The sequence below is a fragment of the Aerosakkonema sp. BLCC-F183 genome (assembly GCF_041929145.1).
In the GTDB taxonomy this organism is placed as follows: domain Bacteria; phylum Cyanobacteriota; class Cyanobacteriia; order Cyanobacteriales; family Aerosakkonemataceae; genus Aerosakkonema.
The window spans coordinates 1-57,671 of the sequence record NZ_JBHFNU010000011.1 but is presented as its reverse complement, the minus strand read 5'-3'; the positions used below and the strand labels follow the sequence as shown (position 1 = coordinate 57,671).

Below are 57,671 nucleotides of genomic sequence, written 5' to 3'. Positions count from 1 at the left end.
AATCGGGTGCAATGGGAGGAAATTTGCGTCTTTGTTCGGGAGTGAGTGCTTGCCAACGTTCGCGCTGAATCCAAGCGGCATCTGGGGAACGATCGCTACCATTGGGTAACTTAAATATAGTGGAGGAACTGAACGTATAACCGAGTTGCGTTTGGCGATTCCAGATACCTAAATCGATAATTAAGTCGGCTTCTCGATTGCCGCTTTCTCCCCCAACTGGGGACATGATAATTAATTTTCCTTTGGCAGTGCGTTCAAATTTCAATTCGCGGTTATTTTGACAAAGCTGGTAGAATTGTTCGTCACTCAGGTGAACGGTGTCTAGGTTTAATGTCAAAGCACTCATAATTTTACACCTAGCCTGAATAGGAATAAAAATTATATCATGTTAGTTCTTGCATAAGCTACTTTATGCAAGTTGCTAAATTATATTGATGGTTCTGCTTTGAGTAAGTTACTTTTTGAAGAATATCAGCCGCTAGCTGCGATCGCTACCACCCCCACCGCAGCTAAACTCCTTTTGCCCCTGACTCAGGCAATCGGTGCTACTCTCTGGGTGCCAGAATCTTTGGGAGGCGGGCAAGATGCCCACCCCACAAGCGGAGATGCCCTCCCCACAAGCGGAGATGCTCACTCCACAAGAAAAGTTTACAGTGGTTCCCTGAAAGAACATCTATCTAATATATGGCAGGGAAATGGGGGTTTGATTTTCTGTTTGGCGACTGGTGCGGTTGTGCGGTTAATTGCACCTCTGCTGGAGGATAAATCTCGCGACCCGGCTGTGGTAGTTGTTGATGAGGCGGGTAAATTTGTCATCAGTTTGTGTAGCGGACACCAAGGCGGTGCGGATAAACTGGCAAATGCGATCGCACTCCAACTTGCGGCTACACCAGTCATCGCAGGTGCATCAGCAGGATTGGGATTACCGGGTATCGATATTTTGGGAGTTCCTTTCGGTTGGCATAAAGGCGAAGGTGATTGGAACAAAGTAGCTGCTGTGATTGCTAGAGGCGAATCAGTACAAGTATTTCAAGAAGTCGGTTCTACTTTATGGCAATCCCATCTTCCCGAAGGACATCCCTTTGATTTTGAAGGAACGGAGGACAACCCCCTCATCTTTCCCCCTCCGTACACGGGGGGGGACGAAGGGGGGGGTTGCCAATTCCCAATTCCCAAAGCTCGAATTTGGATAAGTTTTACACAGCGGAGATTTTCGCCTGAGTCGGATTTACCGAAAGTGCAGTGGCATCCGAGAGTATTGTGGGTAGGGATAGGCTGTGAAAGAGGCACATCGAAAGAATTAATCGAAACCGCGATCGAACAGGTTTTTCGGGCCAATCATTTGGCGCTTGCTGCGATCGCAGGTATTGCCACAATCGACCTCAAAGCCGATGAGATTGGGTTAGTAGAATTGTATTCTAATCGGAATTGGCCTTTACGTATTTTCCCCGCCCAAGTCTTACGTAGTTTTACTGTCCCCAATCCATCAGCCGTTGTCGAAGCGGAAGTTGGCACTCCCAGTGTAGCTGAGGCTGCGGCTCTGTGCGCGGCGGGAAGTGAAACTCTGCTGGTTGCCAAACAAGTTTTCCGCTTGGAAGGACAACCTGGGGCTTGTACTGTAGCGGTTGCACAAGCAGAACAAGAATACACCGGACGTACCGGAAAATTGTTGCTTGTTGGCATTGGGCCAGGACAATTAAACCAAATGACGCCAGCAGCTCAAACAGCTGTTGCACAAGCTGATGCTGTAATCGGTTACTCGCTCTATATTGACTTGATTTCGCCACTGTTGCGTCCGGGTCAAATTGTGGAAGCTTTACCGATTACTCAGGAAGTGCAAAGAGCGCAAAGAGCGATCGAACTTGCTAATTGGGGATTAACTGTGGCAGTTGTCTCTTCTGGAGATTGCGGTATTTACGGTATGGCTGGATTGGTGATGGAGGAACTGCAAGCACAAGGCTGGGATGGCAAAACGCCAAGGGTGCAAGTCTTTCCGGGGATTACGGCGCTGCAAGCAGCTGCCTCTCGTGTGGGTGCGCCTTTGATGCACGACTTCTGTGCAATTAGTTTGAGTGATTTGCTCACACCTTGGGAAGCGATCGAAAAACGATTGCAAGCGGCGGCGATGGCAGATTTTGTCACGGCTTTGTACAATCCGCGATCGCGCACGCGCACCGACCAAATTGCGATCGCTCAGTCTATCTTTTTGCAATATCGCGATCGCAATACCCCAGTTGCCCTTGTCAAAGATGCCTATCGTTATTCCGAGCATATTACTATTACTACACTCGACAAAATGCTGGAAGGCAACATCGATATGCTGACAACTGTTATTATAGGCAACTCGAATACCCGCACTCACGCCGAATGGATAATCACCCCACGCGGTTACAAAATAGGCGAAGTTGACAGTCATTAGCGAGCAGTCATTAGTCAAAAGTTATTTTCATTTGTGATGATTTCTTCTTCACCAAAGGCTGATGACCGATGACTGATGACCACTTCTATACACCATCCTTTCTCCTCTCCTACTGGCGCGGTCTTAACCTAAGTACCTAAACGAAAAAGATCTAATTCCATCAGTAAGTAATTGTGACTACTTTAGCCCTAAAACTACTACTGGTAACAACTATTCGATTTCAGTATAAATACAGTTGTAATTTTTACCTGTTATTAACCTAATATAAAGCATAACTTTAAAAAAAATTTTATTATATTTTAATAAACTTTTATTAAGTAAAAAAAATAACACAAATTTTTAAGTAGGATAGAAATTTACGGTTAAAGTCACAGAGAACTGTGGCAAGTAATAATATCCAGGAGAATCGATGCCACCATTTTTGCAAAGCTTTTTCGGCTTAGAGCTATCTATTCTATGTGACAATCGCTACATTTGTCAGCCCGAGTTGGCATCGCTACATCTGGCATCGGATACCTTAATTGGCCTCATACATTATGCGATTGCGATCGCGCTGGCTCTATTTCGGCAAAGACGACGGGATTTGCCCTATGCAGGCGTATTTACTGTGTTTGCCGTGGCGATCGTGTTTTCTGGCACAACGCACTTGATGGAAGTGTGGACGCACTGGCACAGCGTTGCCCCTAAGATAAGTTTGAATTATATTTACTGGTTATCGGGGTTGCTGAAATTTTTTACAGTTTTACTATTATTTTATACGCTGTACCGACTGAAGCCGATCGTTACCAAGACGCTGGCCTTACCAAGCTTAACAGAAAACGGAGACCGCACGAAAGCCAGTGAAGATGAAACGCACAAATATTCCAATTATATAGAAGATACTGTAGAGCGAAAGGAGGCTGTTGAAAAACTGGAAACTGCCAATCAAACATTGCAAACGCTGATCGAAGCTTCCCCCTTGGCTATTACTACTATCAATATGCAAGGAAAAGTGACAGTATGGAACCCAGCAGCAGAGAAGCTTTTTGGTTGGAGCAAAACTGAGGTTTTAGACAAATTTATCCCGATTATTCCAGCAGGTCTACGTGAAGAATTCGCACTCATTCTTGAGGCTGAATTTAAAGGCAAGCCACAAACTGCTTTGGAATTACGCAGAAAAAGAAAAGACGGTTCGTTAGTTGATATCAGCCTTTGGACAGCACCCTTTTTCGATAGCAATGGCGTTGTGGCTGGCAGCATCGGTTTATTCATTGATATTAGCGACAAAGTTCGAGCCGAACAAGCGCTACGGGAAAGCCAAAAGCAGCTGATGGGAATTATAGATAATTCCCCAGCAGTTATCTTTGTTAAAGATACTGAAAGTCGGTATACTCTGATCAACCGTCGCTTTGAAACTCTTTTTCACGTTGACAGAGAAGGAATTAAAGGTAAAACTTGCTACGATATTTATCCTCGCGAAATAGCCGATAAATTGCGCGAGAACGATTTGAGGGTACTCGCGGCTGGAACTGCGATCGAAAATGAAGAAGTTGTGCCTCAAGATGACGGTCTGCATACTTATATTTCCGTTAAGTTTCCTCTCTATAACAGTAGCGATAAACCTTATGGAATTTGTGCGATCGCCACTGATATTACCGAACGCAAACGGATCGAGGCGGCGCTACGGGAGAGCGAAGAGCAATTCCGCGCTACATTCGAGCAGGCAGAGATCGGCATCGGGCATTGCGGATTAAACGGCCAATTTATTAAAGTCAACAAAAGCTTTTGCGATATTCTCGGTTACACTGAAGAGCAATTGCTGAAGCTCTCGTTCGAGGATATTACTCACCCAGATGACGTGATGGCGAATTTGACGCAGTTTCGATCGCTATTGGCGGGTGAAATTTCTACTTACTCGATGGAGAATCGTTACTTGACTCGGCTTGACAGGATTGTTTGGGTAAATCTTACCGTTTCGCTTGTGCGATCGTTCTCTGGAGAGCCAAAATACGTAATTGCAGCCATTCAAGATATCAACGATCGCAAAGAAGCCGAGTCCGAACTCAAAAAATCTCTCAAGGAATTGTCCGACCTCAAATTAGCTTTGGATCGAGCCGCTATTGTTGCTATCACTAACCGCCAAGGAAAAATCACCTACGTCAACGATAAATTCTGCGCTCTGTCTCAATATTCTCAAGAAGAACTGATTGGCCAAGACCACAAAATTATAAATTCTGGCTATCATTCTAAAGATTTTTTTCAGGGATTATGGTCAACCATTAAAAGCGGTAAAATTTGGGAAGGAGATATAAAAAATAAAGCGAAAGATGGTAGCTTTTATTGGGTAAAAACTACGATTGTTCCCTTACTGGGTGAAAGAGGAAAAGCTTCTCAATTCTTAGCGATTCGCTTCGACATTACCGATCGCAAGCGAACTGAGGAAGACCTGGTGCGAAGCGAAGCAAAATTTAGAGAATTAGCTACTAGAGAAGCGCTACTGAATCGACTTGCCAGTCAGATTCGCAGTTCTTTGGATATTAATATTATTCTGGAAACAGCAGTTACAGAGGTTCGCGATCTGTTGCAGATCGATCGCTGTCTGTTCCTCTGGTATCGACCTGGTGACCCCAGACACAATATGCCTGTGCCACAAGAAGAAAAAGAGGGAAGTTGGGAAGTTGTTCAGGAAGCCAGAAATTTAGCATTTCCTACTTTATTAGAGCGCAAGATTCATGTTATGGCACTGGGGCCATTGACAACCAAGACTTTTAATAAGGAAATAACTCGTATCGATAGCGTCAGGAATTTAACAGATCGAACAGAACGAAAGTTCTTTTTCAGCGTCGGCTACACGGCTTTATTGGCATTTCCGATACATACAACATCGGGAGAAATTGGTTTGCTCAGTTGCAGTCACTCTAGCGGTTCTCGACCTTGGCGCGATGCGGAAGTCGAATTGCTACAAGCGGTTGCAGATCAATTGGCGATCGCGATCGACCAAGCCGAACTCTACAAACAAACTCGCACAGCTGCTGTGAAAGCGCAAGAGCAAGCAACCAAACTAGAACAAACTCTGCACGAATTGCAACAAACTCAAGCTCAATTGGTGCAAAGCGAAAAAATGTCCAGTTTGGGACAAATGGTTGCTGGTGTCGCGCACGAAATTAACAATCCCGTTAACTTCATCTACGGGAATATTACCCCTGCTAAAGAATACGTCGCCGATTTGCTCGACTTGCTGGAACTGTACCGAAAATTCTATCCCAATCCTGTGAAAGAAATTCAAGAACAAGGAGAAGAAATTGACTTGGATTTTATCAAGGAAGACTTACCTAAAATCTTTTATTCCATGAAAATGGGAGCCGATCGCATCCGGCAGATTGTCTTATCCTTGCGGAACTTCTCCCGATTGGACGAAGCGGAAATGAAGGCTGTTGATATTCACGAAGGTCTGGATAGCACATTGTTGATTTTGCAAAGCCGCTTGAAAGCCAAACCAAATATTCCGGAGATTCAAGTTATCAAAAATTACGGTAAATTACCCAAAATTCAGTGCTATGCCGGACAATTAAATCAGGTATTTATGAATATATTAAATAATGCGATCGATGCTTTAGAACAGCCATCAATTAATGAAGATAGATCGATTAACATTACTACAGAACTTAAAGACAGCGAGCGAGCCATTATTCGGATTGCTGACAATGGGCCAGGGATGACAGAAGAGGTACGGCAAAGAGTTTTCGATCCATTTTTTACAACCAAACCAGTAGGTTCCGGCACAGGTTTGGGAATGTCGATTAGCTACCAGATTATAGACAAACATAGCGGTAAATTAACTTGCATTTCCGTACTGGGAGAAGGTGCGGAGTTTGCGATCGAAATTCCGGTTAGCCAGCAAAGATAGTCATCTTTCATTGTTAAGAAATTTCACTAACAATGATAAATCTTTGGTTTGGGATTACCATGAATGTAGTACAAAATATTTAATGCTCTGGAGAATGCCGATCGTTATCTTATGTCTTACAGCGACTTTAGTTTAGCTAAAGCCAAACAAGAGTTCGGCTTGACTACTTTAGAAAAACGGGATATTTTTGCAGATATTCCCGAATTAGCAGCCAGCAACTTACTCACAGAAATTCTCAATTATAACTTGTCGATCGCACTAGGAAGTAATAGTGAAAAAGCGCGTTCAGAACTCATAATTGCACCTATTTTAGTTGACTTACGCAGACAACTAAAGGAGCAAATTAATTTATTCTCTGGTGTGGATTTTACAGTTGACGATACCAGAGGATTGAACGGCACTTGCGACTTTATTATTACTAAATCCCCAGAGATTCTCATTGTGACAGCGCCAGTAATTACAGTTGTAGAAGCGAAAAAAGAGAATATCAATGCAGGTTTGGGTCAATGTGCAGCGGAAATGGTAGCCGCCCAAATTTTTAACGAGCGATCGGCAACTGAAATTAAAACAATTTACGGTGCGGTGACAACCGGTAGCATTTGGCAATTTCTCAAACTAGAAGGACAAACATTAAGTATTGATTTGACCGAATATTATCTCAAAGATGTGAATAAAATAATCGGTATTTTAGCTAGCAGCATCTGGGAGCGATGATGGCTGAAAGGAGAGGAAGCGATCGCGCATTTCAATAGACACGAGATCGCTCAATATTTTCCAGATTCATCTATAACAAACCAATCCTCATCGAGAGCTTGTTCTAGGGAAATATGAGCATCATTCGGCAGTGAAAACAACTTAGAAACAGACTTAATCGCTACAGGATAGGCTTTTGCATACATCGCTTCCAGTTCCGCTCTTAAACTGGGACTATCTTCTAAACGAGATTGAATCTGAGCGCGAAAGTTGACAATTTCAGCAGCCCAATAATTCCCCGATCGATCTTTTTCGCCTTCCCAATAAGATAATTTAAGAAGATGTTCTAATAAACGAGTTAAAAGACTTAATAAAGCTCGTTTATCACTTTTACCCATACTCTCTAACTCTTCTATCAAATTATCCCAATCAATTACATTAAAATTCCGTTCTTTTAGTTGATGGACGGTTTCTTTAATCCATTGATGATAGTCTGTTTCGTATCGTGTCGATGACATGGTATACTACTCCTGTCACTTTTTTGTTTCAAGTTGGTTTCTTCGACTATAGCCAAAATTGGCGATCGCCATCTAGCGCACCAGGAGAAATACCTTGTAAGCGCCGATAAGCTATGATGTCAGAACCGTAGAGCGGAACTGGTAAGCGTGGCTCCTTTAGCGCACCGTGATGCAGCAAAGTAAGTTTAAGCGTTGCTTCTACTAAACTTCCAATTGATACTTGTTGCCCTTCTTGAGGAATTACTTTCAAACGCAAAGGTAATGGTAAACCCATTCCTTCTTTAGCTACTCTGGTTGTCACTAAAATGACTTCGTGAGAAGATAAGCGAAGTGCTAATCCTCTTGTAGGAGCTTTCAAAGTTGAGTCTTCAAAATTGTAAAGTCGAGGTATTTGAGATTTCGTACACTCCACTAAAATAAATTCAGATCCAATAGCTTTTGCTCGTTCTATTAAATGCTGGACTTCCTTTCCACAAAATCGTCCGTCGCGATAAATGAGGACTTTTTTCCCACTCAATTCAGTCGCTGGTAGAAACCTCTCCAAGGTTCGTTTGTCGATCTCTTCTCCTTCTGGCAAAGAATCTTCTAAACGATAGCGAATGAACTCACCTTGCTCATTATACAGACGCACGCTCGCACAAACATTCCGACTTCCGACTCCCTTTTTTTTAGGAGACCTAGAAATATCTAAACCGATGAAATAATTAGCTATTTCTAAAGGTTCAGCTAGAATAAAAGGCAAGTTGCCTAGCTTGGCCAGAATCCCAGGAATCACTTGATTTAGAATATTCCCATAATTCTTAGGATCTTGCACCGTCTGTTCGTAAATAACTTGGCTAGCAATTCCACGTCGTACTAATCTTGACGAAATTAAAGAATAATAGCTGCCATCTTCACTATTATCTGCGTGACGATCGCTCTGCGGTAAAAAAGTCAGAACAATATCAGTAGGAATCCCCATTAATTCATCAACGGTTTTCTCCACTCTAGCTCTAGCTTCAGCCCCGCTTAAACCATCTAGGGATACAGTCCTTATATTATCATTTGGGAGAATACTTTCAAATCCATACAGTTTCAGTCGTTTCTGAACTTCGTCTAGAAGAGATACCTTGACCTTAAAATTGCCAATTTTTAGAACAGCAATCCGAATTTGCCTTGATCGCTCGAGATATTCTTGGTGGCGACGATAAACACCACCCTTAGTAAGTCCCTTGAGTACTTCATTTCCTCTTTTGCAAATTACTCCTTTACCAAAGAGTATATTAGTTTCGTCCATTTTGAAAGTGGGTTCCAGAAATAAGTCTGGGTACTGACGGCTGTTGATACATCTATCTGCTAATTGAAATCCATATATTGCTAAAGCCTCTCCAGCTTTTTTTCTGTATAAGGCTAAACGTTCTTGTCGCTCTTGGTAAGGAATTTTTGTTTCTGATAGCAATTCCCCATAGTTTACCTCAAATCGCTCGGCAGTCTCCTCTGTGACACAAGGATAGAAAGCAGCCATTGCATAGTGATACTCTTGTGGATCTTTTTTAAACTTAACAATCACCACTGGCTGATCGTCCGGTGAGTTTTCAGGTTCAAGCGCTTGTTTACTGATTGCACGAGTAGCCTGTTCTTTTAGTTTTTCACGCTTTTCCCCAACAGTTCCTGCAAGTCCGATAATTGTAGCAGAACTATTATTTTCAATGTATCGTACTTTTAAGCCAATCAAAAGATTTTTAGCATTCTGCCGATAGGGATGATTTTCGTAGAAATCACCTAAAGTTCCTTGGTAGGTGAAGTAACTGTGAGGTGTTAAAGCCAAAGCCGGACGTGAACCATCTGGCATTTCAAAAGTTTCTGCCCAAAATTCAACGTCACGCTTGACTTCAACCTGATTCTTAGACTCAGAATTAGGCCAAACAGTGGCGGGAGGTGGAAATGGTCGCCTGATTTTTAATATCCTCACTGCTAATTGTGAAAGAATAGAAGCTGTTACCTGTGGGTCGCGCACCCATTGTATTGAGTAATAGCGCTCCCCAATTTTCTTTTTTAATTCATCTTGAATTTCTGCCAGGGCATTTCGCCATTCTTTTTCACTTGGCATTGCTTGTGATGGTTTAGCTAAAACCCAAAAATATTTATTTTCATAGATAACAATAACATCAGGAAACTTTTGGCTGAAACGCCAACTAAATTGGTTGCCAACCTCCCGGTCAATTTCAGGAGTCAACCGAAAGCAAATTAAATTTCGTGATTGAGGGACACTTATAGGAAAAATCTCACCCAAAAATGTTAGCGCTGGGGGAGCTTGAACAGGAGTGGTAGTCATGCGGCAACCTCTGAAACGAAAAATTTACAAATTGAAGTGAAAGGGCAGTAGCTACACCGAAATCCAGGATTAGCTGGAAAAATAAGGCTGAATTCATCAGGATTATTTCGGTAACGCTTCAAATCTGTTTGATGTCTTTTAGCTATCAGCACAAGTTCTATTTGGAAGGATTTTAGTGTCTCTGCTGTTGCAAAGATTCTGTCAGACGATTTTCCAGTTTCCAAGTTATAGAAAGAGGCAACAGCTTTTTGTTTGGGGTAGAGATAACTTGCTGCTAGCAGGTAAACAAATCCCTGTCGCCGATCGAAGTCAGATTGACCCGTTTTAAAGTCCAAAATGTGCAGCGTTCCATCTGGCTCAATAAAAATGCAGTCTATTGCTGCATACAAGTTGAAGATATAGTTACCCTGCTCAATAACAATTGGTTCGGGAATTCCTTCATCTCCTCGGCTCAACTTAACGATCTTTTCGTCAACCAGGATAGGCTGCTGGTGATAATTTTCCAGGATAAGAATCACTCGCTCCTGAACTTCACTTGGCTCTTGGCTCAATTGCAGAATATCTGCCACTTTCTCGACAGCATCTTTTCGATTCAACATCAGGGGATCTTGATGAAATTCGTAAACCCCCTTTTGTGCAAGTAGTCCAATTCGCTGAGGTGTGTTGTCTCGATCTAACAACGCTGCAACTTGTGGCTCTCGTTTTCGCGCTCTGGCAAAACCTCGCTTCATATCGCAGTGCCAGTGTTCTTGCCCAACTGGAGGCGAAAACTCTGACCATATTTTATAACTTACAGATGGTCGCCAAATTTTGTTCATCGGTTTAGCTCTCTCCCATCAAGAGCGGTAGGAAGGTTCATTTGGTGAGGATTTCGTGAATAGCGACTTTTGCTCGAACTGACTTGGAAAGACCTGTCTCGTTCGCCAGTTCAAAGACACGCAAAGCTTCAATCATCTGTTCGGCAGCCTTTCTCAGTTGTCGATTGCGGCTTGACTTTTGAACTTCCTCAAGTAGAACTGGCAGGGGTCTGCCGATTGAAAAGGACAGTTGATCTGGATTTGAGGGCTGTTTCTTCATTGTTTCGCTCCTATGTAACGATTTGTAACGCAATTAGTGGCGGGATTTGAGATGTACCCCGTATGGATGTCTGATAGGCTATACTGAGATTATTGCACAATTTGAACAAGTTGACCAACTAAGTCAACGCTATTATATAGCTCCATAGCTATCGGGAATGGAAACGTGAGTCAGACTTTTGGCAAGATTATTCGTCAAGCCCGTAAGGACAAGGAACTCAGTCAGCGCGAGCTGGCGAAGTTTATAGGGGTGGATTATACCTACCTCTCTAAACTTGAGAACGATCATGCTGGGTATCCCCCTAGTGAGGATGTTATTCACAAGTTAGCTATTCACCTAGATTTGAACGAGCAGGAGCTAAGACACCTCGCAGGTAGAATTACCCCTGATGACGCCAAAGTTTTTGAGGAGCTTGTCAAGAAGTACAAGCAAATGCCGGCTTTGCTCCGCCGGATGCGCGATGAGCCTGACTTTGCCAAAAAATTACTGCGGGAAACTAGCGAATCAGAAAGTGGGGAGAAAAAGAGTTGAAAGAGCCGAATTTGAAGGTAATCAAGCCGCCTCGGTACATTCCCAAACACGAAATTGAGCATCTGGCGGTGGACGTTCTCATGCGTGTGCAGGCAAAGCGTAAGCGTCCTCTCAAATGGCCTCTTGACGCTGGTCATGTTGCGGAAGCTTTAGGTTTGGATATGGATTGTGGCCACATACCTCCCGATCCTGATGGAGCGATCGCAGCCATGATTGTCCCTGTGGAACACAAGATTATAATGAACGAAAATATTCTAGAACTGCCTAAAGGGTTTGAAGAATCTTCAATAGCTCACGAAATTGGACACTGGGAAATTCACATCGACCAAAATGCTGTTTCTAAGGCTGTAGATTTGCGAAACCGTGGCATTGAAACAACTGTAGAGCCTTTTTTATGCCGCAGTGTTAGCACTCAGCAAGGGATTGAATGGCAAGCTCAGTATTTTGCTGGTTGCTTGCTGATGCCTATTTTTAAATTAGAAGAAGTACTAAGAGGGCGCAATCTAACTAACTGGCGTCACCTTTATGCAATGGCAGAGGACTTGGGTGTAACAATATCTAATCTGAAACATCGTCTAAAAAGCCTTGGCTGGATTAACACTACTGGAGATTCTCGTCAAATTTATTTGGGTAGTGCTGCACCCAGCCGAAACAAGTCTAAAGTCTAAAGAAATAGGCGTTTCGCTAGAGAGCGATATTTCCCAACTAAAACCGCTTCCGCCAAGACTTCATAATACTAATAATCAACCACAACCCCAAGAAACTCGCCGTAGCAAATAACCCCGTACTTAAAAATGATAGCTGACTCGTCTGCGCGTTGGTAGAAATAATCGCCGCACCCATAATCAGGGAACCTACCAAAATGCTAAACGATAGCCGATTTGCGGAATCATCTAAACTGCGGCGCATCAAATCCAAGTCTTTTATCGTGATATTCCACTTTAATGTTTCGGTGGTAATCCTGTCTAACAGCAACTCGACTTGGCGGGGAGATTCCAGCGACAAACTTTTCAGATCCAAAGCTGTTCTCAACAATGTTTGCAGCGGGTTATCTCCTAACAACTGCCTGCGGAACAAATCTGTCAGCAAAGGTTTAACTTCATCTAACAGATTTACTTCCGGGTCGAATATCCGTCCCGCACCTTCTAAGTTGGCGATCGCTTTCGCATATAAACCCATATTGCTGGGCAATCTTATCTTATTATCGCGGGCAACTTGCAGCACTTCATAAAATACTTTACTGAAGTTGATTTCCGACAAATTTCTGTTATAATACTTCCGCAGCATTCGGTCATAATCATTTTCCAACTTAGCCAAATTAGTGGATTTCGCTGCTTCCGCTAATTGCAAAGTTAACTGACTGCAACGCTGGGCGTCCATATCCACGATCGCTAACAGCATCTCGGTCAAAATTTGCTGGCTGCGCGGGTCTAACCTCCCCATCAAACCGCAATCCAGCAAAGCAACTCTGCCATCTTTCAGATAAAATATATTGCCGGGATGGGGGTCGGCGTGAAAGAATCCATCTATATATAGTTGTTGGATGAAAGCGCGGAATAAAAGTCTGGTAACCTGCCGTCTTTTTTCAGATGCAGAAACCTGCTTACCGTTATTACCATTATCTTCATTTGTGAAAGTTGCCGATAAAAGCGGCACTCCATCCATCCATTCTAAGACGAGTAACTTTTGCGTAGTTACATCCCAGTGAACTTGCGGAACTACCAATTGTTTGGGATCGAACCAGCGACTGACAGACATATTGCGCCGCAATTGATCTGTGTAGCTCGCTTCTTTGGTAAAATCTAATTCATCCTGCAACGCATTGGTGAATTCTTCCGCTAAACCTTTGAAATCGTAGGTTTGACCGAAGTCGGTGCGATCGACTAATTCCGCGACAAACCGAATTAAATTGATGTCTTGTTCGACAACGACATCAATTCCAGGACGCTGAACTTTCAATGCGACATCGCGTCCATCTGCTAAAGTGGCTTTATGAGTTTGCGCGATCGAACCGGCAGCAACTGCTCTAGGATTGATAGAAGTGAAGATTTCTTCTAACGGTTGGCGTAATTCTTGGCGCAGCACATTTTCGATTTCTACCCAAGGTACTGGCGGTACATCGTCTTGCAGAGTCGATAATTCTTCTATATAAGATGATGGCAAAAGGTCGGGACGAGTACTCAGCAACTGTCCCAATTTGACATAAACAGGCCCTAATTCTACCAATATTTTACGGAGGACTGCTGGCGGCGGCAATTGCGGTTCGTCGGTTTTGCCACCTGTAAGCAGCCGTCGCATATAGTCCCACCCATTGCGGAGGACAACTTCGATAATATCGCGCTGACGAGAAACGCTTTGAGTTAAAAACATAGTTGGTAAGTCAAAAGTCAATCATTCAAAAGTCAAAAGTCAAAATTTTATAATGACTGCTAACTAATGACGAATATCGATAAGTGTTATTTGGGCTACAGATTTTTTGCGGCTGGATACTAGCAACGAAAAAAAATAGCCACACTTAAGTTGTAGCTGAAAACCAATACTATTGCATCTGCCAAGAGTTTTAATGATTGGGGAAATTTTTCTTCCCCCGACGCCCTAACCCCTAACCCCTAGAGTAGGTCTGTGAATTTGGGATCGTCTTGCAGCTTTTTGAGAACCTGCTTAATCTCTTGGGTACGGTCTTTTTTGACGATCAGGGTAACATTGCGATCGCGCACGATCACCACATCCTCCAATCCAATCGTAACGATCGTCTCATCCTCCCCATTGGCGTAGATAATTGACCCCTGAGTATCCAATCCTACGTGGGTAGCTAACTCCACATTCAGCTTATCGCCTTTGAGCAAACGTTCGATCGCATTCCAATCCCCCAAATCATCCCAGCCGAAAGACGCCGGTAACACATACGCCAGCTGCGTTTTCTCCATCAAAGCATAATCGATACTCTTCTTCGGCAATTGAGGATAAGCAATGACTCCTTTGTCTTCCAACAGAGACAAAATTTCCGGTGCGTGGGTGCGGAGTTCCTGGAGGACAACACCAGCGCGAAACACGAACATCCCGCTATTCCAACTGAAACGACCCGTGGAGAGAAATGCTTCTGCCGTTTCGCGATCGGGTTTTTCCGTAAAGCGACTCACCCGGTAAGCCGGTAATTCCCCAAACGCACCTACCTGTTCCCCTTGCTCAATATATCCGTAACCGGTAGACGGGTAACTCGGCTTAATCCCCAAAGTGACAATCGCTTCTTTTTCAGCCGCTAATTGAGTCGCTGCATTAATAGTTTCCTGAAAAGCCGACTCATCTGCAATCCAATGGTCAGCGGGAAAAAATCCCACCACAGCATTGTCGCCGTAGCGCCGTGCAATTTCCAATGTTGTCCAAGCCACCGCAGGTGCAGTATCGCGTCCTTCCGGTTCCACCAGCAAATTGTCAACTGGCAAAAGAGGTAATTGCGATCGCACACCATCAGCTAGTTGACTGCTCGTACAAACCCACAACTTCTCCCAGACGCCAGAAAATGCCAAAAGGCGATCGGACGTTGCTTGCAGCAGACTTTTGCCGCTACCGTCGAGACTTAAAAACTGCTTGGGTCGATGCTTGCGGCTGAGAGGCCAGAAGCGTTCGCCTTTACCACCAGCAAGGATAACAGGAATTAAAGAGCTAGGCATCGCTTGTTTTTATGCTACCTCGCCCTATCGTACAAAGTTTATCGCGACTTTGCTTACCCCTAACTTATTTTTCTTTTAACTTTTGACTTTTCTAGGTTCTTGCGGGTCAAGCTATAATCTCGTTGACTTGTGTGTGAGTAATGACACACCCAAGTTGTGGATTTTTAGGTGTGGTAGGAGTGTGACGAGTGTTAGACGGAGTAGAACCTGTAGGAAATGGGTCAGAATCTCAACCTTCTAATTTTGCTCAGAAATCTCAGGAGTCTTATAAGTCAGTTTTTGTACAGCTGCAAGGCTTAAAGGGTCGCTTGCTGGATACGTTCAAGCGCCCGCCGATGGCGAAATGGTTGTTTTGGAGTTTGGCTTTAGTCGGGACAACAACCGTTTCTGCCACCGTGGGGGCAACTGTTGCCTTGCTTGTACCCCTGTCGCAGCAAATGTCTCAGCCGCAAGCTTGGTCTCTGCACGATTTGTGGCGCAATGCTTTTGTGTACCGTTTGTCGCGACCGATTAATATTTTGGTGATGGGACTCGATCGCGTTCCCGATGCAGAGGAAGACTCCCCTACGCGCATGAACGGTCGCAGCGATACGATGTTGCTGGTACGGATAGACCCCAAAGACTATTCTGTTAAAATGCTATCGATTCCACGGGATACCCGCGTAGAAACTCCCCAATTGAGTATCAAAAAAATCAACCAGGCAAATGTGGATGGTGGCCCAGCTTTGGCGGCAAACATTGTCAGGGGTGTGCTTAACGATGTGGAGATCGATCGCTACGTTCGCGTTACTACCGATGCTTTTCGGGAATTGGTAGATTTAGTGGGTGGTGTGGAAGTTTTTGTTCCTCAAAAAATGCAATATGTGGACGAAACTCAACATCTGAAAATCGATTTGGAACAAGGATGGCAAGTTCTCAACGGCGAACAAGCCGAACATTTTGCCCGTTTCCGCAACGATCGCAAAGGCGATATCGGCAGGGTGCAGAGACAGCAGGTATTGCTGAAGGCTTTGCGAGAACGTCTGAGCAGTCCAACTATATTACCTCGTTTGCCTGGGATCGTGCGGGTGATGCAAAGATACGTTGACACTAATATTAGTTTGGAAGAAATGTTAGCCTTGGCAAATTTCGGGCTGAAGCTCGATCGCGCCGATATCAAAATGGTGATGTTGCCCGGTCGTTTCAGCAGCCCAAAAGAGTACGCTGCTAGCTACTGGATTATGGACAAAGCGGGACGCGATCGCATTATGCACGATTATTTTGGCATCAACTCAAAAGATATTGCTTCTGATGCTAAACCTTCAGACAATTCTATTCGCATCGCTATCCAAAATGCTTCCGGTCAACCCGCTCTCAGCGATCGCGTTGCCGAGTATTTGAAAAATCTTGGCTTCCGCAATATCTACCTGGTAAAAGATTGGCCCGAACAGGAGCGCCGTACACAAATTATCGTCCAACAAGGCGATATAAAAGCAGCAGAAAAACTTAAAGGTGCTTTGGGTTTGGGCAATATTGAGGCTGCATCTATCGGCGATCTAGAATCCGACTTAACGCTGCGCGTCGGCAAAGATTGGCCTGATTCTGTGGCTAACTATTAAATCAAATCTCTTTTCGATCAAACGGTGATGTAGTATTATGTATATGTGCATCACCGTTCGATCATTTTTTTTTGCAAAAAATATATATCGCTATTTATGAATATTTTTTGCAATCTCTCAGAATTTGCCAAATTACTTCTAAAATACGATTAATCTGAGCAACAGCAAATAGGGATTTTTACCCTTAACGACCGGGCAACATTCTTAGGGGTAAAATACTGGCAGGATAGCTCGGTACCTTTGATAACAACGGGCCGGGATATCCGAAACACAGGGGTTGTTCCGTGGCATATCAGTTTGATGGCATTTGATGGCAATTGTTTGGCATATTGTTACTTCGAGCGGGAGTTTGGTAATGTCATTCACAATCACTGGCCGTGTTTACGAAGCTGAAAGCGGGTTAGGAATTCCTGACCTAATTGTCGAAGCATTTGATAAAGATTTTCTCAAAAATGATGAATTAGGAAAAGCGCTCACAAATAGCGACGGCGGATTTGAAATCACTTACAATGAAGCCGATTTTAAAGGCAGATTTGAACATTTTGAAGGCAATCCAGATTTATTTATTGTTGTCAAAACGCCAGATAGTTCTAAGGTATTGTATAGCACAGAAAAAGAAATTCGTTCTGATGCCACGGAAAACGAGCATTTTGAAATAGCTATTCCCAAAGTTGTCTTACTTGTGCGCGAAGTAGATTTTTCAGGAGTTGGGAAACAATTATTAAAAATCCTCTTCGGTTTGGCTGGGATGGATGGAAACCTGGAACCGGGAGAACTAGCATTTTTACAGGGGTTGGCGAAGGAAAAAGGGCTGGCTGACGATCCGGAAATTAAAATTTTGCTATCCGCACAAAAACCAGTACAGCCTGAAGAATTTTATAGTTGGTTACAAGCTTATTTGGGTAATTCCCCAGATGATAAAAAATTTCACGATTTGTATGAAAGTCTCACCTCTCTAATTTACATAGAGGGTGACTTAAATCGATCGGAAAAACAACAAATACAAGCAAGAGATCCCCTAAATTCAGCACCACAAGAAACTCCTCAAAAAGCTCTGGAGCGACGTTTTATGAGCATTTTTCTAGATCGTAAATTCCTGGAAAAATTAGCAGATACACAGCAGATATCGCCAAACGATCGCACAACCAAAGTTTCTGGTTATTATGCTGGAGTCCCCCAAGGAATCCTCAGCCGCTTCAGTGCGATCGCAAATACCCCAGCAATCGCAGAAGATCCCACAAAACTTTATTTGACAGATAACTTTGCCCCGATCAAAGAAGAAATAAGTGTCGAAAACTTGGCAATTATCGGCGAACTGCCTTGGCATCTTTCCGGGATGTTTCTCCGTAACGGCCCTAACCCACAATTTCCGCCAGTGGGAGCTTACCATTGGTTTGATGGAGATGGAATGCTCCACGGAGTACGGATTGTCAACGGCAAAGCTAGCTACCGCAATCGCTATATTCGCACAGACGGATTTGTATTGGAAGAAACTCAAAAACAGGCAATTTGGCCGGGTTTACTGAACCTGCCTCGCTTTGATGCACCCTACGGCCTCATGATGAAAAATCCCGCCAATATGTCCTGTGCGTGGCACGCAGGCAAATTGCTGACTCTTTGGGAAGTGGGCGCACCACATTTGATGAGCTTACCAGAGTTAGAAACGCTTGGCAGACATAATTTTGGTGGCAAACTTACTTCTGCAATGTGCGCCCGCCCAAAAGTCGATCCGGCAACTGGTGAAATGATGTTTTACAGTAGTTCGCCGATCGCTCCCCCATACCTAGAGTACAGCATCGTTTCAGCAGATGGGGAACTTGTGCAAACAGTGCCGATCGATTTACCAGAACCAGTGATGATGCCCGATTTTGCCATCACGGAACACTACACCATTTTCCTAGATATGCCGCTCAAGTTCAAGCCAATGCGATCGGCAGCGGGTGAGGTTCCCATTGAGTTCGATCGCGATCGCAAAAGCCGTATCGGTATCTTACCTCGTCACGGCAACAACGAGTCAATTCGCTGGTTTACCATTCCTAACTGTGCCATCTTCCACGTTGCTAACGCTTACGAAGAAGACAGCGAAGTCATACTTATAGCCAACCGCATGGATTACTGCAACTTCTTCGTTCCTAACTATAAGCAAAACGGCGAAGTCTTAAACTTCGATCTCGAAACCCTAAAAATGTGTCGCTGGCGAATTAATTTAACAACTGGTGTCGTGAAAGAAGAAATTATCGATGATGTTCCCACAGACTTTCCTGGCATCAACGATCGACTGACCGGTCGGCGGACACGTTACGTTTACGCTTCGCGAGTAGCACTTTACGCAAAGCCTAAACCCCTTTTCGACGCTTTGATTAAGTATGATTTAGAAACAGGTTCCTCACAAATTCATGAATTTGGGAAAGGACGTTTTGGTGGCGATAGTACCTTTACACCTCTCCCTGGCGGTAATGCTGAAGACGACGGTTGGTTGCTTACTTTTGTTTGGGATGACGCCACTAAGCAATCTGAATTAGTAGTTATCGATGCGCGAAACTTTACAGGTGAACCGACAGCGCGGGTAATTATGCCTCAGCGCATTCCTTACGGTTTCCACTCTATCTGGATTCCATCTTAGCAAATTGCTAATTTTTATCAAAATCTCGTAAGACCCCAACTAACCTATAGGTTGAGTTAGGGATATAACGCGGTCAAAATAGGGAATACCGAGTCCCCTATTTTGACAAATAATCTTATAATGCTTCCGGATCTATTCCCATTTCTCGCAATCGAGCCAACAAAGTTTGCGATCGCGCTCTTTCCTGTTCTAGCAAAGTTTCTGCCTCTTCAGCGCGTTGGCGTTCTTGTTCGGCGCGTTCTTCCGGCCACAGGAGTATATTACCTTCTGCATCCCACCACCGCAACCAATAACCAGTTCTGCCTTGATAGGTTCCTTGCCAAACTCCTAGAAACAAGTCTAATCCAGGAATCAAATAACGTCCGGACTCATGTGGCGTTTGCAATTGATAACGCTCCGATTCTAAAGCATAAACCTCAATGCGCCCGGTATTCGGTCGAAAAATCACATAACGAGGAACCTTAATAACTTGTTCGTAAAAGAACCACTTGCCGATATTTTCTGTAGACTCGACAGAATATTCTTCGCCGTAAGTAGCAGACAAAAATTCCATTACTACTTGCGGAATAGTACCTTCTGTGTTTGGTGTGTAACTGCGACGAGGTTGACTTCCTTGCCAAGGTTCCACCGGTCGCACGTACATCCAGTCAGGTGCTTTACAGATAATTCGCTCATCTATAGCAGCGCAGAGAGCAAAATTAGAAACGATGAGCGCTGCTTGTCCAATTTCGGGAAATGCCATTAAAGGTTGGCGCAGCGCAGATGCAAGTAAAGGCTGGTCGGTATTTTCCACAGGATCGTCTGGTAGTATAAAATCATCTGGCAATAGAGGCCAGGTAATTGAGTGTTGAGAAACTGGTATTTTTGCGATCGCCTGCATTATCTGACCTCGCAGTCGCCTGTGCGTCGAATTATCGATCTATATTTTAGCTTATTGCTGTGCGAACATTGATAATGGAAATAGATTTATTTGCAGATTACTATGTTTTCCAAATTTCCGCTCGCATTAATAAATATTTGGCAGCGTTTGTTAGTCATAATTTTACTTTTGGCTCTCGCCTTTGGCTGGGTAATGCTGAATGCAACTCCCGTCGCATTTGCACAAGCAAAGACAATTAATTACACCAAAACAAGTTTGGAATACCGCGACTTTTCCAACAGCGATTTAACGGGAGCAGTTTTCGCCGCCGCTGAAATGCGAGGCGCAAACTTGCAGGGGTCTAATCTCACTAATTCTATTTTGACACAGGCAATTTTACTGGAAGCGAATTTGTCAGGTGCGAATTTGACGGGTGCGTTAGCAGATCAAGTGACGTTTAAAAACGCTAACTTGACCAATGCTATTTTTAAGGAAGCGATGTTGACAAGTTCTAGATTTGATGGTGCGATCGTCACCGGATCTGATTTTACCGATGCGCTGATCGATCGCTACGAAGCGATCCAAATGTGCAAACGCGCAGATGGTATTAATCCAATTACCGGAGTCTCTACGCGGGATAGCCTCGGTTGTCGGTAATGCCGCGCTTGCTATGTTAGCTTAGACATCGCGTCCCAACGGAGAACATCTTGCAGTAGAGCTTGATAACCGGCAACATTGGGATGGAGACCGTCTTCTGTTAGGCGCGATCGCACCCACTCCTCACCGCGTCCCATCCACAGATCGAAAATATCCAAATAAGGAATCTGTCGCGCTTGACAAGCGAGTCGAGTTGCCTCTTTGTAGCGATACTGGTCGCTATGGTTGTAATACAAGCAATCTAAAAACGGCATTCTCGCCTCATTCACCGGCACCATTCCCACAAACAGCACCGGACACAGCTGTTGGGCGCGATCGAGCAATGAAGCAACTTCGTCTTTAAAAACTTCAAAATCCGTATAGTTGCGTCCGTTCTGACGTCCCAGACGAGGCGAATCATTTACTCCTACCGAAAGGACGATCGCATCCGGTACCCGATTTCGCAGTTCTCCTCGGTGTCGAAACTCGTGTTCCAAGCGCTGCGCCACTTGCTTGACACCATCTCCTCGCACGCCCAAATTATAGAGGACGTGACCGGGACTGGTTGGTGACATCCATCGGCGTCGCAGTCGTTCTACCCAGCCACCACCTTCAAAATCACCGAATCCATACACCAAACTATCTCCGAGTACGATTATCTTCAAAGGATGGCTATTTGCTTGGCGTAACTGTGCAGAAGTAGGGGCTACCAATGTTGCCATAGGCCGTAATACTTAGCGAGTGGGATAATTATAAAATCTTGACATACGGTGAAGAAACTATACAACATCTTCGTGAGATATGTTATGCAGCTTGTGGAATACTTGCTGCGATCGGCTAGCAACCGGAAGTAAAACCAGCGCACCTTCCCTAACAATCCGGGAAACTCAGCTTTCTGGGGCATGGGACATAGGGCATAGGTCGTCAGAAATCCTTGATGGGCAAAAGACTAGCCGGTGCAGGGCAAGAAGTATTTTATCTTGCGTTTAGTCTCGGCAAACAATAAACCCAATTGCTGCGATCGTTAAATGGTAATGGTTGGCGCTCCCAGATGCTTGGTGTATGACTTACTGCCATCTGCTCAGCGCGACAGAGATCTTGAACTGCCTAGAGACAATTTATGATTATGCAATTAGCATCAAGCCTATCCGCTAGTTGTTTACTGGATAAAAAGAGCATTAGTTGGTAAATTTATGCCTAGTAAGTTTCGTAAATCAGGTTATCATCCTATCCGCAAGCTCAAAGTTATCCTGTCAGGGCTACAGATTGCTGTAGCCGCTGAGTTTAGTGTGGCTTACAAACTCGTTTTGTCTGTATCAGCTTTGGTCATTTGTTTGATTTTTCAAAAGTGGGTCGATCTGACTTTAATTTTTTTCGCAACAGGGCTGATGTTAGTTGCTGAACTATTCAATAGCGCTATCGAAGCTTTATGTGATTTTTTGGAGGAACGTCAGGATGAGCGGATTCGCATTATTAAAGATATTTCGGCAGCGGCGGTTGGAATCAGTATTTTGGTATGGGCAGTAACTTTAATTCTCGAATCCAGTCATCTCTGGTATTTATTGAACCGGTAATCTTGAGTATAGGGCTGAGCTATGGGAATAGATTAATTGCGTCAAACTAATAAATAGCAAAGCCTATAAAAGTTGTTGATTAGGAGTTTTATATCCTGATGAATACTCTTTTTATCCACCAAGAAGGCCAGAGGCAATTTGCAGGGGCTGGTAAACTGGTAATTGATCCCTAGAACCAGGTTCTATGTACAAGCGCTCTAAGTTCGAGACTACCCAAACCCAGATTATGGATAGGGCGGAAGGCTTGATTAATGCCGCTTCCAATCGCTACCGGATTACAGTTCAGGTTGCTAACCGGGCTAAACGCCGCCGATATGAGGAGTTTGATAATCTTGATGACCCGATGATGAAGCCGGTGATCCGAGCAATTATAGAGATGTCGGATGAGTTGACCCAACCTGAGATTATTGGCGAGTAAGATCGATCGTTCGTAGTTCGCTGTTATCCGAATGAACTACGAACAATGTCCCTTTGCTTGTTCCCCTGTCACCCCATGCCCAAAAAACTGATTCTGGCGCTGACAACACCGATCGTACTGAGTCTGACCTTATTTTTGCCCAGTTTATTCAATCCTGCGCCTACAACAGCCCAACAAATCAGACCTCAAGATGTTTGGCAGCAAGTGTATCAAATGCTGCCGGATTTGCCGTTGGAGAACCAATATATCAGCAGGGAAACTGGCAAACCGGCCACAGATAACACATTGGTGAGCCGCTTGATTAGATATCACATCTATGTTAAAGGGCGTCCGCCGATATTTCGCTTGGATTGGAAGCTGACTGTGGCAGACTATTTGGGAGCGCACGATTTGATGTCGGAAAGCGCTTATCCGGGTAACGATACTTTGCGGAAAAATCCGATCGATGGCGATCGAGCTGTCATCAGTCGCCTGAATCGAGCCCAACGCGATGCCTTAATCAATACCCTCGTGAGCATTTTTAACCCCAACGCCGCAGCTCAATCTCAACCGAAACCGACTCCCACATCTACTCCCAATTCTACTCCCCAGTCCCCAGCTACAACACCCAATCCCAGAGGACTCCCACCCCAACCCCAACCGGGAGACGCCCGCTTACTCATGCCTTAAGCGATCGAAATCTCAATCATATGAGGATAAGTTTATGGGACGCAAAGCTCGACTCAAACAACTCAGGCGAGAGGCTATTAGCAACCCCTCACCAGAGTCTGCATCAAAGGCTGATTTTGATAATACTCAATTCGTCGATCAACTAGAACGTCAAGGATACAAACTCCAGGAGATTCAGCATTCTCCTTCTGTTCCCGAATCAAATAAATCTATGCCTCAGTTGTAAAGATTTTCAAGCTGACTGGAAAAACTGATAATATCATGTCTGCTGGCATTGGTAGTACATAAATGATGCGGGAAATTGTCTGTTGGAATCGCTCTTGAAGTTTTAACCACAGATGAAAAAAGATGGTTAAATTTTTACCGCAGATAAAGGCAGATAAACGCAGATGAACGCAGATAAGAATACATTTTTTTTGCAACCATGCTACCGGACATGATATCAGACTTTCGTTATGGTGCGATCGAATCAGGCTTTCTTCATCTGACGGGCTCTTGCGGATTTATGAGGAAAATATTATATCATATCCTTACGCATCGGTTGCATAAAAGATCTCTTTTATATCTGCGTTAATCTGCGTTAATCTGCTAACATCTGCGGTAGAAATTTAACCCCTAATACCCACAGATAATCTTTCGGATCGATCGTACACTACCAATGCCACCGGACATGATATTAGTGATGTTATAGTTGAGTGCATGGTGGGTTACGGCACGGGAACTAAATTATCGAGCAAAAGTGCTGAAATTATCGCCCGTGCCTAACCCACCCTACTGGCGACAGCTAAATTAATCCAAAATCCAAAATCCTCTCATCCAAAATCTAAAATCGATTGTGCGGTTTCAGCAAGTTTGTTATATCTGGCCCTTTGGGAATGATACCACCTGGATTGAGGGGGAACAAATTACCGTAATAATCTCGCTTGACAGCTTCTACATCGCAAGTGTCTGCAACACCGGGAAGCTGATACAAATCGCGCAGATATGCCCCTAGATTTTGGTAATCTTGAATTCTCTTTTTGTTGCATTTGAACAATCCGTAGTAGACAGCATCAAAACGAAACAGGGTAGTGAACAAACGCACATCTGCTAGGGTTAATATGTCGCCACACAGATATCGGCTGCTGGCAAGTTTTTCATCAATTTCATCGAGAACGGCAAAGAGTTCATCGCAGGCTGTTTCGTAAGCTGTTTGAGTTTGTGCGAAACCGCAACGATAGACACCGTTGTTGACGGCATGATAAATTTTATCGTTCCAGCGATCGATTGTTTCTTTGAGTTCTTCTGGATACAGGTTAAGTTCGGGATGCTGGGCAAATTCGTTGAAAGCCGAGTTCAGGATGACTAATATTTCGGCACTTTCGTTATTCACAATTGTCTGAGTTTGTTTATCCCACAGGACAGGTACTGTGCAACGTCCGTTGTAGCTTGGTTTTGCTAATTGATATAGTTGCGGTAGGGTAGTGCAACCTTCTTCTGGGCGATCGAACACCCAAATTCCCTCGTCAGAGGAAGGTGAGGCGATCGACACCCCGATCGCATCTTGCAGCCCTTTGAGCGATCGCACAACCAAAGTTCGGTGGGCCCAAGGACAGGAAAGTCCCACGTAAATATGGTAACGCCCCGCCGTCGGTTGGTAACGGTTACCTTCTGCGGTACTGATAGAGTGGTTGAATTGACTGACTGGACGAATGTATTCTCCTGACTGATTGCGTGGCGCAATGCGAGACATCATCACATTCCACATCGTTGTCCAGGTGAATTTTCCGAGTTTAACGATCAGTCCGGGAGGAATCTTACTTTTCACAGGTTATCCTCGTTGATGCAAAATGGCACTAAAATCTAAAATCTAAAATTAAATGATGGAGCGTATTGTTAAAAGCGGGACAGGTTGGCGCATCGGCTGGAATCCCGAAGCCGCTAAATTTAAAGGGTTAGTCGGTGGAGATGACTGGGCGTTTGAGCTAACCGAGGCGGAATTAAACGATTTTTTTCGATTGCTGGCGCAATTGGCAGGAACAATGAGCCATATGGCTAGCGAGTTAATGGACGAGGAGAAAATTGCCTGCGAAGCCGAAAGCGATTTGCTCTGGATGGAAGTAGAGGGCTATCCCCACGCCTACAGCCTTCACTTTATTATAAATAGCGATCGACAGTGCGAAGGTACTTGGCCAGCCTCCGCCGTTCCCGGTTTACTGCAAGCGATTCAAGTTTTGCAAGTTTTCTAGTTGCCAATAGATTTAGATGTGCTATATTAGTAAAGCATCGAAATCGGGGCGTAGCGCAGCTTGGTAGCGCACTACTTTGGGGTAGTAGGGGTCGTGGGTTCGAATCCCGCCGCTCCGATTCTTGAAACCCGCTCACACAGCGGGTTTTATCATTTTGTTGATTGCCAAATTATTTGTCTGTGGTGATTGTTGACCCCATTGATACATTATTTGTCACTTATATGCAAGTCTGATTTGGCGGCGTTGGCGGCGACGGAATATTGTTTGTCTGCGGGGTTGAGTTTTGAAACGGCGGCGACTACTCTAAAGCGGTGTTGTGGGATCGGCAAGAGCGATCGCTTGAACTGGTAGACTTTGGCCAGCTAGCTGCGCGGACAACAGGATGACCAATGCCTACACCCATCTACCACATTACCCATATTAATAACCTACGCTCTATTGTGGAAAATCAGGGATTACTATCCCATACAGCTTCTTACAGGAAAGGCATCAATCCCTAGTGCGATCTTAAGCATTCACTAATCTGGATTAAACAGGGTTTGATATAAACCAATCTAGGCAATAAGAACCAAAGAAAACTTTTATTGTTAGCGATCGCACTATGCAGTCCAGAGTGGATGTGGCTAACCTACGGTATTCATTCAGACATACAAAACAACCACAGCCAAGGAAACAAGGTTCTACCTATTTACAGACCTCACTTCTGCCTGTGTATAGAATAAATCGCTCAGTCAAATTCGTTACCTTGTTTACAGAACTTTACAAATAGCAAGATTTCTGTAAACAAGCTATGCTCGACCTTCAAGAAGCCACCAAAGATTACTGGCGCAAGTTAAACCAGTTAGAAGCTGCTTACGCTAGAGGCGAAGTTTCCATTGAAGAAGTGGATGCTAGGGTGCAATTGTTAATGAAAGAACTCGGCCAAGCGCGTCGAGAGGCTTTTGCTTACCTGTGGCATAGTCTGCGCCTTTGGTGTTCGGAGCGAAAAGAAATTATCTTAGGTTTGGCCATGCTGGGCATCATTACTTACTCTTGGGCTGTTAGCACCAGTATTTAACAGAACAGAAGTTTGGCAACCAAGCATAAGCAGTTTAATTGTGGAGGATAGTCATGGAACGAGAGATTACCGATCGCAATGGAATCACATGGAAATGCGTTCAAGCTTATTCTGGGCTTTCCGACTTTGAAGAAAATCAAGATGCCGCTAAGGTAAAAGGCCAGGAGGATACTTACTGGGTAGTCTGCACCCCCAGTGGTGGCGCGAAGTCAGTGCGGCTCAAACTTGAGGGTGAATGGGAAACATCCTACTCTGATGAAATGTTACTTAATCAAATCCAAGCACAGCAGTAATTGGCTTGATGGGGTAGGATGTCATTGTATTTATCAGTTATTAATTTTCTTCCCAACTCAAAAAATCGTTAAGCTTTACTACTAGGATGAATAGAAATCACTTTAATGCTTTGAGTGCGATGAATCGATTTTTCGAGTTTTTCATTAGTAATAAATTCAGTTGCTCCTACAGATAAAGCAGCAGCGATATGTAAAGCGTCCATTGCACCCACCCCAAATTTGCTCGACTGTTCGTATGCTATTTCAATAATTCCATTAATATCATTAGCCCAATAAGCAACTGCGTCAAAAAAAGTTTCGTAAAACTTAACTTCGCTGCTTTTTTGGTTGTAAATTGCTTTCGGCAAAACTTCTAATTTGAGAAAAATACTGGAAGCAAATTCTCGGTTTTCATCCTCTAGGATTTGTAAAGCTTTTTCAGCAATATACCCTTCAGAACGAGCCGCATAAATTAAAACACCAGCATCAATAAAGGTACGAATCATGTCAAATCTTCTCCATAACCACCTCGACGTTCTGCTTTCTCGCGATCGGCTTCTTCAGCCGTTAACAAAGGAATTCCAGACTCAACGATTTCTTGGCGAATTTTTCTTAACTTTTGCCCCAAGCTCGATGCAGATTTTTTCGGCTGCTTTTGGCGATAAAGTGTATCAATGAATTCTAAGACTTTTTCTTGCTCATCTGGATCTAAAGCTTGCCATTTATCTAATAATTGTTTAGCAGTCATGTTGGTTACTCCTATTTCAACCCTAAAATTTGCTGGGAATTTAGGTAATAATGTTCAATTTTTACTAAAGGCTCCCAATTTAATTTTACCGGATATTGAATCAGATGAACTTCTGGCGTTGAAGCACAGTTAAACACAACGTACAACCAATAATCTTGCTTTAAACGCGCGGCGGTTTTGTATTCATTGGTTGTCAATGCTACCTGACCAACTCCCGCACGTCCTTTCACTTCGATAAACCGTACCGCGATCGCAGTATGAGGATCTTCTGCTAAAAAAGGTTGCAATGCTTGTTCGATCGGCGCTTGTTAATACTTCGCCAACAAGTCAGCCCCCTGCTCTCCCATCTCCCGTAGCTTCTGCTCAATGAGTTGCATCGCCAAGGGTGATGGTTTGGAGTGTCCCTTTTCCCAACGGTTCACCGTTTGAAAGGAGATGCCCAATTTTGCTGCTAGCTTTTCCTGAGAGAGTCCGAGTCGTCCTCTGAGTTCGCGTATAAGCTCTGGTATTGCTGAAGTTTGAGTTATTGGCATTTGCTTTTAGCCCAATCAACAAGAATAACAGCCAAAGTAATTCAAAATTCTATTTTTCCGGTTTTCGTCTATATCTTTTGTAAGAAGAAAAAATTGTCTTGCCGAAGTAACCTAGCTTTGGTTGCAACGCAATTACCGATCGCTCATCATTAGCAAATTGTTTACTATTAATCTATGTGGCTTAAATTTGGTGTTTCTCCTGACGGAGAATTAAAGGAAGTAGATGAAGTAAAAGCAGGAAAAACTAACCTTACTTGCCTTTATTGCGGAGGAAATCTTACTGCCAAAAAAGGAAAAGTCAAGCAACATCACTTCGCGCATACGAATGAGACTTGCAAACCAGTTACAGCGAGAATTAAAGCGAAATCATTTCCATCGCTGCCATTATATGATAAATTCAATATCCAACTGCCCGGTGAGCAATTGGAGCAATTGAAAGTGCTGTGGCAAAATTACGGTGCAGTAAATCTAGCCATTCCTAGAGATGTGGTAAATTTTAGTTGGATTCTGAAAAATCTGTTACGCATGAGTAGCGATTCTAGTTGCTATTTCACTGACTTAGGGCAAATACCTGTCGGTGCGTTGCCTTTAGCATTGTTTAATAAAGTGCAAGAACCGCTACTATTATCAGAATTCGCTAAATACGAAAGAGCGGCACAAGTCGCCCAAGCTGCTTCATTTTCTTGTTTAGATGAGCGATTAGCGGATTACAGGATCTATTGCGCTCAGCTAAGGAGGATACTTCTTAATTTTTTGTACTTTTTACAAGTAAAAGCAGACAACAAGACTTTTTACAAAATCGGCATTACCACGCGATCGATTGACGAAAGGATAGTGGAAGTGCAGCGAGATTTGAGACAACATTATCCTGATGCGATCGTTAACTTACTGGGATTGTGGCAGCATCGAGGTAATGTTGAATTGTACTTCAAGTATCGCTATAAGCCTTTCAATTACCGCATCGGAACGCTTACCGAATATTTTCAATTTCCCGATGTCAAAGCAGTCCTTCAGGATTTAAGTCAAATGGAACCCAAAGTGCTAAGCCAAGTCGAACTGGAAATCGTTAGCGATACAACTCAACAACTGAACTAAAACGTAAGCATTCAGCCGTCAGCAGTCAATCAATTTTGGATTTTGGATTTACGATTTTGGATTTACCCCACGATTGAAATCGGGGGCTTGAATATCGGTGCTACGCATTTTTTTGTCTTCCATAAATGAATTTAGGGGCTTGAAACCCTTTATTTTAGATTTCCGATTTTGACTTTAATCCAAAATCCAAAATCTAAAATCTAAAATCGTCTCGGTCAGTGGATACTTGCCTGTCAACAATGGGTGAGTTCTAGAGCGCTATTCCAGTAAAAACTCTTGACAAAAAAAACAACATAAGTTATTTTCGGACGAAGCATATCTTCGCGAACTGCTTCCCAGAACGGACGACAATCGATCGCGTACCGTACCGCAGGCACACGAACGTTATCAATTTTTCTGTCCGTAGGCGATCGCCTTGCCAAAGGCTATGCTTAGATATACACGCCCCATCAAGTGCGTTGCTGGAAGCAATCGTAAAACTCAAAGAAAAAATAACCCTTGCCTAAAACTTGGATGCTTGCCAGAAAACCTCAAAATTTCCTCATTTTCTGCCAGTATATTTAAGGACAATTCATCCAACTGACAAACAAAGCTTTTGGTGTTGCGATCGCTCACACAAGTCGATCGCCTATGTTCGCTCTAGATAAAGTTGATATCTGCGACTCCTTACCAACGCCGGGATATCGGCTAAATTTAGGGCTACTATAAAAAGAATCCCAAAAGGCAAAATTAACAATGAATCAGAATGACTTCTTATTTTACCCTCCCGTCGATTTAACCAACTGTGACAAAGAACCTATTCACATTCCGGGATCGATTCAGCCTCATGGAATTCTTTTTGTACTGCAAGAACCTCAACTAAAAATCTTACAAGTTAGTCACAATACTTCGGAAATTCTCGGTATTCATCCCCAGGATTTATTGGCAGAAAAATTACAAACCTTTCTCGACTTGCAACTAATTGAGCAGATACAGAAAAAAATTGCTGAGGGAATTGCCACCATCAATCCGCTCAAGTTATCTATCAATACTCAAAAAGGAGAACAGTTCTTTGATGGGATTCTTCATCGTTCTGATGGCTGGCTAATTCTTGAATTAGAACCGGTTACCTCAAAAGAGTTTAGTAATTTCTTTAGTCTCTATCATTTAGTTCAAGCGCCCATTGCCAAAATCCAGAAAACAATCACTTTGAATGAGCTATGTCAAGCGATTGTCGAAGAAGTGCGAAAACTGACAGGGTTTGACCGAGTGATGGTCTATCAATTTGATGAGGAAGAGGCGGGTACGGTCATTGCTGAAGATAAATTAGAGGAATTGAACCCTTATCTTGGTTTACACTATCCAGCTTCAGACATTCCCCGGCAAGCAAGACATTTATATAAGCTCAATTTACTGCGGTTAATTCCAGATGTTAATTACCAACCTGTAGAACTACTTGCTGTTGATAATTCACTTACCAATCAGCCACTAGATCTTAGCTTTAGCGTTTTAAGAAGCGTTTCTCCCATCCATATTGAGTATCTCAAAAATATGGGTGTGGGGGCTTCGATGTCAATCTCGTTAATTCGGAACCAGAAGCTCTGGGGATTAATTGCTTGTCATCATCAGTCACCGAAATATGTTCCCTATGAAATCCGTACTGCTTGCGAGCTTTTAGGGAAAGTGATGGCTTTAGAACTGTCTTCTAAAGAAGACAATGAGAGATTGGATTACCGGATAAAATTAAATACAATTCAATCTAAATTTGTTGAAGCTATTTCTCAAGAAGAGAGTTTTGTAGACGGTTTACTGAAACAGAAAAATAAATTAGTAGAGTTAGTGGGTGCTGAAGGTGCAGCTATTTGGACTAATGAAAATTTAACTGCGATCGGTCAAACGCCTGAACTAGCTGATATTCAAGAGTTAATCAATTGGTTGGCAGTAACTATTAATCAAGATATTTTTCATACGGATTCTTTGCCTACATTATATCCAGATGCCGATAAATTTAAAGAAGTTTGCAGTGGATTACTTGCGCTTTCTATATCTCACATTCAAAAACATTATATTTTATGGTTTCGCCCGGAAGTTATTCAAACTGTAAACTGGGCGGGCAATCCGAACAAGCCTGTCGAAGTTAAACAGAATGGAGATATCCGCTTAACGCCACGCAAATCGTTTGAGCGATGGCAAGAGACAGTTCGATGTAAATCTTTACCTTGGCAGCAGTGTGAAATAGAAATGGCTCTAGAGCTAAGAAGCGCGATCGTAGGAATTGTGTTACGGAAAGCTGATGAAATAGCTAAAATCAACCAGCAATTAACGTTAGCTTTGTCAGCCGCTCAAATGGGAATTTGGGATTGGGATTTGCTGAGCGATCGCATTACTTGGTCAAGCGGTCACGAACAGTTATTTGGGTTGGAACCCGGAACGTTTGAGGGGACTTATGCAGCATTTGAAGCTTGCGTTTATCCAGAAGACCGAGAAGCGATCGCATTAGCATTAGAGCAAGCACGTCTAGAAAAGCAGGATTACGAACATCAATTCCGAGTAGTTTGGGCTGATGGTAGCATCCACTGGATTGAGGCGAAGGGGAAATTTTTCTATGACAACGATGGTAATGCGCTGCGGATGCTGGGAACTGTCGTGGAAATTAGCGATCGCAAGAAGAGAGAAGCCCAACTGCGCCTGCTGGAATCTGTCGTCATCTCAACTAACGATGCAGTAGTAATTACCGAAGCTGAACCCATTGACGAACCCAGCCCTCGGATTGTATATGTCAATCCTGCCTTTACCCGTATGACAGGCTATACCCTAGAGGAAGTTTTAGGTAAAACACCGCGTATCTTACAAGGGGAAGAAACAGACCGGATGGCTTTAGATCGAATTCGCGCAGCTTTGCAAAACTGGCAACCCGTGCGGGTCGATCTGATCAACTATCGTAAAAACGGCTCTCAATATTGGGTAGAAGTAAGTATTGTACCCGTTGCCGATGAAAAAGGCTGGTACACCAATTGGGTAGCGGTGCAGCGAGATATTACAGAACGCAAACAAGCCGAAGCTGCTTTACAGCAACTCAACCAAGAATTAGAAATGCGAGTTCAACAAAGAACTCAGGCGCTAGAACGCTCTCAAGCTGCCTTACAACAGCAAATGGAACGAGAACGGTTGATGGTGGCAGTGGCTCAACAAATCCGTCAGTCTCTCAATTTAACAGAAATCCTCAATACTAGCGTTAGTGAAGTACGCCAGTTATTGGCAGCCGATAGAGTGGTAGTGTATCGGATTTGGCCGGATTGTACTGGAACCGTAATTGCTGAAGCGATCGCACCAGAATGGCCGAAAATTGCCAACATTACCTTATCTGAAGAGGCGTTCCCAGAACACTGCCGTCAAACTTATGCTCAAGGGAAAGTTTTCACTCTCACCGATCGCCTTCGCAATGAAGCTTTGCTTCCTTGTATGGTGGAATTTTTAGCACAGATTCAAGTGAGAGCAGAACTCGTAGTCCCGATTATCCAACAAAATAACCTTTGGGGATTGCTAATTACCCATCAGTGTTCTAGACCGAGAGAGTGGCAACCTTGGGAAATAGAATTAATTCAGCAACTAGCTAACCAAATGGCGATCGCTATTCAGCAATCACAACTTTATCAGCAACTTCAAGACGAACTAAGGGAACGCCAGCAAGTAGCAGCCGCATTGCAGCAGAGTGAAGCTGAATTTCGCTCTTTAAGTGAGAATTCGCCCGTCGGTATCATCCGCATGGATGCACGAGGGCGCTGTACATACACCAATCCACGCTGTCAGGCAATTTGTGGTTATACCTTTGATGAGGCATTGGGAGACGGTTGGTTAGAGTTCGTTCACCCGGAAGACCGAGAATGGCTAATCGGACAGCGATCGCAAACTCTATCGGAACAACAGGAATTCTCGGCTGAGGTGCGTTATATCCATAAAGATGGAACGATTCATTTTGCTCAGATGAGAACATCTCCCCTGTCTAGAACTAGCACCCAATTAATCGGTCATGTGGGAACAGTAGAAGATGTTACCGAACGTCGAGTGATAGAACAAATGAAAAGCGAATTTGTCTCGATCGTCAGCCACGAACTGCGAACACCCCTGGCTTCCATTCGCGGTTCTCTGGGGTTACTCGCCGCTGGAGTCTTCAAAAACAAGCCGGAATCTGCCCAACAAATGTTAGATATTGCCACTCACGATACCGAACGCTTAGTGCGTTTAGTTAATGACATTCTCGATTTAGAGCGACTGGAGTCACACAAAGTTAATCTGAATAAGCAGTGGTGCGATGCGGCAACACTTCTGGAACAGTCAGTTAAAACAATCCAATCTTTAGCAGTAGAAAGTCATATCGTACTATCAGTTGAACCGACTTCTGTGCAAGTTTGGGCAGATAGCGATCGCATTATTCAAACTCTGGTTAATTTGGTCAGCAACGCGATTAAATTTTCACCCGCTCACAGTACCGTCACTCTTAGCGTTCAAGAGCAAGCCGATCGGGTTTTATTTCAAGTTAAAGACCAAGGACGAGGCATTCCTGCTGATAAGTTAGAAGCTATTTTTGGACGGTTTCAGCAAGTGGATGCTTCTGACTCTCGTCAAAAAGGAGGAACGGGTTTGGGTTTAGCTATTTGTAAAAGCATCGTACAGCAGCATGGCGGCAGAATTTGGGTCGAAAGTGTTCCAGGACAAGGCAGTAACTTCTATTTCACTTTGCCAAAGCTCCTCGATTAATCGCTGATTTAAATTGCTCTTAACTTATTTAATAAGGTGAAAAATTAACAGTAGGTAATGAACGTAAAATATAGTTATGAAGTTTTATCAGCCATTTTTGCCCTACCTTGTTGCAATTACTTCTACTGCAATCGCCTTACTCCTAACACTTTGTTTAGAACCTTTTCTACTGCACACTATTGGCGCATTTTTTTACCTAGCCATTATTTTAACTGCCTGGTATGGTGGCTGGCGATCGGGTCTTGTTGCCGTTGTCTTTGCCGCACTCGAAATTAATTATTTCTTTATTCCTGCCCGATACCAATTTACCTTCGAGCAACCAAAGGATATATTTGAATTTGCTATCTTTCTGCTAGTTTCCTTGACAATCAACCTAGTAACTAGCAATTTTCGAGGCAGCAAACAATTGGCGCAGGAAAATGCCGAATTACTGCGGTTAGCTCCATCTGCGGTACAGATGGGGATGTGGAATTGGGATATCGCAACCGGAAAAGTTCAGTGGTCAGAAGATCACGAACTGTTATTTGGCTTGGCTCCAGGGACATTTGATGGCAAATACGAAACCTTTTTAGCCTGCTTGCATCCTGACGATCGCCAACCCGTTAACCAAGCATTACAGCAAGCAATTCAAGACAATAGCCTCTACCAACAAGAGTTTCGGGTAGTTTGGTCAGATGGCAGTATTCATTGGATTGAGGGCCGGGGACACGCCTTCTATAATGAAGCGGGACAACCGATGCAAATGACTGGAACGGGGACGGCAATTGATGAGCGCAAGCAAGCACAAGGCTTGCTGCAACATAAATTTGAACAACAGCGCTTGGTGATGGAAGTAACTCAGCGCATCAGAACTTCGCTGAATTTACAAGATATCCTGCAAACCACTGTAGACGAAATTCGACAGTTGCTTCAGTGCGATCGCGCGATCGTCTTCCAGTTTGACCCGCAATGGAGAGGAACCGTACTTGTAGAATCTGTGGGAGCGGACTGGACAGCTATTTTATCAACCGAAATCTATGACCCTTGTTTTGGCGAAAACTATGTCGAACCCTACAAACAAGGCTTAGTTACCGTCAAATCCGACATCTATAAAGCCGGAATTGACCCCTGTCACCTGCAATTGCTGGCAAACTTTCAAGTCAGAGCAAATCTGGTAGTTCCCATTGTCAAAGGAAATCAATTGTGGGGGTTGCTCATTGCTCACCATTGTGCGGCACCTCACCAGTGGCAAGATGCAGAAATCGATCTGATGCGACAGTTAGCCGCCCAAGTCAGTATTGCACTTCAGCAATCCGAATTGTTTGAACAGGTACAAACGGAACTGGCAGAACGCAAACAAGCGGATATCGCTTTACAACAACTGAATGCCGAACTAGAGCAACGGGTGCGAGAGCGAACAGCAGAACTCTCTGAGGTAAACCAGCGCCTACAGGAAGCATTCATAACCTTACAAGAGAGCGAAGAACGCCGCCGACTGGCTCTAGATTTAACGCATATCGGCTTTTGGGATTTGCACCTACCTAGCGGCAAACTGATCTGGAATGATAATCTGTTCACGCTACAAGGTTTAACGCCTCATAGCATTGAGCCAAGCTATGAGCTTTGTCGCAGTGTCGTTCATCCTGACGATAGAGGTTGGGTTGAACAACAATTTTTAGAATCGATGGAAAACTACACGGATTACGTCGTTGAATATCGAGTGGTTCATCCAGATAATTCTGTTCATTGGGTAATGGCGCGTGGCAAAGCCATCTACGATGAATTGGGGCAACCTGCGCGATCGCTTGGTGTCGTGTTTGATATCACCGATCGCAAACGTGCCGAAGAAACTCTCCAACAATATGAGCGCATTATATCCCATACAAAAGATGGAATTGCGATGATGAATCGTCACTATATTTATCAAATTGCTAATCAAGGTTATCTGTCGTGGTGTAACAAATCTGCTCATGAAGTTATCGGAAATTCAGTGAGAAATATCCTGGGTCAGGAATTGTTCGATAACTTCATTCAACCTCGGTTAGAGCAATGTTTTGCGGGAGAGACAATTCAGTATGAAAAGTGGTTTGATTATCCCAATTTAGTTCCGCAATTTTTGAGTGTTACTTATGCACCTTACCGCGATGCAAGCGAAAACATTTCAGGTGTTATCGTTAGCCTACGCGATCTGACTCAACTCAAACAGGCAGAACAAATGCTAGAGCTTCAAGCTGTAATTACCCGCAATATGGCGGAAGGTATTTGCTTAATCAGAGCCGATAATGCGGTTATTGTGTATGCCAATCCTAAATTTGAGCAGATGTTTGGCTATGACTCCGGTGAACTCAACGGTCAGCACGTTTCCATTGTCAACTATACAAGGGAAGGGGTAACGGCTGAAGATGTCAATCAAGCCATTCGGTCTGCTGTTTTCCAAAGTGGTGAAGCCAGCTATGAAGTCCATAACGTTAAGAAAGATGGCACTTCATTTTGGTGTAGGGCGACGACTTCTGTATTTAGGCATCCAGACTATGGCGATGTTCTGGTTGCAGTTCATCAAGATATCACCGAAATGAAGCACCTTGAAGAGGTTCGCAAACAAGCCGAAGAAGCACTCACGCAGAGCGAAGCGAAATTCCGTTCTCTCAGCGAGTCTTCGCCTATAGGCATTTTTATGACTGATATTTACGGGCAGTGTAATTATACGAATCCACGCTATCAGGCGATTTGTGACTGCACGTTTGATGAGGCTTTGGGAGAAGGTTGGGCGCAGTTTATTCATCCAGAAGACCGAGAGGAGGTCACAGCCAAGTGGTTAGAAGCCGTGTCCCAAAAGCAAGTATTCTCCGCTGAAGTTCGTTGTATCCATAAAGATGCAACTATTCGGTTTTGTCAAGTGCGTTCAGCTTCTATCCTCTCTGTTTCTGGTGAATTAATTGGTTATGTTGGCACAGTAGAAGACGTTACCGAAAGTCGAGCCATTGAAAAGATGAAAAGCGAGTTTATCTCAATTGTCAGCCACGAACTGCGAACGCCCCTTGCCTCAATTCGCGGTTCTTTGGGGTTACTCGCCTCTAGTGCTTTGAAAAACAAGCCGGAAACTAGCCAACAAATGTTAAACATCGCCATTCACGATACCGAACGCCTAGTACGCCTGGTTAATGACATTCTCGATCTAGAGCGATTGGAGTCACAAAAAGTCAATCTGAATAAGCAGTGGTGCGATGCGGCAACACTTATATACCAGTCTGTGAAAACAGTGCAATCTTTAGCTGTAGAGAACAATATCAATCTGTCTGTTGAACCGACTTCTGTTCGAGTCTGGGTGGATAGCGATCGCATTATTCAAACTCTCGTTAATCTAATCGGTAACGCAATTAAATTTTCTCCGTCAGGAACTACGGTTACCCTCAGCGTTCAAGAGCAAGCCGAGCGGGTTTTATTTCAAGTTAAAGACCAAGGACGAGGCATTCCTGCTGATAAGTTAGAAACTATCTTTGGGCGGTTTCAACAAGTGGATGCTTCTGACTCCCGCCAAAAAGGAGGGACGGGTTTGGGTTTAGCTATTTGTAAAAGCATCGTACAGCAGCATGGCGGCAGAATTTGGGTCGAAAGTGTTCCAGGACAAGGCAGTAATTTCTATTTCACTTTGCCAAAGCTTCTAGATTAGCCTTAAAATATTACGAACTTAATAAATCTGCCCTTATAACAACTATTTCTTATGTCGGATAAGCGTATTCTAGTTATTGATGATGAAATCAACCTCTGTACTGTGATCCAGGCTTGTCTGGAAAACTTAGGGGGTTGGGAGACGCTGACGGCTTTTTCAGGTAAAGAAGGTCTTGCGATCGCCCAGACTCAACCCTTCGATGCTATCTTACTAGACGTGATGATGCCAGACCTCGACGGACTCACGCTGTTGGGCGAGTTACAAAATAATTCAGCTACTCAAGCGATTCCAGTCATTTTGTTTACCGCTAAGGTGCAGTCTACTGACCTAGCTCAGTTTGCGAAGCTTGGCGTTGCTGGGGTAATCTCTAAACCGTTTGACCCATTGACACTAGCAGAGCAAGTCGCTTCCACGTTGGGGTGGTAGCTTGACTACCAAATTTCATCGCGATCGCACTTACAAAGGCAAGTAAGGTAGTTATACTGCTTACCTCAAAATTTCCTCAAACTTTTATTCTAACTTATAGGTGAAGCGAAAATACTAGGTTGTATCCCACATTAGACCGTTGCTAGATGAAATCTACTAAACGAATTTTATTTATTGATGACGAACCTAATATGCGACAAGTCGTGAAAGCTTGCCTGGAAGCTTTAGGAGGTTGGGAAGTAGTGTTAGCGGCTTCGGGTCAAGAGGGGTTAGTTAAGGCAGCTTCTGAGAAACCCGATGCCATTCTACTTGATGTGATGATGCCAGAGATGGATGGTCTGATTTTGTTACGACAGCTACAAGTCAATCCGGTAACTCAGTCAATCCCAGTGGTGTTTTTGACGGGAAGGCTGAGTTTGACCGAACCACAACGGTTTCAGCCGTTGGGAGTCAAAGGTGCGATCGCTAAACCCTTTAACTCTCTCACGCTAGTTCCCCAAATCGCCAACGCTCTCGGCTGGAACCTCCAAACCCAGTAAATTCTGAGACGATATTTGTAAAGAAATTTTTCATAAAGATTCTAATTATTACAATTTAAAGCATCCCTGGCTCGATCGATCGCTTTCAAGGAAAAGCTCATAATTATTGTCTAGCCTGCCTTTCAGCAATTTAACATCCTTTTAAAAAGATTTTTTGAAAGGACAAAACTTTTGTTCCTCATAATTTCCTCAAATTTGTTTTCTAAGCTTTCAAATGTTGCAGGCCACTTACTTCATGGAGAGCAACCAATGAAAAGGCTTTGCTAATAGGGGGTATTACCCAACTTTAAAGCTGGCTGCTGCCAGCCATCAATAGTAAAAGCAACTTTTTGTACTTTTTGTCTAGCTTTTGAACTGGATTTTTTACTTCATCAACCCGCCATACGCGGCAATTTGTGAATCCTTAACAAAAGAGCGCGATGATTTTAATTTTTGTAAAACCAAGGAGACAATAAAATGTTGACCATTCGACCCTCTCAAGTTAGCGATCGCATTCTCTGTTACTATGCCAATCCCACTAACCAAATTCAAGTTATCCAAATTACGAACATTGCTAACTACTACTTTGAAAAGATCGTTTTTCCACAACAACGCCTGATGTTTGAAACTTTTCCAGAAGCACTATTGGAAATTCACACAGTCACTATAGCTAGTTCGATTCTATCCGATAAAATTCCGTGTCATCTCTTGTGGGTCAAAGAAGAAGTAAATCGGCTTCTCTTACAAACTGATGCGGCTTAGCATTTCTAGCATTGCTGTAAAGCTAATATTTGCTATAGAAGCGCTCGCTCATTAACTTGAAAACAAACAATTCTGTTGTCTTAGCCATGACTAATTCTTCTAGTTTGATTTACCCCGATCATCATAGCAATTATTCACCAGAAGATTTGGTGTTTATTGCCAGTTTGATAAATTTGAAAGAAGTTTTGCAAATATTCTATTATATTTGTGATTTGCAAACAAATGGAGAGTTGTCTTTAGAAGATGCTTGTAAACAGATTTATGAAATCTGGCAAAATTATAGCGAAGATATCCAAATTGTCATTGAAAAAAGCCGTTTTTCTCAAACAAATTCTGATGCTTGAAGCTTTTCTAGAGGCAATATTGGAGATCGGGAACTATACCTAGTCCCATTCTATCCGATAAAATTCCGTGTCATCTCTTGTGCGTTAAAGAAGAAGTAAATCCGCTTCTCTTCCAAACTGATGTTGCTTAGGGTTTTCTAGTATTGCTGTAAAGCCAAGATTTGCGATAGAAGCGATCGCTCATTAACTTGAAAACAAACAAATCTTTTGTCTTAGCCATGACCAATTCATCTTATTTTCTTTACTCTCGTTGTCCCGCTCTCGGCAATGATTTTCTAGAAGATTTGGCGTTTAATATAAATCTGCAAGGATTTATCGATAAAGTCAATTCCATCTGCGATTTAGAAACAAATGGAAAACTTTCTTCAGAAGCTGCTTACGAACAAATTTGGGAACTCTGGAAAAATCATTACGAGCGGCTCCAACTGGTACTTGAAAAAAATCCTTTTTGCACAACAACGTCTGATGTTTAAACCTTTTCCATAGGCATTATTGGAAATTGCCGCAGCCAATATAACTGTAAGTCAGCTTCCCATACAAACTGATGCTAATTTGATAGCAAAAATTTGAAACCCTGTCAGGATAAAAAAATGACAAAACAACTTTTCAAGCTTACCTTAACTGTAGTCATTGATGAAATTGAAAATATTTTATCAACCTATCCACCATATCCTTACAAACAAGCTTTTTCTTCTGCTAGATTGCGACAAGATTTATTAGCTTATGTTCTGAGCCGCGTTCCTAATAAGTACGCTGTTATAGAAGAAACAGATCCTTTGTCAAAACAAATATTATTGCCTCCTTATTCCAGGAAGGAGCTATTAGATATACTTATGCCGATCTAATACGTTGAATAGATTTGAATCATTTGATTAAAATAGCGAGGGATATTTCTGATGCTGTTAACAAATCGTACACTTCCAAAACAAGAAGAAATTGAATTTGGCTGGCGGGTAAAAATTGTTACATTATTACCAGCGTGTACTTACTACTTTCGGCCTTTTGATAGTATTCGGGAAGCAGTTTCCGCTCAAGTCGGCTACATGGAAGATTTAAAACAGGAGGGAGCCAAAGGAATGACGGTTTGGATTAAGCAATGTAAGCCTGAAATGTTAACAAGCTTTGAAGAGCGAGGATAAAATAGGAGTTTACAATCCTTTTTGCAGTTACAACGCGGTACTGCTAGGAATCAGCTCCGATGAAAATTCTGCTAGTAGAAGACGATAACGCGACAGCTAATGTCCTAGCACAAGAACTCACTACCCATCACTACACTGTTGAGACAGCGGCAGATGGTCAAATGGCTTTGGAACTGGCTCAAGCCTTTCATTACGATCTCCTCGTAATGGATATTATTCTCCCTAAGCTGGATGGAATCAGTCTTTGTCGCCAACTGCGATCGCACGGTTTACAGATGCCGATTCTACTGTTGAGCGCCAAAGACAGCACTACTGACCGGGTAATCGGTTTACAAGCAGGAGCCGATGATTATCTGGTCAAGCCCTACGAAATATCAGAATTAATCGCTCGGATTCACGCTTTACTGCGAAGGGGCAGTTCTAACTTACTTACTATGTTGACCTGGGAAAAGCTTCAGCTCGATCCAGATGTCGGTCAAGTTACTTATGCCGGAAAAGCTTTACACCTAACCCCGAAAGAGTTCGGCATACTAGAGCTTTTTCTCCGCAATCCCCGACGTATTTTCAGCCGGAGTGCCATACTAGACCGCATCTGGCCTAATGGTGAATTTCCCCAAGAGGAAGCCGTCTCCACTCACATCAAAGGTCTGCGCCAGAAGCTAAAAGCAGGCGGAATGACTAAAGATTTGATTGAGACGGTATACGGATTGGGTTATCGACTCAAACAACTACCGGAAGATTCCCTCTCGCCAACGGTTTCTCCAGAAGAGACGCAGAAAACGACTGTCGCGCCAGCAGACAAGCGCCAAGTTCAAGCCAAAGTGCAGGCAGTTATGCAACAGGTATGGGGCAAATTCAAACAGAGTTTGGGTTCCCAGATGGTGCTGTTCGATCGAGCGATCGCCCAAATCTCTACCGGAACACTCGATCGGGAACTGCGAGCCTCTGCTCAGGCACAGGCGCATCGCTTGATTGGCTCGCTGGGTTCATTTGGCTTCCCAAAAGGTTCAGAGGTGGCGCGGCAGATCGAACAGTTGCTGAGCTTAGAGTCTTTGGGTGAAAATGAGGCGTGGCAACTGGAAGAATTGGTGGTGCATCTCAAGCAAGTTGTGGAAGATAAGCCATCTACAACGGCGACGACTCCCGATTTAAAGATGGGGTCGGGTCGGTTGTTGCTAGTTGATGATGATGTAGTGTTGACCGAAGAGGTCACAAGGGAAGCGATAATTTGGGGTTTTCAGGTAGAAGTGGCAACAGATCCAATTGCTGCCAGAAAATCGATCTCGCACTATCCACCTGATGTTATTGTCCTAGACCTCACCTTTACCGACAGCGCAGAGAACGGGTTGACTCTACTAGCGGAACTGGCGCAACGAAGTCCCAGCATACCAGTGTTAGTACTTACAGCACGCAATCAGTTAAGCGATCGAGTGGAAGTAGCGCGTCTGGGCGGAAATGTTTTTTTAGAAAAACCCATTACCCCAGAAGAAATTGTCAAAGCAATTACTCAGGAACTCCACCGCACCCAGAAAGCGGAAGCCAAAATCCTAATTGTAGATGACGATCTCCAGGTACTAGCAGCTTTGTCCAATCTGCTGGAACCGTGGGGTTTTCACGTTAGAACTTTGACAGACCCCAAGCAATTCTGGCAGACACTCCAAGCCAGTGCGCCTGACTTGTTGATTTTAGATATAGAGATGCCTGATTTTAGCGGCATTGAACTCTGCCAGGTTGTTCGCAGCGACCCACGCTGGAGTGAGTTGCCCGTGTTATTTCTCTCAGGCCATAATGATGCCGCGATCGTACATCAGGTGTTTGCTGTAGGTGCAGATGACTACGTACAGAAACCGATTATCGGGCCCGAACTAATTGCCCGTATCCTCAATCGGCTGGAACGAACCCGAATCCTACACAGATTTGCAGAAATTGATGAACTAACTGGCACTGCTACGCGGCGCAAATCCATCCAGGAGCTAGAGCGATTGCTAAATATCGCAAAGCGCCAAAATCAGCCATTGTGTTTTATGATTCTGGACTTAGACCACTTCAAGCACGTTAACGATCGATACGGTCATCAGGTAGGAGATAGAGTTCTTTCCCTGTTGGGAAAAAACTTAAAGCAGTTCTTTCGGTCTGAGGATATAGTAGCTCGTTGGGGCGGCGAGGAATTTGTTTTAGGTATATATGGTATGAAGCGAGATTTGGGTGCAAAGCGGCTGAATGACTTTCTGAAAACCTGGTGCGAGCAGAAGTTTACTGATGATAATAATCAGACATTTCAGGTGACTTTCAGTGCAGGAGTGGTTGAGTATTCTCAGGATGGTGCTAACTTGCAAGAACTTTATCGAGCCGCCGATGCCGTCCTATACCAAGCGAAAGCAATGGGACGAAATCGAGTATTGGTATCGATTACCACCATCTAGTTGAGATACTTATGATTCTATTTCCCAGCCGAGTAAATCTGCTATTTGTTCGGTTAACATAAAGGGATCGAAGGGTTTAGAAACAACTCCTTCTATGTTCAGTTTTGATAAAATTTCAGGCTCAGAGAGACCTACTTTTGCAGTCAAAAGAACAGTTGGAATAGATTGACCCTCTGGCTGAGTTCGCAACTCTTTCAAGAAGGTGATCCCATCCATTCCCGGCATCATTACATCCAGAACGATCGCATCGGGCTTATCTGTAACTACTTTCACCAACCCTTCTTGACCCGATCCTGCTGTAACGACATCCCATCCAGCAATGTCCTCCAAACATCCCTGGACAATTGCCCGCACATCGGGTTCGTCGTCAATCACCAAAACTCGCTTTGTACTCATCGATACAATCCCATCCTGAAACATTGACATAATTTGGAATATTTCACACCCATTATTGTTTTTGGTTTTAATTTCATCTGTTGAACCCGCTATCATACTTTCTCCAAACTTGTACTTAAATAAATGTATTTATTTTTACTTCTGTAACGAAAGTCAAAGTGATTGGAAAGCTCTTAATCGGTGAAACCAGTATTTTTTGCATTCTCTTCTGCCCTTTGTCTTCTGCCTTTGGGTATATCTAATAGATTTTTTACATTTCCGAGAAAGCTTTGTCGGAAATTGCTGCTCAATCTTGACAATTGATTATTCTATTAGAGCCATTTTGTCTCTAACTTAAAACTGAATTATGAAGAACTGCTGAAGTTAGAAAGATTTAAGATTCCCAACCAAACACGCTGGCAACCTGCTCTACTAACGTCATCGGGTCAAAGGGTTTCACAATTAGCCCAACAATACCAAGACTGGCAAATTCTTCTTGCTCCTCTGCAAGGGCTTTAGCCGTCAGCAGTGCCACAGGAATTGTTTGGGTGATAGCATTTTCCTGAAGTTTTTGCAATGCTTCCAGCCCTCCCATTCCTGGCATTGACACATCCATCAAAATGCCATCTAGTTGTTCTTTGACAGCGATTTGCAATCCTTGTTCGCCGGAGGTGGCTGTCAAAACTTCCCATCCGGCAATATCTTCCAAGCATCCTTGGATTACTGCTCGAATATCTGCTTCATCGTCAACAACTAGAACTCTTTTGGTCATTTGATTTTAGATTTTAGATTTTAGATTTTTTCCACATTTGCGAAAGGAAGAGTGAAATAAAAAGTGCTACCTTCGTTTAAGGTACTTTCTACCCAAATTTTACTCCCGTGGTTTTCAATAATATTACGGCAAATAGCCAACCCTAAGCCAGTGCCGCCTTTTTCACGAGCGTCTGAGGCATCGACTTGCTGAAATTGTCCGAAGATGGCTTCCAGCTTATCGGCTGGAATGCCGCGACCTCGGTCTTGGACTGAGAAAAGAGCAGAGGGAGGAAGTTCTTTTTGGGTTAATAAATGTTCGGGAATAGCTTCGGCGCTGATGGTAATGTTTGAATTTTGAGAGGAGAATTTAATTGCGTTACTGAGAAGATTGGTTAGTGTTTGGACGATCGCATCTGGATCTGCCCAAACTTCTATCTCAGAACGCACGATCGACAGAGTAATATGGTTTTGTTCGGCTTGAGAACGCATCACATCAGCCGATCGCTGGATTAAGTCAGCAGCAGCACAGCGCTTGAAGTTGAACTTCGCTTGTCCCGATTCCAATCGCCGCAAGTCGAGAATATCGTTGACTAAGCGCACCAAACGTTCGCTTTCTCTAGCCGCAATATCGATCATTTGCTTCATTTTTTCCGGCTTCTTATCATACACCCCGCCAGCAACCAAACCCAGAGAACCGCGAATTGACGTTAAAGGCGTTCTTAGTTCGTGACTGACCACCGAAATAAATTCTCTTTTGATCTGGTCAACTTTGCGTCGTTCGGTAATATCTTCCACAACTCCAACAAAAAGAATAATTGTGCCATCGCTTGACTTAATTGGTGCGGTTTTTACTTGGGTGTAACGGACACCTCCTTCACGATGTTGGTAGCGCAGTTCGTTAAATAATCCTTCGTTACCTGCGGCTACTACATCTGACCAATATTGAAACACCCATTCGCGATCGTCGGGATGGACAAATTCTTTCCAACCATCTCCCAATACTTCTTCATTCGTGCAACCGATTATCTTCTGATAGCAGGGATTGCTATAGATACATTTGCCTGCAACGTCGCAGAGAAAAATGCCGATCGGGGAAAATTCGCTAAGGGAGCGAAATATGTCTTCACTTTGACGCAAAGCTTCTTCCATAAGTTTGCGATCGGTAATATCCAACAGCACGCCGATCGATCTTAAAGGTTGTCCCAATTCATCGTAGATTGCTCTAGCCCGTCCCATCAACCAATGTACAGAACCATCGGGATGCACTACCCGATACTCAGCTGCATAATCGGTGTGATTTTTAATAGATTCCATAAACTGGGATTCAACCCAGCCGAGATCGTCCGGGTGAATGCGACTGCGCCATAGTTCGTAACTTGGCTCAATTTCATTAGGTGACAATCCCAGTAAAGCAAAGTGATTGTCATTCCAGATGATATTCCCACTTGGTATATGCAAATCCCAGAAACCGATGTGAGTCAAATCGAGTGCTAGGCGGCGGCGTTCTTCACTTTCTCGTAAAGCCAATACTGCTTGGTTGCGATCGTATTCAATTTGTTTGCGATCGGTAATATCAAACAAGCTAGAACGACTCATCAGGAAGTTTCCCTCTTCATCTCGAACCGCAGTAGCGTTTAAACTCACCCAGCGGTTTATCCCATCTTTATTGATGATTTCAAACTCTAAATTTTCAATCCAACCCTGTTGCTTAAATCGAGGAAAGTTTTGGGAAAAAACTTCTTTACTTTCAGGAGTAACTAAATCGGTGAATTTCTTTTTATACATAATCTCTTCACGAGTATAACCGAACAATTTCAATTCGGTATCGTTAATCCGAATTATCAGTCCGTCAGCATCCAATGAGTGATAACCGCAGGGCGCGTTATTGTAAAGATCCTCAACTTCAGAGCTATATTTTTGCAAGGCAAGTTCTGCCTGTTTGCGAACAGTAATATCATTGTTGATTTCTAATATTTTTATCGGTCTGCCCATCAAGTCTTTCTGCACTACCCAACGACTAGCTACGATTAGGGATTGATTATTTCGAGTTTTGTGTACTAATTCTCCTTCCCAGTAGCCCCGCTCGAATAATTCCGCTTTAATCTCTGCTAATGGTTGCGGAAACTGAGTTTGCCAAAGAGTATGAGTTTCTTTTCCCAAGGCTTCGGCTGGCGTCCAACCATACATTTGTTCAGCACCTTGATTCCAAAAGGTAATTACCCAGTTCAGATCGCAAGTAATAATTGTATCATGGGCTAAATCTAGCAATTGTGCTTTTTCGGATAAAAGAAGTTGGGTATGTTGTTGCTCTAATACAGTTTCTAGCAAGCGATCGTTAACTTCCCTGAGTTCTGCGGTTCGTTCAGCTACTCTTTGCTCGAGTTCGGCATTTAGTTGTTGTAAGGCTAGTTCGGCTTGTTTGCGATGGGTGATTTCCTCGCAAACGATATTAATACCAATAATTCGCTCGCCATCCTTTAATGGCAACCAACTCTCTACCCAGGTTCTTTGTACACCCGGTTGCGCTGGTGTTTCCCCAATAATTTCTACATTGAGAACAGGTTCCCCCGTTTCTAAGATAGAGCGCAATAGTTGTTCGGCAGTATCAGCCAGATGGGGTATTATCTCACGCACCGTGCGATCGATATGTGCTTCAATGGGAAGCCCGTTTATTTCTGCCAATCGTTGATTAATTCGGACAAAGCGGAGTTCGGTGTCCAAAACACTCAACCCAATTGGTGCAGAATGGTAGATAGTTTCAATTTCAGCTAGTTGCTGCTGAATGTGGTTTTGACTTTGCTGTAGAGCAATTTCTATCTGTTTGCGCTTGGTAATATCCACAGAAAAAATAATAATGCCACCAATTTCACCTGTAGCAGTATGCCAGGGGTGAATCTCCCAGGAAATCCATTGCTGCGTCCCATCTCCCCGCACGAATAAATCTTCTTCGCATTTCTCGATCGCGCCAGCCAAGCAGCGTTGATGAATCTGTCGCCATCGTTGGGGAATTTCGGGAAAGATTTCGTAATGCGATCGACCGATCGAGGATTCAACCGAATCAAGGTTATACTCATCTATCCAGCGCTGACTTGTCATTACATAGCGCATCTCCCTGTCAAACATAGCAATACCAGCAGGCGCATACTGGGCAAATAATCGCAGGAGAGCTTCCCTTTCTCGCAAGGCTGCTTCGGCTTGCTTGCGTTCTGCCAGTTCTGTTTGTACTTGTTCAAATAGTTCGGATTGCTGAAGCGCAATGCTGACTTGGGCAGCTAATTGCCGCAAAAGTTCGATTTCTGCATCTTCCCACTGGCGAGGCGCTTGACAGTGATGAGCAGCTAGTAATCCCCACAATCGATCGCCCTTCATCACGGGAACTACTAAATTTGCTCTCACCTGCAATCGTGTCAGGAATTCAACATGACAGGGGCTAATGCCAGCATTATAAATATCTGATTTAGCTGTAACTAAGCCTTTTTTAAAGGGTTCGACATATTCTTCCCCAATGCAAGGGTCGTAAATTTGGAGCGGTAAAAGCGGCATCCATTCATCTGCTACTGATTCAACTACGATCGTTCCACCCCAAGTAGGAGAAAATTGGAAAATTGTCACGCGATCGGTTTTGAGATATTCCCGCACTTCATCTACTGTGGTTTGCAGGATTTCTTGTAAATTGAGGGAATTCCGTATGCGTTGGGTTATATCTAACACCAATTGCTGTTGCTCAAATTGGTGTCGCAGCTGTAGAGAAGTTGCGAGCAACTTCTCTACAGCTTCTTTTCTGGCATCGATCGCCATAATCGTTCCCGACATTCGCACGGGTTGCCCCTGTTCGTTATAAAATCCTTTTCCCCTTCCTTCAATCCAGTGAATGCTGCCATCTGCCCAAACAACTCGGTACTCATGCTGATAGGGAATGTGATTTTTTAAGGATCGATCGAGAGCCTGTTCTAATCCTTGGCGATCTTCAGGATAAAGATAAGCATCAAAGGTTTCATATCTACCATCAAAACTACCAGGTGCTAAACCAAATAACTGTTCGTGTTCCGGCGACCAGGTGATTTTCCCGGTTACTATATCCCAATCCCACATTCCCATTTGGGCGGCATTGAGGGCTGTTTTTAGGCGATCGGCACTCTCTTGCTGTAATCTTCGGCTAAGTCGTTCTACTTTGCGTTTGCTTTCCTGCAAATCTCCGCCAATAAAAGCAATCATTAGAGCAACTACAGTAAAAATGCCCAATCGCAACAAATCATCGGAACTTGTTCCCCAGAATTGGCGTAGTGGAGGAATAAGGTAATAGTTGAGTGCCAGCACTGACAAGACAACGGTTACAATACCAGGACGAATGCCGCCATACCAGGTACTCACAATCACGGCGATGTAGAAAAATGCGCCGATCGTCCGGCTCATTAACGGCTCTAACCAGAGTGTCAGCAGCAGGGCGATTGCTGTAGAGGCGATCGCCACTACGTAGGGCAGTAACAGGCGATACGCTCTAGATTTCATAGCGATTTCTCTGGTTTTGCAGTTTTCAGCTTAGTTGTAAGCCTTTTTACCATCACGCTCGATTTTATCACCATCGCTGGAGACGGTATAAAATTTGGGTGGCCAATTCCGTTCCCGGTATAGACTTACTGATATAGGCATCGGCTCCAGCAGCATAAGCTTTAGCGATCGTATCTGTTTGTGTGTGCGCTGACAGAATTACAACTTTGAGATGCTGCCACTGTGGGTCTGCACGCACCACTTGACACAGTTCAATGCCATCAAATTCTGGCATTTCTAAATCGAGAATTAGCACATCAGGTTTACAGGCAGTCAACACTTGCCAAAACTCATGGGGATGAGCAGAAGTTGTTACCTGTAGACTATAAGACGATAATAATGTCGAGAGCAATTTGAGAAAGCCTGGATCGTCATCTACAATCAAAACACTGTCGCTTCTAGCTCGATCGGGCTTTTGCTTGAGTACATCAGTAACAGTTTTGAGAATTTCCTGGGCTGACAGGGGTTTGTGAACAAAGGCACTTACTCCCAATCGAACGGCGGCTACGCGATCGCGCAAATCTTCTCGTGCTGTAAAGATAATCACAGGTATCTTGGGTACTCGCCCCTGAATTTCCTCCATCAAAGTCAACCCATCTTCTGCACCTGGAAAGCTAAGATCCAACAAAATAACATTCGGTGGACTCTGCGCGATCGTCTGACGAGCAACTTTTAGATCGGTAGCAATTTCTACCTGAAGATTCCAGGCAAGGGCTTCAATTCGCAGGCGATCGGCTAACAACAAGTCGTCGTCTACAATTAAAATTCGCGAGGATAACGCACTTGTGGGGGGACTTTGTGGGGATGCCTGTACTTTGGGGGGTGCTTGTGTTTGCGCTTGTTCAATTGTTTGCTGCAACAAACCAACTAATGCGATCGCTTCCTGAATTTGGCTCGTTTGCAAGGGATTTGCTGTCAAGAAAAGCTCAATTTGTTTCGCTTGCTGCGCGGCTTCCATTAATCCAAACATTCCCATCGAACCGACCAATTTATGTGCTAAAGTTTTTGCTTCTTGCTGCTGTTCTGGCGAAAAATTTCCCGAATTGAGGACATTTATTAGTTCTGCCAAATTTTTAATTTGCTCGACATATTTACTTTTAAACTGATTCCATACTTTTGATGTCACCGCCTGGGCTTTTCGATCGGAAGCAGATTTTTCAGTTGCAGAATTAGATGGTAAATTCGTTTGAGTCTTAGGGGAAGGTGAAGCGGCTACTTGGGGCGATCGCAAACGATATCCTAACCCATAAACAGTGTCGATCGGATCTGTTGCGCCAGCAGCTTTAAGTTTTTGACGAAGGCATTTAATATGGGTAGTAACCGTTTCTTCCCCTGGTGCTTCGGCGAAATCCCACAGGCGATCGAGAATAGCGCGACGGGTATAAATACGTTTGGGATTGAGCAGAAAAAGTTCTAACAAACAATATTCTTTAGCCGTGAGAGGCAAAGTTTTCCCTTCACAACTTACCTCAGCATTGGCTGAATTCAATTGAATATTTTCATAATTTACGATCGTTGGTAACGTCTTTACCTTGCGTACAATTGCCCGCACTCTAGCTAATAATATTTCTATATTAAACGGTTTGATTATATAATCATCGGCTCCGGCGTCCAGTCCCATAACTTGAGCTTCTGTACTATCTTTTGCAGTTAATAATAAAATGGGATTCTCATAACCTTCACTCCGAAGTCGCTTACACAGAGTAATACCATCCAATTTGGGTAAGCCAATATCGAGCAAAATCAAGTCATATTCTTGAGTCTGTGCCAATTGTAATCCTGTCTCTCCATCAGTAGCAAGTTTGACAATCCAATGATAATTTGTCAGTGTTTCTGTTAGAATGTCTGCCGTGGTGCGATCGTCTTCTATTAGTAGTATTTTCATAAGATATTCTCCTTCTTTACCTCAAAAATAAAGAAGAAACTATTGGCGCTAAATCAGTAATTTTTTTACCGAAATTAACTGCAAAACGTTCGGTAAATAAAATATTTAGGGATTTATTAATCATTTCTGAGGCCGCATAACCAATTTTTTTTGCCCTATTGTTAAATGTTAAAAAGAGTAAGGTTTCGCGATTCATTTACTGTTATAATGGTATCATTGGCAATATCTAAAATTGCTGCTAAGAGTAGGCTCTCGAATCCCTAAAGTAATTGATAAGTTAAGTAATGACCTACTGCGCTTTTGTTCAATATTAGGCATTTCTTGCCAGCAGTTGCGGCAAAACCAATATACTTGGTTACTACGGATATGTCGGAGCATGGTGTGAGAGCAACAAGGACAATCTGACATAAAGACCTCGAATTAGCTAAAGCTTTTGAAAGACGGCTAATGAAATTTATCTTGGTATAGGTTAAATCACTGTTTTCCTTCCATGATTTAACTTTACAAGCGAAATATGAAGAACTGCTGAAGTTATCAAACTTTACATAAGTATTCCGTATTAACTTGAAAAAGCTTGCACTAAAGTCCAAAGACGCCGATCGCTTGCCACGCGCTCATCTACCAAAACGCGCTTGAGGCCAGAGGTTGATATTGCTATGCTAGAGCGCCAATCCAGTAGAATAAATTGACAAAAATAACGAAATATGTATTGTGTAGGGGCGAACGCGAGTGCGGCGCGGATGGGCTTAGCATTTGGGCGCGATCGATCGCGGCAACAATTTTTCTATCCAAATGCAACGCCGGAGCCCAGGTTTATATAGGCCAGCCTTTGTGCGATAATTGTTCATCCAAAGCACCAAATCGCACGCGCAATAAATTTTCAATGGTAGCGCGGCGTTCCGTCATTACTCCTGGCTGCAAACCCCGTTCTTCTCCTTTACCTTCCAGAACGTTGAAAATTGATAAATCATCCAAAAAATTAACTGTAGGGGCGAAGCATTCGGGCAACAATCTTTCCGGGTAATCAACAATTTATATTCCCGAATGCTTCGCCCTCCCCCCGCGACAATTTATATAAACAAACATTTTTTATTTTATAGCGCTACGCGCATACGTTAGGACAATTCTTGAAAACAGCATCCTTTACTACCTATTTTGAAATTATCTCACTGTCCTAACTATAGTGCGTAGCGCTATACATTATAACAGGGCAAAATACATCAGGACAGGGCGAAGCATTTGGACATAAACATTTTGGTTACGCCACATAAATTGTCGCCCAAATGCTGAGCCCCTACAAACCCTACAAATTTTCCATCATTTTCTCTCTCATCCAACCGACAATATCTGCTATTAAATTCGGTTGAGTCGGTGAAAAAGTTTGCAAAAACCCCCATCCCCTAACCCCTTCCCCCGCAACGGAGGAAGGGGAATTATTCTTACTCCCCCTATCCGCTCCTCTCAGTTCCCCCGCAACAGAATCAGCGGAATTATTCTTACTCCCCCTCTCGATTCCTCTGAGTTCCCCCGCCACAGAATCAGCAGAATTATTCTTACTCCCCCTCTCCGTTGCGGAGAGGGGGTTGGGGGGAGAGGTCACAACACAAATCGCGCCATCAAATTTGCTCAAAGCTGTCAGAAAGGGAAGGCTAAATCCTGTGGGTGTGGGTGTGAGTGCTGTGGAATCGTAGCAGATGAAAAACAGGGTATTTTCGCTATTGCGGCGCAGGTAATTCCAATAAAGTTTGAGTTTTTGCATTGTTTCTGGATACCCATTCTGCCACTCTGGACAATTTTGATTTAGCATCTGGTCGTAAATTTCTGGGGCGGGGTTTTCGGGGTCGATGAATTGGTGTGTGTCGATGCAAATTCATCAACACTGATAAACTTAAGAGGATGTGCTTTTCCATGTAAAATTTAATAACCCAATTCTTTGACTTAAAATCCCTGATATATAAAGTTTTTGGACGTATTTATCACCGATTCAGGCGTGAGTCTCGCCAACTGGGTATTGACAAAATGCTAGTTAAAGGTTTATAATCATCAATAATATTTATTTTTTTTGGCAACCATGAGGAATTTCCCGCTTAATGGGTTTGCTTCAATTTAGTGAGCGATCTGCGAGCGGAATTGTTGGAAATGCCAAATAATAAATAAAGTGAATAATATTGGGATTATCCCCAATATTATTCACTTAGAACAATGTAAATAGGTTGGGCGCTCTGAACAAAAATTTTTAAAGTTATGAAAATTATTTCATTGCGGATAAAAAATAATTTTTTGGGTTGGGATTTTGATGAAATCAAGTTTTCATCAAATTTAACCCTTTTAGTAGGTGTATCAGGTGTAGGCAAAACCCAAATCCTACGTGCAATTATCGATTTAAGAAGTATTGCAAAAGGAAAAGCTATAAATGGGTTTGAATGGAAAGTCATATTTTCTACTGTAAATGGTACTGAATTCGTTTGGGAAGGTAGTTTTGATACTGTTGAAAAAAATGAACTAAGTTTAGATGATACGGAAAAAGAGAACCAAGATGAAAAAGAAAAATCCTCATTGATTTCTGAAAAACTGAGTTCAAAGAATGAGGTTTTAATTGAGCGAAACAAAGAAGAAATAAAGTTCAGAGATACCCTAATGCCTAAACTTTCTTCACATCAATCAATGATATATATTTTAAAAGAAGAAAGTCTTATTAAAGAAGCCTTTGATGCCCTAAATAAAATAGAATATCGTGACCACACAAGAAACGGTATGCGCCTTAGAATTCCTAACAAACCTTTGCATTCTCTCAAAAGCAACTATAAAACTTTAGAGAATATAGTAAATAGCGATGAAGATATTAGGACTAAACTGTATCTGACTTTTGAAAATAAATTAGATATTTTCGATAAAATTAGATCAAGATTTATTGACGTTTTCCCACAAGTGGAAAATATAAAGATTGAACCTCTTGAAACAGATGACCTGCCAAAAAAAATTGCTGAAGATATTCCTGTTATTTCTATCAAAGAAAAAGCTGTACCAAAATGGATTAGAGAAGATAGGATGTCTTCTGGTATGTTACGTACAATTGTTCATATTAGTGAAATTTTTCTTGCAAATGAAGGTTCGGTAATATTGATTGATGAATTTGAGAATAGTTTAGGGATAAATTGTATTGACATATTGACTGATGACCTTATTCACGAAAATAAGACCTTACAATTTATTGCTACAAGTCATCACCCTTACATTATCAATAATATTCCGTATGAATATTGGAAAATTGTGACTCGACAGGGTGGACATATTAGAATTTGTAATGCCTCAGATTATAATTTGGGTAAATCTAAACAAGACGCATTTATTCAATTAACCAAAATTCTCGAAAAACAATCATAGTATGAACTTCTATTTTGTATTTGAAGGGAAGACAGAACCGATTGTTTATAAGAAGTGGTTATCTGTACTTCTTCCAGACTTGACAGAAGTGGATAGTTTTGATGCTGTAAATCAGAATAACTATTATTACGAAAGTGATATGGGCGTTCCTAGTTGCTACAGAGTTGCTGCTAATGCTATCCAAGAAATTAACGATTTTCCTAAATATAATTACTTGGTACTATTTACAGATGCAGACCGTTTTACAGTTGCAGAGAAAAAAGCGGAAGCTGATGAGCAAATTAAGTTAGAATTAAAAGATAAACCTTTTAAAACATTACCGGAAAATTGCCAATTAGAAATTATTGTGCAGAAAGTTTGTATTGAAACTTGGTTTTTAGGCAATAGGAATTTTTTTATCAGACATCCACAACATAATGAAGTTTTGAAGGAATATATAAAATATTTTGATGTCAGCCAAAGTAATCCTGAAGAATTAGCAAGTGAATTTGTGCAAGATGAAGAAAATTCAAAGGATATTTTTGGATATAAAACAAAAGCTCTGTTTCATGAAGGTTATCTTAGAGAAATTTTCAATGAGCGTAGTAAGGTATTAAATAAGAATTTTTCTTACAGTAAATCTAGACCGAGAGAAGTACAAGAAGAATATTACCTTAAACAACTTAGCGCGAGAATTGAGGCAAATTCGGATCACTTACTTAGTTTTCAAGAATTTATAAATTTTTGTTTAAAAATAAAGGGGCAACAAAATAAATAAAACATGGTTTCTCATCCTGACTCGCCTCCTCAAACCACTGACGAATAAACTCATCCACATCATCGGGTTCAAATTCCAATGTTTTATAAGTATCAAAATTTGTCAGGGCATTGATATTCCCCGCATCCCAAACATTCAATCGACAAGTTAGCACCACCCGCGCCTTACCCACCCAGTCTGTCAGTTGTTCCTGAATTCTCGCCAACGCCTCGATAGGGGAAGTCGCCGCCATTTCATCCACCCCATCCAACAGCAACCACACCTTACCTGTTGCGAATAATTGCTTGAATGATTTTCTGATTTCTGGGGTGACATTTTCGGCTTCAAAATCGATAAATTGCAGCGCTTTTGCCAGCCAATTATTGAGTAAATAATCGGCAATTGTGCTAGAACGTAAATCTGCCAAGCGAATACAAATGGGAAAATCCGGGTAATTTTTCGCCAAACGTTCTGCCAATTCTCCTAACAGCGTCGTTTTCCCCGCACCTGGTTCGCCAATTATCGCAATATGCTTGCGTTTTTCGGTGTGATTTTCGGCAATAACTTTCAGGAAAAAAGCATCATCTTTATAAGTTTGGACGATTTGCAGTTCTGGTTCTTTCTGCGGTGGCGATTCTTCCCCTGTGGCGTTTCTTCTGGGGTTTGGTGTTTTGGGACGTTCCATTAATCCCAAGGGTACGTAAATTTTTAATTCATATTGTTGTGCTGTTGCTTGGCGGCGTAGGTGTTGGGTTGCTAATACTTGGTTGCAGATTTCGCGCCAGTTTATTTCTGTTGGTGTGGTTGTTGGTGTGGGTGGGTTTAAGTCTTTTGGATCTACTATTTCGGCTATGTCTAAGTTTAAGGCTTGAACAATCCAAAAAATAGACTTTTTATCTATTGGCGTTCCTTTAAAAAATCGCTTAACTGTATCAATACTAGCACCCGATCTTTTCGCTAAGTCTTCGTAAGTCCAACCCTTTTTTTCCGGTTCTTCAGGTTTTTCTAGTTCAGCCATTCTTTGGCGAACTTTTACCAGTCCTTCTGAAGTCGCTGCAATGCTACGGGATTTGGGAGTTTTACTCATCGGTGAGAGATGGGTAGGTTACGACTAGAACGCCAGTCTAATAATCACTATTGACAAAAGCAGCATAGTGTGTATGTTTATTTAGACCTCGGCAGGGCGAAGCATTCGGATTTATAAATTGTCGATTAGCCACAAAGATTGTCGCCCGAATGCTTCGCCCCTACATCATAATCGGTAGCTTAAGAAAAATTATAGTGCAGAATGGTGCAGATCGATCTGCACTGTTCCTGCGCTGTTTTGCTCTGGAGGATACCCCAGACATCGAGTTATTTGTAGGTTATGAGTTCAGAAATCCAAAAATGAGTACCCAATTATTAAAAGCGATTCTTTCTCAAAGTCCAGAAATTCAGCTTTTCATTTTGTTGGCTTTTGTCAGTTATTCGCAGCATCAAAGTATTGAAATTCAGCCAAAAACCAAATTTACAAAACAAAAGCTGATTTTGGTTGGTTCGCAGGTGGGGGAATTTGGAATTGTTAATATTATAGGATGGTTCGATCCAATTTCAGGTTTATCTGTGGGTTTTTGTTTCTTACTTTGGCATTTGGTACAAGCTTTGATTGCAGAAAGAAAGGATGATTAAGGATAACAGAGGTGGGAGTGCGATCGAATTTTCTGGCATCCCGCATGACCCGCCAGGGGTTCAAACCCCTGGCTAATAGCGAAAGTCGGTTAAAACCGACTGGAATATTAAATTCTTCAGTCCACTTTAGTGGACTTTCGCTATTAGCTGGGGACTTGAGTCCCCAGCGCGTGTATTACTCCCCCGCCATCCACCAACCAGAATCAATGATAGTTTCTCCTCGAAAAGTAAAATAAAGAAAATCGTGTCCGCCTCGCCAAAAATAAATCAAATATTGGTAATCTCCGCTTGGTTTATTTCTGCGATCGTGTTCGATCGCAGCAAAATAGTAATCACCCTTGACAGCAATGCGATCGGGATTTCCCATCCACTGAATAATCTCAGATTTGCTATATCTCCCCGTTCCTAAACAATCACCAAGCAGATTCATTACCTGCTGTTTGCGGCCATTCCATCTATCTGCATCATCGCTCCAACTGCCGCCGCCAAAGTGTCCGGGGATTGTTCGTAGGTTTCTATATTCTACCGATAATTCTTCAAGATTGCAAGTGTTTGTATCTGAAGAATTGGCAGCAGCTATCCAAGAGTTACCCAGCATACATAAGGCAAAAACCAGGATTAATTGATTTTGATATTTTCTCATATCTTAATAATAATATAAGTGGTGGTGGGTTACGGCACGGAGAGTTAATTATTGGTTGAAAGTTCTGAAGTTATCGCCCGTGCCTAACCTACTCTACAATAATATAAGTGGTGGTGGGTTACGGCAGGGAGAATTAATTATTGGTTGAAAGTTCTGAAGTTATCGCCCGTGCCTAACCTACTCTACAATAATATAAGTGGTGGTGGGTTACGGCAGGGAGAATTAATTATTGGTTGAAAGTTCTGAAGTTATCGCCCGTGCC

General features: G+C 43.0%; 55 protein-coding genes and 1 tRNA gene (1 of these 56 running past the window's edge). 32 read left to right on the top strand and 24 right to left on the bottom strand.

The features are described 5' to 3' along the window. Positions 1 to 346: the 5' portion of a Uma2 family endonuclease gene (locus ACE1CD_RS01825; RefSeq protein ID WP_374821146.1), read on the bottom strand. 197 nt of this gene lie to the left of the window's left edge; only the first 346 of its 543 coding nucleotides appear in the window; its start codon is at positions 344 to 346; its stop codon lies beyond the left edge, outside the window. 72 nt (positions 347 to 418) lie between these two features. On the opposite strand from ACE1CD_RS01825, the gene cobJ reads away from it, so the two are divergent. From cobJ to ACE1CD_RS01810, 3 genes are all read left to right on the top strand, one after another. Further along, positions 419 to 2,419, top strand: a complete 2,001-nt coding sequence (gene cobJ / locus ACE1CD_RS01820; RefSeq protein WP_374821143.1) for a precorrin-3B C(17)-methyltransferase — start codon at positions 419 to 421, stop codon at positions 2,417 to 2,419. Between the two features lie 409 nt (positions 2,420 to 2,828). Next, positions 2,829 to 6,305, top strand: a complete 3,477-nt coding sequence (locus tag ACE1CD_RS01815; RefSeq protein ID WP_374821139.1) for a PAS domain S-box protein — start codon at positions 2,829 to 2,831, stop codon at positions 6,303 to 6,305. 111 nt (positions 6,306 to 6,416) lie between these two features. Further along, on the top strand, positions 6,417 to 7,019 hold the full coding sequence (locus tag ACE1CD_RS01810; RefSeq protein WP_374821136.1) for a hypothetical protein: 603 nt from the start codon (positions 6,417 to 6,419) through the stop codon (positions 7,017 to 7,019). Positions 7,020 to 7,069: 50 nt separating this feature from the next. Here ACE1CD_RS01810 and ACE1CD_RS01805 read toward each other — a convergent pair whose 3' ends face one another. Genes ACE1CD_RS01805 through ACE1CD_RS01790 form a run of 4 tightly spaced genes read right to left on the bottom strand, consistent with a single transcriptional unit; the run spans position 7,070 to position 10,907 of the window. Then, positions 7,070 to 7,516, bottom strand: a complete 447-nt coding sequence (locus tag ACE1CD_RS01805; RefSeq protein WP_374821133.1) for a DUF29 domain-containing protein — start codon at positions 7,514 to 7,516, stop codon at positions 7,070 to 7,072. A 46-nt stretch (positions 7,517 to 7,562) separates the two neighbouring features. After that, positions 7,563 to 9,830, bottom strand: a complete 2,268-nt coding sequence (locus tag ACE1CD_RS01800; protein ID WP_374821130.1) for a Piwi domain-containing protein — start codon at positions 9,828 to 9,830, stop codon at positions 7,563 to 7,565. After that, the gene (locus tag ACE1CD_RS01795) at positions 9,827 to 10,648 is read right to left on the bottom strand and encodes a PD-(D/E)XK nuclease family protein (RefSeq protein ID WP_374821127.1); all 822 of its coding nucleotides are present in this window, start codon (positions 10,646 to 10,648) and stop codon (positions 9,827 to 9,829) included. The genes ACE1CD_RS01800 and ACE1CD_RS01795 overlap by 4 nt, the downstream gene beginning before the upstream one ends. Positions 10,649 to 10,685: 37 nt before the next feature. After that, positions 10,686 to 10,907 carry a hypothetical protein gene (locus tag ACE1CD_RS01790; protein ID WP_374821124.1) on the bottom strand — a complete coding sequence of 74 codons (222 nt, stop codon included), beginning with the start codon at positions 10,905 to 10,907 and terminating at the stop codon, positions 10,686 to 10,688. Positions 10,908 to 11,072: 165 nt separating this feature from the next. Between ACE1CD_RS01790 and ACE1CD_RS01785 the strand changes: the two genes are divergently transcribed. Both ACE1CD_RS01785 and ACE1CD_RS01780 read left to right on the top strand, forming a co-directional pair. Further along, entirely contained in the window at positions 11,073 to 11,438 is a 366-nt protein-coding gene (locus tag ACE1CD_RS01785; protein WP_374821122.1) for a helix-turn-helix domain-containing protein, read from the top strand. Continuing rightward, positions 11,435 to 12,106 carry an ImmA/IrrE family metallo-endopeptidase gene (locus ACE1CD_RS01780; RefSeq protein ID WP_374821119.1) on the top strand — a complete coding sequence of 224 codons (672 nt, stop codon included), beginning with the start codon at positions 11,435 to 11,437 and terminating at the stop codon, positions 12,104 to 12,106. Before ACE1CD_RS01785 ends, ACE1CD_RS01780 begins: the two co-directional genes overlap by 4 nt. A gap of 37 nt (positions 12,107 to 12,143) precedes the next feature. Here ACE1CD_RS01780 and ACE1CD_RS01775 read toward each other — a convergent pair whose 3' ends face one another. Both ACE1CD_RS01775 and ACE1CD_RS01770 read right to left on the bottom strand, forming a co-directional pair. Further along, a complete protein-coding gene (locus ACE1CD_RS01775) occupies positions 12,144 to 13,808 on the bottom strand; it encodes an ABC1 kinase family protein (protein WP_374821117.1) in 1,665 nt (554 codons plus the stop codon). 239 nt (positions 13,809 to 14,047) lie between these two features. Further along, positions 14,048 to 15,109 carry a mannose-1-phosphate guanylyltransferase gene (locus tag ACE1CD_RS01770; protein ID WP_374821114.1) on the bottom strand — a complete coding sequence of 354 codons (1,062 nt, stop codon included), beginning with the start codon at positions 15,107 to 15,109 and terminating at the stop codon, positions 14,048 to 14,050. A 188-nt stretch (positions 15,110 to 15,297) separates the two neighbouring features. Between ACE1CD_RS01770 and ACE1CD_RS01765 the strand changes: the two genes are divergently transcribed. Further along, entirely contained in the window at positions 15,298 to 16,707 is a 1,410-nt protein-coding gene (locus ACE1CD_RS01765) for an LCP family protein (protein ID WP_374821111.1), read from the top strand. A gap of 355 nt (positions 16,708 to 17,062) precedes the next feature. After that, a complete protein-coding gene (locus ACE1CD_RS01760) occupies positions 17,063 to 19,330 on the top strand; it encodes a carotenoid oxygenase family protein (protein WP_374821108.1) in 2,268 nt (755 codons plus the stop codon). 115 nt (positions 19,331 to 19,445) lie between these two features. Here the strand turns inward: ACE1CD_RS01760 and ACE1CD_RS01755 are convergent, their stop codons facing one another. Further along, on the bottom strand, positions 19,446 to 20,210 hold the full coding sequence (locus ACE1CD_RS01755) for a Uma2 family endonuclease (protein ID WP_374821105.1): 765 nt from the start codon (positions 20,208 to 20,210) through the stop codon (positions 19,446 to 19,448). A 102-nt stretch (positions 20,211 to 20,312) separates the two neighbouring features. Between ACE1CD_RS01755 and ACE1CD_RS01750 the strand changes: the two genes are divergently transcribed. Then, the gene (locus ACE1CD_RS01750; protein WP_374799763.1) at positions 20,313 to 20,846 is read left to right on the top strand and encodes a pentapeptide repeat-containing protein; all 534 of its coding nucleotides are present in this window, start codon (positions 20,313 to 20,315) and stop codon (positions 20,844 to 20,846) included. An 11-nt stretch (positions 20,847 to 20,857) separates the two neighbouring features. Here the strand turns inward: ACE1CD_RS01750 and ACE1CD_RS01745 are convergent, their stop codons facing one another. Further along, positions 20,858 to 21,547: a GDSL-type esterase/lipase family protein gene (locus tag ACE1CD_RS01745; RefSeq protein WP_374799765.1), complete on the bottom strand. Its 690-nt coding sequence runs from the start codon at positions 21,545 to 21,547 to the stop codon at positions 20,858 to 20,860. Positions 21,548 to 22,018: 471 nt separating this feature from the next. Between ACE1CD_RS01745 and ACE1CD_RS01740 the strand changes: the two genes are divergently transcribed. From ACE1CD_RS01740 to ACE1CD_RS01725, 4 genes are all read left to right on the top strand, one after another. Further along, positions 22,019 to 22,399, top strand: coding sequence for a diacylglycerol kinase (locus ACE1CD_RS01740; protein ID WP_374821102.1), 381 nt, complete (start codon positions 22,019 to 22,021; stop codon positions 22,397 to 22,399). A gap of 184 nt (positions 22,400 to 22,583) precedes the next feature. After that, positions 22,584 to 22,817 carry a DNA-directed RNA polymerase subunit omega gene (locus tag ACE1CD_RS01735; protein WP_190467902.1) on the top strand — a complete coding sequence of 78 codons (234 nt, stop codon included), beginning with the start codon at positions 22,584 to 22,586 and terminating at the stop codon, positions 22,815 to 22,817. Between the two features lie 75 nt (positions 22,818 to 22,892). Continuing rightward, complete coding sequence (locus ACE1CD_RS01730) at positions 22,893 to 23,486, top strand: hypothetical protein (protein ID WP_374821099.1); 594 nt, start codon at positions 22,893 to 22,895, stop codon at positions 23,484 to 23,486. A 34-nt stretch (positions 23,487 to 23,520) separates the two neighbouring features. Next, entirely contained in the window at positions 23,521 to 23,712 is a 192-nt protein-coding gene (locus tag ACE1CD_RS01725) for a hypothetical protein (protein WP_374821096.1), read from the top strand. Between the two features lie 597 nt (positions 23,713 to 24,309). Here ACE1CD_RS01725 and ACE1CD_RS01720 read toward each other — a convergent pair. Continuing rightward, positions 24,310 to 25,233, bottom strand: a complete 924-nt coding sequence (locus ACE1CD_RS01720) for a glutathione S-transferase family protein (protein WP_374821187.1) — start codon at positions 25,231 to 25,233, stop codon at positions 24,310 to 24,312. A gap of 115 nt (positions 25,234 to 25,348) precedes the next feature. On the opposite strand from ACE1CD_RS01720, the gene ACE1CD_RS01715 reads away from it, so the two are divergent. The 6 genes from ACE1CD_RS01715 (at position 25,349) to ACE1CD_RS01690 (ending at position 27,064) form a co-directional block, all read left to right on the top strand. Beyond that, positions 25,349 to 25,714 carry a DUF1818 family protein gene (locus ACE1CD_RS01715; RefSeq protein WP_374821184.1) on the top strand — a complete coding sequence of 122 codons (366 nt, stop codon included), beginning with the start codon at positions 25,349 to 25,351 and terminating at the stop codon, positions 25,712 to 25,714. Positions 25,715 to 25,758: 44 nt separating this feature from the next. Beyond that, a tRNA-Pro gene (locus ACE1CD_RS01710) sits at positions 25,759 to 25,832 on the top strand. A gap of 92 nt (positions 25,833 to 25,924) precedes the next feature. Further along, on the top strand, positions 25,925 to 26,065 hold the full coding sequence (locus tag ACE1CD_RS01705) for a hypothetical protein (protein ID WP_374799775.1): 141 nt from the start codon (positions 25,925 to 25,927) through the stop codon (positions 26,063 to 26,065). Between the two features lie 38 nt (positions 26,066 to 26,103). After that, positions 26,104 to 26,214: a DarT ssDNA thymidine ADP-ribosyltransferase family protein gene (locus ACE1CD_RS01700; protein WP_374799777.1), complete on the top strand. Its 111-nt coding sequence runs from the start codon at positions 26,104 to 26,106 to the stop codon at positions 26,212 to 26,214. 290 nt (positions 26,215 to 26,504) lie between these two features. Further along, positions 26,505 to 26,771: a hypothetical protein gene (locus ACE1CD_RS01695; protein WP_374799779.1), complete on the top strand. Its 267-nt coding sequence runs from the start codon at positions 26,505 to 26,507 to the stop codon at positions 26,769 to 26,771. Positions 26,772 to 26,824: 53 nt separating this feature from the next. Next, a complete protein-coding gene (locus ACE1CD_RS01690) occupies positions 26,825 to 27,064 on the top strand; it encodes a hypothetical protein (protein ID WP_374799781.1) in 240 nt (79 codons plus the stop codon). Between the two features lie 68 nt (positions 27,065 to 27,132). Here ACE1CD_RS01690 and ACE1CD_RS01685 read toward each other — a convergent pair whose 3' ends face one another. Genes ACE1CD_RS01685 through ACE1CD_RS01670 form a run of 4 tightly spaced genes read right to left on the bottom strand, consistent with a single transcriptional unit; the run spans position 27,133 to position 28,324 of the window. Continuing rightward, positions 27,133 to 27,549 (bottom strand): type II toxin-antitoxin system VapC family toxin, encoded by a 417-nt coding sequence (locus ACE1CD_RS01685; RefSeq protein ID WP_374799783.1) that lies wholly within the window; start codon positions 27,547 to 27,549, stop codon positions 27,133 to 27,135. Further along, positions 27,546 to 27,791, bottom strand: a complete 246-nt coding sequence (locus tag ACE1CD_RS01680; RefSeq protein ID WP_374799785.1) for a hypothetical protein — start codon at positions 27,789 to 27,791, stop codon at positions 27,546 to 27,548. Before ACE1CD_RS01680 ends, ACE1CD_RS01685 begins: the two co-directional genes overlap by 4 nt. An 11-nt stretch (positions 27,792 to 27,802) precedes the next feature. Continuing rightward, on the bottom strand, positions 27,803 to 28,078 hold the full coding sequence (locus tag ACE1CD_RS01675; protein ID WP_374799787.1) for a DUF3883 domain-containing protein: 276 nt from the start codon (positions 28,076 to 28,078) through the stop codon (positions 27,803 to 27,805). A 21-nt stretch (positions 28,079 to 28,099) separates the two neighbouring features. Next, positions 28,100 to 28,324: a helix-turn-helix domain-containing protein gene (locus ACE1CD_RS01670; protein WP_374799789.1), complete on the bottom strand. Its 225-nt coding sequence runs from the start codon at positions 28,322 to 28,324 to the stop codon at positions 28,100 to 28,102. 174 nt (positions 28,325 to 28,498) lie between these two features. Here ACE1CD_RS01670 and ACE1CD_RS01665 point away from each other — a divergent pair, with 174 nt between their 5' ends. Beyond that, a complete protein-coding gene (locus ACE1CD_RS01665; protein WP_374799791.1) occupies positions 28,499 to 29,419 on the top strand; it encodes a GIY-YIG nuclease family protein in 921 nt (306 codons plus the stop codon). Positions 29,420 to 29,652: 233 nt separating this feature from the next. Here the strand turns inward: ACE1CD_RS01665 and ACE1CD_RS01660 are convergent, their stop codons facing one another. After that, complete coding sequence (locus tag ACE1CD_RS01660; protein WP_374799793.1) at positions 29,653 to 29,841, bottom strand: hypothetical protein; 189 nt, start codon at positions 29,839 to 29,841, stop codon at positions 29,653 to 29,655. 313 nt (positions 29,842 to 30,154) lie between these two features. Here ACE1CD_RS01660 and ACE1CD_RS01655 point away from each other — a divergent pair, with 313 nt between their 5' ends. From ACE1CD_RS01655 to ACE1CD_RS01610, 10 genes are all read left to right on the top strand, one after another. Beyond that, positions 30,155 to 34,156, top strand: coding sequence for a PAS domain S-box protein (locus tag ACE1CD_RS01655; protein ID WP_374799795.1), 4,002 nt, complete (start codon positions 30,155 to 30,157; stop codon positions 34,154 to 34,156). Between the two features lie 76 nt (positions 34,157 to 34,232). Then, positions 34,233 to 37,805: a PAS domain-containing protein gene (locus ACE1CD_RS01650; RefSeq protein ID WP_374821093.1), complete on the top strand. Its 3,573-nt coding sequence runs from the start codon at positions 34,233 to 34,235 to the stop codon at positions 37,803 to 37,805. 51 nt (positions 37,806 to 37,856) lie between these two features. Next, positions 37,857 to 38,231 carry a response regulator gene (locus ACE1CD_RS01645; RefSeq protein WP_374799799.1) on the top strand — a complete coding sequence of 125 codons (375 nt, stop codon included), beginning with the start codon at positions 37,857 to 37,859 and terminating at the stop codon, positions 38,229 to 38,231. A 146-nt stretch (positions 38,232 to 38,377) separates the two neighbouring features. Next, the gene (locus ACE1CD_RS01640; RefSeq protein WP_374799801.1) at positions 38,378 to 38,770 is read left to right on the top strand and encodes a response regulator; all 393 of its coding nucleotides are present in this window, start codon (positions 38,378 to 38,380) and stop codon (positions 38,768 to 38,770) included. 456 nt (positions 38,771 to 39,226) lie between these two features. Further along, positions 39,227 to 39,511, top strand: coding sequence for a DUF1830 domain-containing protein (locus ACE1CD_RS01635; RefSeq protein WP_374799803.1), 285 nt, complete (start codon positions 39,227 to 39,229; stop codon positions 39,509 to 39,511). Positions 39,512 to 39,597: 86 nt separating this feature from the next. Next, positions 39,598 to 39,855 (top strand): hypothetical protein, encoded by a 258-nt coding sequence (locus ACE1CD_RS01630; protein ID WP_374799805.1) that lies wholly within the window; start codon positions 39,598 to 39,600, stop codon positions 39,853 to 39,855. A gap of 218 nt (positions 39,856 to 40,073) precedes the next feature. Continuing rightward, positions 40,074 to 40,328, top strand: coding sequence for a hypothetical protein (locus tag ACE1CD_RS01625; RefSeq protein WP_374799807.1), 255 nt, complete (start codon positions 40,074 to 40,076; stop codon positions 40,326 to 40,328). 117 nt (positions 40,329 to 40,445) lie between these two features. Then, a complete protein-coding gene (locus tag ACE1CD_RS01620; protein WP_374799809.1) occupies positions 40,446 to 40,700 on the top strand; it encodes a late competence development ComFB family protein in 255 nt (84 codons plus the stop codon). A 51-nt stretch (positions 40,701 to 40,751) separates the two neighbouring features. Beyond that, positions 40,752 to 40,994, top strand: coding sequence for a DUF1816 domain-containing protein (locus ACE1CD_RS01615; protein WP_374799811.1), 243 nt, complete (start codon positions 40,752 to 40,754; stop codon positions 40,992 to 40,994). Positions 40,995 to 41,053: 59 nt separating this feature from the next. Further along, positions 41,054 to 43,417: a response regulator gene (locus tag ACE1CD_RS01610; RefSeq protein WP_374799813.1), complete on the top strand. Its 2,364-nt coding sequence runs from the start codon at positions 41,054 to 41,056 to the stop codon at positions 43,415 to 43,417. 9 nt (positions 43,418 to 43,426) lie between these two features. On the opposite strand, the gene ACE1CD_RS01605 is transcribed toward ACE1CD_RS01610, so the two are convergent. The 7 genes from ACE1CD_RS01605 to ACE1CD_RS01575 all read right to left on the bottom strand — a co-directional run bounded on the left by ACE1CD_RS01605 (position 43,427) and on the right by ACE1CD_RS01575 (position 52,842). Continuing rightward, positions 43,427 to 43,843, bottom strand: coding sequence for a response regulator (locus ACE1CD_RS01605; RefSeq protein WP_374821090.1), 417 nt, complete (start codon positions 43,841 to 43,843; stop codon positions 43,427 to 43,429). A gap of 343 nt (positions 43,844 to 44,186) precedes the next feature. Then, a complete protein-coding gene (locus ACE1CD_RS01600; RefSeq protein WP_374821087.1) occupies positions 44,187 to 44,564 on the bottom strand; it encodes a response regulator in 378 nt (125 codons plus the stop codon). Positions 44,565 to 44,584: 20 nt separating this feature from the next. Next, entirely contained in the window at positions 44,585 to 49,054 is a 4,470-nt protein-coding gene (locus ACE1CD_RS01595; protein ID WP_374821084.1) for a PAS domain S-box protein, read from the bottom strand. Between the two features lie 67 nt (positions 49,055 to 49,121). Next, a complete protein-coding gene (locus ACE1CD_RS01590; RefSeq protein WP_374799821.1) occupies positions 49,122 to 50,978 on the bottom strand; it encodes a response regulator in 1,857 nt (618 codons plus the stop codon). Between the two features lie 16 nt (positions 50,979 to 50,994). After that, positions 50,995 to 51,174: a hypothetical protein gene (locus ACE1CD_RS01585; protein ID WP_374799823.1), complete on the bottom strand. Its 180-nt coding sequence runs from the start codon at positions 51,172 to 51,174 to the stop codon at positions 50,995 to 50,997. A gap of 617 nt (positions 51,175 to 51,791) precedes the next feature. Continuing rightward, on the bottom strand, positions 51,792 to 51,986 hold the full coding sequence (locus ACE1CD_RS01580; RefSeq protein WP_374821081.1) for a hypothetical protein: 195 nt from the start codon (positions 51,984 to 51,986) through the stop codon (positions 51,792 to 51,794). Between the two features lie 295 nt (positions 51,987 to 52,281). Beyond that, entirely contained in the window at positions 52,282 to 52,842 is a 561-nt protein-coding gene (locus ACE1CD_RS01575) for a hypothetical protein (RefSeq protein WP_374821181.1), read from the bottom strand. 380 nt (positions 52,843 to 53,222) lie between these two features. Between ACE1CD_RS01575 and ACE1CD_RS01570 the strand changes: the two genes are divergently transcribed. Both ACE1CD_RS01570 and ACE1CD_RS01565 read left to right on the top strand, forming a co-directional pair. Beyond that, entirely contained in the window at positions 53,223 to 54,362 is a 1,140-nt protein-coding gene (locus ACE1CD_RS01570) for an AAA family ATPase (protein ID WP_374821078.1), read from the top strand. A 1-nt stretch (position 54,363) separates the two neighbouring features. Then, positions 54,364 to 55,119 (top strand): hypothetical protein, encoded by a 756-nt coding sequence (locus ACE1CD_RS01565; RefSeq protein WP_374821075.1) that lies wholly within the window; start codon positions 54,364 to 54,366, stop codon positions 55,117 to 55,119. On the opposite strand, the gene ACE1CD_RS01560 is transcribed toward ACE1CD_RS01565, so the two are convergent. Continuing rightward, positions 55,076 to 56,185: an NACHT domain-containing protein gene (locus ACE1CD_RS01560; RefSeq protein ID WP_374821072.1), complete on the bottom strand. Its 1,110-nt coding sequence runs from the start codon at positions 56,183 to 56,185 to the stop codon at positions 55,076 to 55,078. The two genes, ACE1CD_RS01565 and ACE1CD_RS01560, sit on opposite strands and share 44 nt — an antisense overlap. A 194-nt stretch (positions 56,186 to 56,379) precedes the next feature. On the opposite strand from ACE1CD_RS01560, the gene ACE1CD_RS01555 reads away from it, so the two are divergent. Further along, on the top strand, positions 56,380 to 56,766 hold the full coding sequence (locus ACE1CD_RS01555) for a hypothetical protein (protein ID WP_374821069.1): 387 nt from the start codon (positions 56,380 to 56,382) through the stop codon (positions 56,764 to 56,766). 175 nt (positions 56,767 to 56,941) lie between these two features. Here ACE1CD_RS01555 and ACE1CD_RS01550 read toward each other — a convergent pair whose 3' ends face one another. Next, a complete protein-coding gene (locus tag ACE1CD_RS01550; protein WP_374821066.1) occupies positions 56,942 to 57,409 on the bottom strand; it encodes a hypothetical protein in 468 nt (155 codons plus the stop codon). Positions 57,410 to 57,671 lie beyond the last annotated feature (262 nt).

Bases quoted from the DNA above. Each gene is read 5' to 3' on its own strand.
- ACE1CD_RS01815 (WP_374821139.1), top strand. From the start codon at position 2,829: ATGCCACCATTTTTGCAAAGCTTTTTCGGCTTAGAGCTATCTATTCTA.
- ACE1CD_RS01725 (WP_374821096.1), top strand. From the start codon at position 23,521: ATGGGACGCAAAGCTCGACTCAAACAACTCAGGCGAGAGGCTATTAGC.
- ACE1CD_RS01790 (WP_374821124.1), bottom strand. From the start codon at position 10,907: ATGAAGAAACAGCCCTCAAATCCAGATCAACTGTCCTTTTCAATCGGC.
- ACE1CD_RS01560 (WP_374821072.1), bottom strand. From the start codon at position 56,185: ATGAGTAAAACTCCCAAATCCCGTAGCATTGCAGCGACTTCAGAAGGA.
- ACE1CD_RS01655 (WP_374799795.1), top strand. From the start codon at position 30,155: ATGAATCAGAATGACTTCTTATTTTACCCTCCCGTCGATTTAACCAAC.
- ACE1CD_RS01735 (WP_190467902.1), top strand. From the start codon at position 22,584: ATGTACAAGCGCTCTAAGTTCGAGACTACCCAAACCCAGATTATGGAT.
- ACE1CD_RS01715 (WP_374821184.1), top strand. From the start codon at position 25,349: ATGGAGCGTATTGTTAAAAGCGGGACAGGTTGGCGCATCGGCTGGAAT.
- ACE1CD_RS01695 (WP_374799779.1), top strand. From the start codon at position 26,505: ATGCTCGACCTTCAAGAAGCCACCAAAGATTACTGGCGCAAGTTAAAC.
- ACE1CD_RS01570 (WP_374821078.1), top strand. From the start codon at position 53,223: ATGAAAATTATTTCATTGCGGATAAAAAATAATTTTTTGGGTTGGGAT.
- ACE1CD_RS01755 (WP_374821105.1), bottom strand. From the start codon at position 20,210: ATGCAGGCGATCGCAAAAATACCAGTTTCTCAACACTCAATTACCTGG.
- ACE1CD_RS01595 (WP_374821084.1), bottom strand. From the start codon at position 49,054: ATGAAATCTAGAGCGTATCGCCTGTTACTGCCCTACGTAGTGGCGATC.
- ACE1CD_RS01775 (WP_374821117.1), bottom strand. From the start codon at position 13,808: ATGTTTTTAACTCAAAGCGTTTCTCGTCAGCGCGATATTATCGAAGTT.
- ACE1CD_RS01590 (WP_374799821.1), bottom strand. From the start codon at position 50,978: ATGAAAATACTACTAATAGAAGACGATCGCACCACGGCAGACATTCTA.
- ACE1CD_RS01585 (WP_374799823.1), bottom strand. From the start codon at position 51,174: ATGAATCGCGAAACCTTACTCTTTTTAACATTTAACAATAGGGCAAAA.
- ACE1CD_RS01610 (WP_374799813.1), top strand. From the start codon at position 41,054: ATGAAAATTCTGCTAGTAGAAGACGATAACGCGACAGCTAATGTCCTA.
- ACE1CD_RS01690 (WP_374799781.1), top strand. From the start codon at position 26,825: ATGGAACGAGAGATTACCGATCGCAATGGAATCACATGGAAATGCGTT.
- ACE1CD_RS01565 (WP_374821075.1), top strand. From the start codon at position 54,364: ATGAACTTCTATTTTGTATTTGAAGGGAAGACAGAACCGATTGTTTAT.
- ACE1CD_RS01760 (WP_374821108.1), top strand. From the start codon at position 17,063: ATGTCATTCACAATCACTGGCCGTGTTTACGAAGCTGAAAGCGGGTTA.
- ACE1CD_RS01635 (WP_374799803.1), top strand. From the start codon at position 39,227: ATGTTGACCATTCGACCCTCTCAAGTTAGCGATCGCATTCTCTGTTAC.
- ACE1CD_RS01805 (WP_374821133.1), bottom strand. From the start codon at position 7,516: ATGTCATCGACACGATACGAAACAGACTATCATCAATGGATTAAAGAA.
- ACE1CD_RS01730 (WP_374821099.1), top strand. From the start codon at position 22,893: ATGCCCAAAAAACTGATTCTGGCGCTGACAACACCGATCGTACTGAGT.
- ACE1CD_RS01665 (WP_374799791.1), top strand. From the start codon at position 28,499: ATGTGGCTTAAATTTGGTGTTTCTCCTGACGGAGAATTAAAGGAAGTA.
- ACE1CD_RS01640 (WP_374799801.1), top strand. From the start codon at position 38,378: ATGAAATCTACTAAACGAATTTTATTTATTGATGACGAACCTAATATG.
- ACE1CD_RS01795 (WP_374821127.1), bottom strand. From the start codon at position 10,648: ATGAACAAAATTTGGCGACCATCTGTAAGTTATAAAATATGGTCAGAG.
- ACE1CD_RS01750 (WP_374799763.1), top strand. From the start codon at position 20,313: ATGTTTTCCAAATTTCCGCTCGCATTAATAAATATTTGGCAGCGTTTG.
- ACE1CD_RS01745 (WP_374799765.1), bottom strand. From the start codon at position 21,547: ATGGCAACATTGGTAGCCCCTACTTCTGCACAGTTACGCCAAGCAAAT.
- ACE1CD_RS01615 (WP_374799811.1), top strand. From the start codon at position 40,752: ATGCTGTTAACAAATCGTACACTTCCAAAACAAGAAGAAATTGAATTT.
- ACE1CD_RS01700 (WP_374799777.1), top strand. From the start codon at position 26,104: ATGCCTACACCCATCTACCACATTACCCATATTAATAACCTACGCTCT.
- ACE1CD_RS01800 (WP_374821130.1), bottom strand. From the start codon at position 9,830: ATGACTACCACTCCTGTTCAAGCTCCCCCAGCGCTAACATTTTTGGGT.
- ACE1CD_RS01630 (WP_374799805.1), top strand. From the start codon at position 39,598: ATGACTAATTCTTCTAGTTTGATTTACCCCGATCATCATAGCAATTAT.
- ACE1CD_RS01810 (WP_374821136.1), top strand. From the start codon at position 6,417: ATGTCTTACAGCGACTTTAGTTTAGCTAAAGCCAAACAAGAGTTCGGC.
- ACE1CD_RS01740 (WP_374821102.1), top strand. From the start codon at position 22,019: ATGCCTAGTAAGTTTCGTAAATCAGGTTATCATCCTATCCGCAAGCTC.
- ACE1CD_RS01685 (WP_374799783.1), bottom strand. From the start codon at position 27,549: ATGATTCGTACCTTTATTGATGCTGGTGTTTTAATTTATGCGGCTCGT.
- ACE1CD_RS01625 (WP_374799807.1), top strand. From the start codon at position 40,074: ATGACCAATTCATCTTATTTTCTTTACTCTCGTTGTCCCGCTCTCGGC.
- ACE1CD_RS01550 (WP_374821066.1), bottom strand. From the start codon at position 57,409: ATGAGAAAATATCAAAATCAATTAATCCTGGTTTTTGCCTTATGTATG.
- ACE1CD_RS01770 (WP_374821114.1), bottom strand. From the start codon at position 15,109: ATGCCTAGCTCTTTAATTCCTGTTATCCTTGCTGGTGGTAAAGGCGAA.
- ACE1CD_RS01605 (WP_374821090.1), bottom strand. From the start codon at position 43,843: ATGTCAATGTTTCAGGATGGGATTGTATCGATGAGTACAAAGCGAGTT.
- ACE1CD_RS01720 (WP_374821187.1), bottom strand. From the start codon at position 25,233: ATGTGGAATGTGATGATGTCTCGCATTGCGCCACGCAATCAGTCAGGA.
- ACE1CD_RS01600 (WP_374821087.1), bottom strand. From the start codon at position 44,564: ATGACCAAAAGAGTTCTAGTTGTTGACGATGAAGCAGATATTCGAGCA.
- ACE1CD_RS01650 (WP_374821093.1), top strand. From the start codon at position 34,233: ATGAAGTTTTATCAGCCATTTTTGCCCTACCTTGTTGCAATTACTTCT.
- ACE1CD_RS01645 (WP_374799799.1), top strand. From the start codon at position 37,857: ATGTCGGATAAGCGTATTCTAGTTATTGATGATGAAATCAACCTCTGT.
- ACE1CD_RS01670 (WP_374799789.1), bottom strand. From the start codon at position 28,324: ATGCCAATAACTCAAACTTCAGCAATACCAGAGCTTATACGCGAACTC.
- ACE1CD_RS01620 (WP_374799809.1), top strand. From the start codon at position 40,446: ATGACAAAACAACTTTTCAAGCTTACCTTAACTGTAGTCATTGATGAA.
- ACE1CD_RS01680 (WP_374799785.1), bottom strand. From the start codon at position 27,791: ATGACTGCTAAACAATTATTAGATAAATGGCAAGCTTTAGATCCAGAT.